This window comes from Streptomyces sp. GL_141 (assembly GCF_057834385.1).
Map to the genome: position 1 here is coordinate 1,645,336 of NZ_CM174402.1, position 57,671 is coordinate 1,703,006.

The 57,671-nt window shown below is 73.9% G+C and carries 44 protein-coding genes (2 of these 44 only partly in view); 26 read left to right on the top strand and 18 right to left on the bottom strand.

Annotated elements, in window-relative coordinates:
- On the bottom strand, positions 1-427 hold the 5' portion of the coding sequence (locus AC3IX6_RS07040; RefSeq protein WP_489369374.1) for a hypothetical protein. The gene continues 194 nt to the left of window position 1, outside the view; 427 of the gene's 621 nt are visible here — the first part of the coding sequence; the start codon lies at positions 425-427; its stop codon lies off the left edge, out of view.
- A gap of 978 nt (positions 428-1,405) precedes the next feature.
- Between AC3IX6_RS07040 and AC3IX6_RS07045 the strand changes: the two genes are divergently transcribed.
- The 7 genes from AC3IX6_RS07045 to AC3IX6_RS07075 all read left to right on the top strand — a co-directional run bounded on the left by AC3IX6_RS07045 (position 1,406) and on the right by AC3IX6_RS07075 (position 8,024).
- Complete coding sequence (locus AC3IX6_RS07045; RefSeq protein ID WP_489369375.1) at positions 1,406-2,641, top strand: ATP-binding protein; 1,236 nt, start codon at positions 1,406-1,408, stop codon at positions 2,639-2,641.
- Positions 2,638-3,480 carry a roadblock/LC7 domain-containing protein gene (locus AC3IX6_RS07050; RefSeq protein WP_489369376.1) on the top strand — a complete coding sequence of 281 codons (843 nt, stop codon included), beginning with the start codon at positions 2,638-2,640 and terminating at the stop codon, positions 3,478-3,480. The genes AC3IX6_RS07045 and AC3IX6_RS07050 overlap by 4 nt, the downstream gene beginning before the upstream one ends.
- On the top strand, positions 3,473-3,865 hold the full coding sequence (locus tag AC3IX6_RS07055; protein WP_489369377.1) for a DUF742 domain-containing protein: 393 nt from the start codon (positions 3,473-3,475) through the stop codon (positions 3,863-3,865). Before AC3IX6_RS07050 ends, AC3IX6_RS07055 begins: the two co-directional genes overlap by 8 nt.
- Before the next feature lie 3 nt (positions 3,866-3,868).
- On the top strand, positions 3,869-4,429 hold the full coding sequence (locus AC3IX6_RS07060; RefSeq protein WP_489369378.1) for a GTP-binding protein: 561 nt from the start codon (positions 3,869-3,871) through the stop codon (positions 4,427-4,429).
- A gap of 10 nt (positions 4,430-4,439) precedes the next feature.
- Positions 4,440-5,843: a cytochrome P450 family protein gene (locus AC3IX6_RS07065; RefSeq protein ID WP_489369379.1), complete on the top strand. Its 1,404-nt coding sequence runs from the start codon at positions 4,440-4,442 to the stop codon at positions 5,841-5,843.
- 103 nt (positions 5,844-5,946) lie between these two features.
- Complete coding sequence (locus AC3IX6_RS07070; protein ID WP_489369380.1) at positions 5,947-7,194, top strand: cytochrome P450; 1,248 nt, start codon at positions 5,947-5,949, stop codon at positions 7,192-7,194.
- A complete protein-coding gene (locus AC3IX6_RS07075; protein WP_489369381.1) occupies positions 7,191-8,024 on the top strand; it encodes an enoyl-CoA hydratase/isomerase family protein in 834 nt (277 codons plus the stop codon). Before AC3IX6_RS07070 ends, AC3IX6_RS07075 begins: the two co-directional genes overlap by 4 nt.
- Before the next feature lie 76 nt (positions 8,025-8,100).
- Here the strand turns inward: AC3IX6_RS07075 and AC3IX6_RS07080 are convergent, their stop codons facing one another.
- The 3 genes from AC3IX6_RS07080 to AC3IX6_RS07090 form a co-directional block, all read right to left on the bottom strand.
- Positions 8,101-8,778 carry a GAP family protein gene (locus tag AC3IX6_RS07080; RefSeq protein WP_489369382.1) on the bottom strand — a complete coding sequence of 226 codons (678 nt, stop codon included), beginning with the start codon at positions 8,776-8,778 and terminating at the stop codon, positions 8,101-8,103.
- Between the two features lie 79 nt (positions 8,779-8,857).
- Positions 8,858-10,006 (bottom strand): DUF1254 domain-containing protein, encoded by a 1,149-nt coding sequence (locus tag AC3IX6_RS07085; protein WP_489369383.1) that lies wholly within the window; start codon positions 10,004-10,006, stop codon positions 8,858-8,860.
- A gap of 136 nt (positions 10,007-10,142) precedes the next feature.
- On the bottom strand, positions 10,143-14,924 hold the full coding sequence (locus AC3IX6_RS07090) for a HEAT repeat domain-containing protein (RefSeq protein WP_489369384.1): 4,782 nt from the start codon (positions 14,922-14,924) through the stop codon (positions 10,143-10,145).
- Positions 14,925-15,616: 692 nt separating this feature from the next.
- On the opposite strand from AC3IX6_RS07090, the gene AC3IX6_RS07095 reads away from it, so the two are divergent.
- Positions 15,617-16,915 carry an NAD(P)/FAD-dependent oxidoreductase gene (locus tag AC3IX6_RS07095; RefSeq protein ID WP_489369385.1) on the top strand — a complete coding sequence of 433 codons (1,299 nt, stop codon included), beginning with the start codon at positions 15,617-15,619 and terminating at the stop codon, positions 16,913-16,915.
- Positions 16,916-16,958: 43 nt separating this feature from the next.
- Here AC3IX6_RS07095 and AC3IX6_RS07100 read toward each other — a convergent pair whose 3' ends face one another.
- Both AC3IX6_RS07100 and AC3IX6_RS07105 read right to left on the bottom strand, forming a co-directional pair.
- Entirely contained in the window at positions 16,959-18,152 is a 1,194-nt protein-coding gene (locus AC3IX6_RS07100; protein ID WP_489369386.1) for a sensor histidine kinase, read from the bottom strand.
- On the bottom strand, positions 18,149-18,805 hold the full coding sequence (locus AC3IX6_RS07105) for a response regulator transcription factor (RefSeq protein ID WP_489369387.1): 657 nt from the start codon (positions 18,803-18,805) through the stop codon (positions 18,149-18,151). Before AC3IX6_RS07105 ends, AC3IX6_RS07100 begins: the two co-directional genes overlap by 4 nt.
- Positions 18,806-18,974: 169 nt before the next feature.
- On the opposite strand from AC3IX6_RS07105, the gene AC3IX6_RS07110 reads away from it, so the two are divergent.
- The 5 genes from AC3IX6_RS07110 to AC3IX6_RS07130 all read left to right on the top strand — a co-directional run bounded on the left by AC3IX6_RS07110 (position 18,975) and on the right by AC3IX6_RS07130 (position 25,228).
- The gene (locus AC3IX6_RS07110; RefSeq protein ID WP_489369388.1) at positions 18,975-19,532 is read left to right on the top strand and encodes a hypothetical protein; all 558 of its coding nucleotides are present in this window, start codon (positions 18,975-18,977) and stop codon (positions 19,530-19,532) included.
- Positions 19,533-19,534: 2 nt separating this feature from the next.
- Entirely contained in the window at positions 19,535-20,719 is a 1,185-nt protein-coding gene (locus AC3IX6_RS07115) for a peptidoglycan-binding protein (RefSeq protein ID WP_489369389.1), read from the top strand.
- Entirely contained in the window at positions 20,716-21,444 is a 729-nt protein-coding gene (locus AC3IX6_RS07120) for an ABC transporter ATP-binding protein (RefSeq protein WP_489369390.1), read from the top strand. Before AC3IX6_RS07115 ends, AC3IX6_RS07120 begins: the two co-directional genes overlap by 4 nt.
- A complete protein-coding gene (locus tag AC3IX6_RS07125) occupies positions 21,441-22,628 on the top strand; it encodes an ABC transporter permease (protein ID WP_489369391.1) in 1,188 nt (395 codons plus the stop codon). The genes AC3IX6_RS07120 and AC3IX6_RS07125 overlap by 4 nt, the downstream gene beginning before the upstream one ends.
- 116 nt (positions 22,629-22,744) lie before the next feature.
- Positions 22,745-25,228 carry a protein kinase domain-containing protein gene (locus AC3IX6_RS07130; RefSeq protein WP_489369392.1) on the top strand — a complete coding sequence of 828 codons (2,484 nt, stop codon included), beginning with the start codon at positions 22,745-22,747 and terminating at the stop codon, positions 25,226-25,228.
- A 125-nt stretch (positions 25,229-25,353) separates the two neighbouring features.
- Here AC3IX6_RS07130 and AC3IX6_RS07135 read toward each other — a convergent pair whose 3' ends face one another.
- The 3 genes from AC3IX6_RS07135 to AC3IX6_RS07145 form a co-directional block, all read right to left on the bottom strand.
- Positions 25,354-25,479 carry an ALQxL family class IV lanthipeptide gene (locus tag AC3IX6_RS07135; protein WP_250744215.1) on the bottom strand — a complete coding sequence of 42 codons (126 nt, stop codon included), beginning with the start codon at positions 25,477-25,479 and terminating at the stop codon, positions 25,354-25,356.
- A 124-nt stretch (positions 25,480-25,603) separates the two neighbouring features.
- On the bottom strand, positions 25,604-28,606 hold the full coding sequence (gene lanL, locus AC3IX6_RS07140; RefSeq protein ID WP_489369393.1) for a class IV lanthionine synthetase LanL: 3,003 nt from the start codon (positions 28,604-28,606) through the stop codon (positions 25,604-25,606).
- 173 nt (positions 28,607-28,779) lie between these two features.
- A complete protein-coding gene (locus AC3IX6_RS07145; protein ID WP_489369394.1) occupies positions 28,780-28,977 on the bottom strand; it encodes a hypothetical protein in 198 nt (65 codons plus the stop codon).
- 207 nt (positions 28,978-29,184) lie between these two features.
- On the opposite strand from AC3IX6_RS07145, the gene AC3IX6_RS07150 reads away from it, so the two are divergent.
- On the top strand, positions 29,185-30,219 hold the full coding sequence (locus AC3IX6_RS07150) for a hypothetical protein (protein WP_489369395.1): 1,035 nt from the start codon (positions 29,185-29,187) through the stop codon (positions 30,217-30,219).
- A gap of 134 nt (positions 30,220-30,353) precedes the next feature.
- On the opposite strand, the gene AC3IX6_RS07155 is transcribed toward AC3IX6_RS07150, so the two are convergent.
- The gene (locus AC3IX6_RS07155) at positions 30,354-31,025 is read right to left on the bottom strand and encodes a response regulator (RefSeq protein ID WP_489369396.1); all 672 of its coding nucleotides are present in this window, start codon (positions 31,023-31,025) and stop codon (positions 30,354-30,356) included.
- Positions 31,022-32,176, bottom strand: coding sequence for a sensor histidine kinase (locus tag AC3IX6_RS07160; protein ID WP_489369397.1), 1,155 nt, complete (start codon positions 32,174-32,176; stop codon positions 31,022-31,024). Before AC3IX6_RS07160 ends, AC3IX6_RS07155 begins: the two co-directional genes overlap by 4 nt.
- Positions 32,177-32,433: 257 nt before the next feature.
- Here AC3IX6_RS07160 and AC3IX6_RS07165 point away from each other — a divergent pair, with 257 nt between their 5' ends.
- A complete protein-coding gene (locus AC3IX6_RS07165) occupies positions 32,434-33,936 on the top strand; it encodes an alpha/beta hydrolase family protein (protein ID WP_489369398.1) in 1,503 nt (500 codons plus the stop codon).
- Between the two features lie 364 nt (positions 33,937-34,300).
- Here the strand turns inward: AC3IX6_RS07165 and AC3IX6_RS07170 are convergent, their stop codons facing one another.
- Positions 34,301-35,353: a M4 family metallopeptidase gene (locus tag AC3IX6_RS07170; RefSeq protein WP_489369399.1), complete on the bottom strand. Its 1,053-nt coding sequence runs from the start codon at positions 35,351-35,353 to the stop codon at positions 34,301-34,303.
- A gap of 305 nt (positions 35,354-35,658) precedes the next feature.
- On the opposite strand from AC3IX6_RS07170, the gene AC3IX6_RS07175 reads away from it, so the two are divergent.
- The 5 genes from AC3IX6_RS07175 (at position 35,659) to AC3IX6_RS07195 (ending at position 41,656) form a co-directional block, all read left to right on the top strand.
- Positions 35,659-36,342, top strand: coding sequence for an RNA polymerase sigma factor (locus tag AC3IX6_RS07175; protein ID WP_489369400.1), 684 nt, complete (start codon positions 35,659-35,661; stop codon positions 36,340-36,342).
- A complete protein-coding gene (locus tag AC3IX6_RS07180; RefSeq protein ID WP_489369401.1) occupies positions 36,339-37,310 on the top strand; it encodes a hypothetical protein in 972 nt (323 codons plus the stop codon). Before AC3IX6_RS07175 ends, AC3IX6_RS07180 begins: the two co-directional genes overlap by 4 nt.
- A gap of 95 nt (positions 37,311-37,405) precedes the next feature.
- Complete coding sequence (locus AC3IX6_RS07185; RefSeq protein WP_489369402.1) at positions 37,406-38,248, top strand: hypothetical protein; 843 nt, start codon at positions 37,406-37,408, stop codon at positions 38,246-38,248.
- A gap of 73 nt (positions 38,249-38,321) precedes the next feature.
- Entirely contained in the window at positions 38,322-40,517 is a 2,196-nt protein-coding gene (locus tag AC3IX6_RS07190; RefSeq protein ID WP_489369403.1) for a bifunctional polysaccharide deacetylase/glycosyltransferase family 2 protein, read from the top strand.
- Between the two features lie 23 nt (positions 40,518-40,540).
- Positions 40,541-41,656, top strand: a complete 1,116-nt coding sequence (locus tag AC3IX6_RS07195) for a TDT family transporter (protein WP_489369404.1) — start codon at positions 40,541-40,543, stop codon at positions 41,654-41,656.
- A gap of 71 nt (positions 41,657-41,727) precedes the next feature.
- Here AC3IX6_RS07195 and AC3IX6_RS07200 read toward each other — a convergent pair whose 3' ends face one another.
- From AC3IX6_RS07200 to AC3IX6_RS07210, 3 genes are all read right to left on the bottom strand, one after another.
- Positions 41,728-42,396 carry a disulfide bond formation protein B gene (locus AC3IX6_RS07200; RefSeq protein WP_489369405.1) on the bottom strand — a complete coding sequence of 223 codons (669 nt, stop codon included), beginning with the start codon at positions 42,394-42,396 and terminating at the stop codon, positions 41,728-41,730.
- Positions 42,397-42,408: 12 nt separating this feature from the next.
- Entirely contained in the window at positions 42,409-42,567 is a 159-nt protein-coding gene (locus AC3IX6_RS07205; protein WP_489369406.1) for a hypothetical protein, read from the bottom strand.
- Positions 42,568-42,679: 112 nt separating this feature from the next.
- Positions 42,680-43,600, bottom strand: a complete 921-nt coding sequence (locus AC3IX6_RS07210; RefSeq protein WP_489369407.1) for a LysR family transcriptional regulator — start codon at positions 43,598-43,600, stop codon at positions 42,680-42,682.
- Positions 43,601-43,670: 70 nt separating this feature from the next.
- Between AC3IX6_RS07210 and AC3IX6_RS07215 the strand changes: the two genes are divergently transcribed.
- From AC3IX6_RS07215 to AC3IX6_RS07240, 6 genes are all read left to right on the top strand, one after another.
- Positions 43,671-44,858 carry a TDT family transporter gene (locus AC3IX6_RS07215; protein ID WP_489369408.1) on the top strand — a complete coding sequence of 396 codons (1,188 nt, stop codon included), beginning with the start codon at positions 43,671-43,673 and terminating at the stop codon, positions 44,856-44,858.
- On the top strand, positions 44,855-46,408 hold the full coding sequence (locus tag AC3IX6_RS07220) for a cytochrome ubiquinol oxidase subunit I (protein WP_489369409.1): 1,554 nt from the start codon (positions 44,855-44,857) through the stop codon (positions 46,406-46,408). The genes AC3IX6_RS07215 and AC3IX6_RS07220 overlap by 4 nt, the downstream gene beginning before the upstream one ends.
- Positions 46,409-46,443: 35 nt before the next feature.
- Positions 46,444-47,424: a cytochrome d ubiquinol oxidase subunit II gene (gene cydB, locus AC3IX6_RS07225; protein ID WP_489369410.1), complete on the top strand. Its 981-nt coding sequence runs from the start codon at positions 46,444-46,446 to the stop codon at positions 47,422-47,424.
- 63 nt (positions 47,425-47,487) lie between these two features.
- Positions 47,488-48,750 carry a VWA domain-containing protein gene (locus AC3IX6_RS07230; protein ID WP_489369411.1) on the top strand — a complete coding sequence of 421 codons (1,263 nt, stop codon included), beginning with the start codon at positions 47,488-47,490 and terminating at the stop codon, positions 48,748-48,750.
- Positions 48,750-49,574 carry a hypothetical protein gene (locus AC3IX6_RS07235; protein ID WP_489369412.1) on the top strand — a complete coding sequence of 275 codons (825 nt, stop codon included), beginning with the start codon at positions 48,750-48,752 and terminating at the stop codon, positions 49,572-49,574. Before AC3IX6_RS07230 ends, AC3IX6_RS07235 begins: the two co-directional genes overlap by 1 nt.
- 132 nt (positions 49,575-49,706) lie before the next feature.
- Complete coding sequence (locus AC3IX6_RS07240) at positions 49,707-50,474, top strand: class I SAM-dependent methyltransferase (protein ID WP_489369413.1); 768 nt, start codon at positions 49,707-49,709, stop codon at positions 50,472-50,474.
- A gap of 1 nt (position 50,475) precedes the next feature.
- On the opposite strand, the gene AC3IX6_RS07245 is transcribed toward AC3IX6_RS07240, so the two are convergent.
- From AC3IX6_RS07245 to AC3IX6_RS07255, 3 genes are all read right to left on the bottom strand, one after another.
- Entirely contained in the window at positions 50,476-54,159 is a 3,684-nt protein-coding gene (locus AC3IX6_RS07245; protein ID WP_489369414.1) for an SAV_2336 N-terminal domain-related protein, read from the bottom strand.
- Positions 54,156-55,265, bottom strand: a complete 1,110-nt coding sequence (locus AC3IX6_RS07250) for an AAA family ATPase (RefSeq protein WP_489371361.1) — start codon at positions 55,263-55,265, stop codon at positions 54,156-54,158. The genes AC3IX6_RS07245 and AC3IX6_RS07250 overlap by 4 nt, the downstream gene beginning before the upstream one ends.
- A 328-nt stretch (positions 55,266-55,593) precedes the next feature.
- Positions 55,594-57,671: the 3' portion of a VMAP-C domain-containing protein gene (locus AC3IX6_RS07255; RefSeq protein ID WP_489369415.1), read on the bottom strand. 127 nt of this gene lie beyond the right edge of the window; 2,078 of the gene's 2,205 nt are visible here — the last part of the coding sequence; its start codon lies beyond the right edge, outside the window; the stop codon is at positions 55,594-55,596.

Sequence of the window (57,671 nt, forward strand, 5' to 3'; positions counted from 1 at the left end):
GGGAGGGCGCCGCCCCGTTGAAGGAGAAGTACGTCCCCGTCCGGTGGTTCTCCTGCCCGTACTCCATCCCGGCGAGGGCGTGGCGGACCGCCAGGGCTCCCCTGCCGATGCCGCCCGCGGCGAGGGGGGCGTCGCCGGTCTGCTCGGCCGCCGTCCGCCGGAGGGCTTCCACGACCGTGTCCGCCAGGTCGGCGAGGGGGGCGGCGCCGTCGTCGAAGCCGACCAGGATCAGGTCGTGGCCGCGGGCGCGCACCGCGTCGCCGAACGAGTCCGTGGTGGAGTGGAGCCGGGCCCGGAGTGCGGCCAGGTCCGTCTCCCCCGGCCCCGCCTTGCTGGCCAGCACGAGCGGCTTGACGATGCCCTTGTCGCCCGAGGGACGTATCCACACGGTTCCGCCGTCGAGCTTCCACTCCTGGTCCGATGCCATGAGCCCTCCAGGGGACGGGTTCTGCCGATGCCGATGCGGTTGCCGCGTCGGCGCACGAGTCAAGGGAACCGGCCCGGCCACGGCGGGGGAAGAGCGAAATCACGCCGCCGGGCCGAGAGTCGATCATGACCCGTCCTCTCCGGCACAGGACATCAACCGCGAGAGCGACCCCGCGCGCGCTGTCGGCGCACCCGTCGGGAACCGGCCGACCGGGCCCTTGCCCCATCGGAACGACCCTGCGGGTTTCGGTGTTTTCGGCCACCGTTCGCCGTGCCGCAATTCACCTTCGGGGCGGCGGAGAACGAGTCCGCCATTGCATTGTCGTTGCTCGATCCGACACCTCTTATACGCCGGTGTACGCCGCGCCGCCGCGCATCCCGCTTGCGATTCCGGTTCGCGGATCGGGTGTGCGCGGACGCTTCGGCCGCTCGCGCCCCGCCGGCCCCATCGCCGCGGCGCCATCACACCCTTTGCGCACGTCGCAATGCGGGGCAATAGCGATGAGAACACCCCTATCTCGGATCCCGTGCTCCGATCCTGACGAGATACTGATAAAGCTGGGCAAAGTCGTACATTCGCCCAGTGCTGACGAACCCGAGGTCCCGTCTGCCGACGGGCCCTTCCCCGATTGGACGGATGTGAGAGATCTCCGTCCCTCTCGTGAAGAACTGCTTAACGGATCGGTGGCGAGAGGTGGGGCCGACGGTCGATGCGGAGGGATCGAAAGGCCATGTCAACCCCCGGCCGTGACACTCCGGTTGGGGGGATGGGGCGCCATAGCGGGCGTCGGGGGAGGCGAAGATCCGGTGATAGCATCCCCGCATCTGTGATCTTGATTCATTTTGACGCAGATGCTGATTTGGATCGGCGGCATGATCACCGCGCAACACCTGGTGAACCGTGCCGATCAGCTGTGTTGCGGGGCCTCGCGAGGTGTATCTGCAGCCGTCCGCATGGCACGCGCCGGGAAAGGTTTCCATGAATCGAGACGCACTTGTGTGGTGCCTGGTTGCGGTGACGGCGATAGCCGTGGTCGCGGTCGTGGCACTCGTCGCCCGCAACAGAGCTCTGGGGGCGAAGAAAGAGCACACCGAGGCCGAACTGAGGCACCAACTGCTCGCGGCGGACAGCCACCTGCACGTGTCGCGCGCCGAGCTGCAGAGGTTCCGGGGCGAACAGGACGCCACGCTCCGCGCGGCCAAGGAAGCCGCGGAGGAGAACACCAAGTCCGTCCTCAAGGGCGCCGCCAGCCTCCTGCAGAGCCTCGCCGCCGAGCAGACGACGCTGCTGGACGGCATCCAGCGCAAGTACGGCGGACACACCGTCCTGAGCGACCTGTTGGACGTCAACCACGCCAACGCGCAGATGGCGCGCAAGGCTCAGGGCATCGCCGTCATGTGCGGTGCGCCGCTCGGCCGCCGCAACCGGCCCGCCAGCGTCTACGACGTCGTGCGCAGCGCCCAGGGCCAGATCCGAAACTTCCACCGGGTCGCCATCATGCAGCAGACCAGTCTCGCCCTGAAGGCGTCCGCGGTCGCACCCGTCGCCCTCGCCGTGGCGGAGCTGCTCGACAACGCCGCCAGCTTCTCGCAGCACGACGCACCGATCGAGGTGACGTTCCAGCGCGTCCAGAACAACCTGTGCATCGTCATCGACGACGCCGGCGTCAGCATGAACGACGAGGAGCGGCAGCGGGCGACCGCGCTGCTCTCAGGAGAAGTCGCCCCCCGTCTCTCGCAGCTCGGGACCCAGCCGAAGTTCGGCTTCCCGGTCATCGGCCTGATCGCGCGTCAGCACGGTTTCAAGGTCGACGTCACCGGAGTCTCCCGGTACGGCGGCGTCCGGGCCGTCGTCCTCTTGCCCGAGGAGCTGTGGACCATGGAGGAGATTCCGCCCGTCCAGGAGGCCCCGGTCAGCGAGATCCGGCGCGCCGCCGAGAGCCGGCCGCAGCAGAGCACGGCTTCGCACGGCACGGCGGCACACGCCACGACGCCGCCCGTCGCGACGTCGCGCACGATGCACGGGCTTCCCAAGCGCGGCGCGCGTCAGGCGCCCATCGCGAGCGTCCCCGATCCCGACACCACCGCGCCGGCGCCGCGGATCTCGGGAGAGACGGGCCGCGCTTCCGGGCGCAGCCTCGGTGCTTTCCAGCGCGGCACGCTCTCCGGCCGCAACCTTGACGCCACCTCGTTCGAAGGGCCCGAAGAGGCATGAGCGCAGACCTGTCGTGGATGCTCGAGGACATCGTGCACAACGTGCCCCGTGCACGGCACGCCGTCCTGCTGTCCGCTGACGGCCTTCCTCGCGGCGCGACCGAAGGCCTGGCCGAGAAGGACGTGCGCACCATCTCCGCGGCCATGGCCGGGATGCAGTCGCTCAGCCGGGCGACGGCCCACTTCGCCGGACCGGAGGAGGACCGGCAGTGGAACCAGACCATCATCGAGTTCTCGCACGGCTGGAGCTTCCTGATCGGGGCGGGGCAGGGCTCCTACCTCGCCGCCGCGGCCGCGCCCGATGTGGACATGCAGCAGATCTCCTTCCGCATGCACCGCCTCGTCGCCCGGCTGGGCAACAACCTCACCTCGCCGCCGCGCGTGCACACCGAGGACGCCGGAGGGCCGCGCGGCAGCGCACCCCGGCAGCCGGGCCCGGGCGACTCGGGATTCGTCCTCGGTGAGCTCGACCGGGTGATGTCGGAGGTGAAGGGCGCCCGCCACGCCGTGCTGCTGGGGTCGGACGGCCTTCCCCGCGGGGCGACCAAGGGGATGAGCCGCGACCTGGCGGACACGATCTCCGCGGCCATGACGGGCATCCACGCCTACAGCCGGGTCACGTCCCAGTTCGCGGGGGCCGTCGAAGACGCGGAATGGCGCCAGACGGTCATCGAGTTCCAGCACGGCTGGATCTTCCTGATGGCGGCCGGCCCCGACGCCTTCCTGGCGGCCGCCGCCGAACACGACTGCGACATCGAGCAGTTCACCACGCGTCTGCACGAGGTGGTGCCCGGGCTCACCGCGGCGGCGACATCGGGGAAGGGGACTGCTCATGTCTGATGGTCTCGGACACGACGACGAGCTGGAACTGACGTCTCCCTTAGTCCCCCTCTTCGTGATCACGAACGGACGGGCACTGCCTCCGGACCACGAGTACGAGCACACGACGCTCGTGACGGCGGCGGCGGAGCGCGGACAGGTGGCGGCGCGCACGCTGTCCCCGGAAGCGGGGCGGGTCATGGACCTGGTCGCGGACGGCTTCCTGTCCGTGGCCGAGGTGGCGGGGCACACGCACCTGCCGCTGGGCGTCGTCCGCATCCTGCTGGCGCAGTTGGAGGACGACGACCTCATCCTCGCGAGGACACCGATACCGCGCGCCGAACGTGTCGACAGAGAACTGGTCAGCGCCGTGCTCGAGGGCCTGAAGAATCGATTCGGAGCGTAACGCGTGTACCTGGATCCAGATGTCTCCCATGCGGTGAAGATCCTCATCGTGGGGCATTTCGGGGTCGGCAAGACCACCTGCATCGGCAGTCTCTCGGAGATCGAGCCCCTGCGGACCGAGGAGGAGATCACCGAAGCCAGCGTGGGTTTCGATGATCTGTCGGGCACGCCCGACAAGACGACCACCACCGTCGCCATGGACTTCGGCCGGCTCACCCTGAGCGACACCCTGGTGCTCTACCTCTTCGGAACGCCCGGCCAGGAGCGCTTCAAGGAGATGTGGGAGGAGCTCTCCCGGGGCGCTCTGGGTGCGCTGGTCCTCGTCGACCCCGAGCGACTGCACGAGTCCTTCCCCGTCCTGGACCTCGTCGAACGCTTCGGCCTGACGTACGCCATCGCCGTGAACCACTTCGAAGGCACCACGCACTACCCGCTCGACGAGGTGCACGAGGCCCTGAACCTCAGCGCCGAGACCCCTGTCGTGGAGTGCGACGTACGGGACGAGAACTCCTCCGCGCGGGCCCTCATCACCCTCGTGAAACACCTCATGTCCCAACTCGCCTAGGAGCGCAGGAATGCAACAGCCACGTGACCCGTACGAGATACCCCCCGGCTGCCCCGCGCACGGGAACGTCGAGATGTACGGCCCCTCCTTCGGAGCCGACCCCGACGGCCACTACGCACAGCTGCGTGCGTACGGCCCCAGTGCTCCCGTGGACATCGCCCCCGACGTGCAGGTCGAGCTCGTCACGAGCTACGACGCCGCTCTGTACGTCCTGCAGAACCCGGCTTCCTTCGTGCGCGACTCCCGCCGCTGGAACGCCCTGAACGAAGGCCGCATCCCGGCCGACAGCCCGGCGCTGCCCATGATGGGGTACCGCCCCAACGCGCTCTTCAGCGACGGTGCGGCACACGCCCGACTGCGGCGGGCCGTCACGGACAGCCTCGCCACGGTCAACGAGCACCAGCTCATCCGGCAGACCCAGCAGTCCGCCAACTACCTGATCAGCCAGTTCAGTACCGACATCCGTGGCCATGCGGAGCTGATGGCCGAGTACGCCCAGCCGCTGCCCCTGCTGGTCTTCAGCGAGCTGTTCGGCTGCCCGCCCGAGATCGGCGACCGCGTGATCGCCGGGATCAGCGGCATCTTCGAGGGAACCCCCGGGGCCGACGAGGTGCTCGGCGGGGCGCTCACCGAGCTGATCGCCCTCAAGCGGCGGCGGCCGACGGACGACCTGACGACCCGCCTGATGGAGCACCCGGCCGAGCTGACCGACGAGGAGGTGCTGCACCAGCTGGTCACCCTGCTCTCCGGTGGCACCGCGCCGCTGACCGCCGCCATCGGCACCAGCAGTGCCTTGTACCTCGGAGACGAGTGGCAGCTCGGGCTCCCGGTCGAGGACGCGGTGTCCCAGACCCTCTGGAACTACGCGCCGATCTCCAACTACGCGGCCCACTACCCGACTCACGACGTCGAGATCGGCGGCAGGGTGATCCGGGCGAACGACCCGATCCTCGTCTCGTTCGCCGCCGCCAACACCGACCCGAAGCTGACCGAGCACCGCGAACAGCTCAGCGCCAAGGCGCATTTGGCGTTCGGAGCGGGCCCGCACGCCTGCCCCGCCAAGGACCCCGCCTTCATGATCGCCGTGACGGCCGTCGAGGCGCTGCTCAACCAGCTCCACGACGTCGAGCTGCGCGTCCCGTTCAAGGCGCTCACCTGGGCGCCGAGCCCGTGGAGCCGCTCGCTGGTCACCCTCCCGATCCGCTTCACCCCGAAGGCGGTTGCCCAGGGAACCGGGCCGGTCGCGTCGGCCGGGGCCGCCTGGTCGGCGGGGTCGACCGCGGACCGGACGCCCCAGCAGACGACCACCCCCTCGCCCTCCCCCGCCGGTCCCTCGGGGACGCATGCCCCCGCCGCGCCGCAGCCCAAGGGCGGCCTGTTCAGCCGCTTCCTGGCGTGGACCAGAGGCGAATGAGGAATCTGTGATTCAGGTAACAACCTGAGTACCCAGTGGTAGTGGATGCCCAACGATCACGCGGGTATGCATGGCGGCTGGTTCTCAGAAAGGAGCCGCCATCATGGGCGTTGCCACCACACCGACGTACGACCGTCGGGCGTCGGCCTCCCTCTTCTCCCGTCTCCGGACGGCCAGAGGGCAGGCCGACCCCTTCCCCATATACGACGAACTCCTCGCGCGCGGCGAGGTGGTGCCCGCCCCCTGGGGTGGCTTCGCCGTGACGGGCTTCGCCGCCTGCGACCAGGTCCTGCGCAGCCGGCAATGGCTGGAGCCGGACAAGGCGTGGCGGGAGCGCCAGGGGCCCGGAACGCGCTGGAACGCGCCCTCCTCGCGCGAGATGGGCAACACCCTCGCCGCGCTCAACCCCCCGGACCACACCAAGGCGCGACGGGCGGCCGGCTCGTTCGACCGGGGCACGGTGGAGCGCATCGGCCGCAACGTGAAGCGGACCTCGGATGAGCTCCTCGATGCCTTCACCGAGCGAATACGCACCGGCGAGGCGGACTTCTCGCAACTCGTCTGCGAGGAACTGCCGGTGGCCACCATAGGGGACTGGCTCGGACTGCCGCAGGCCGACCGGCCCCGGCTCCGGGAGCTGACGCACGACCAGGTCTTCACCCAGGAACTGCTGCCCTCGGCCAGCCAACTGGCCCTGTCCGACGCCGCCACGGCAGAACTCCGCACCTACTTCATGGAATTGGTGCGCGACCGGCGCTCCCATCCCGGAGACGACCCCGTCACCCGGTGGATCCGGACGTGGGACGCGATCGAGCCCGACCGGGACAAGGCCGACGAGGCCGTCTACTTCCTGGTGCTGTTCGTCCTGCTGGCCGCCCTGGAAACCACCGCGACCCTCCTCTCCACGATGACGCTGCGGCTCGTCGAAAGCCCGGACCGCTGGGCCATGGTCGCCGACAACCCGGACCTCGTGGCCGGGTTCGTGGAGGAGACCCTCCGCTACGACCCGCCCACCCACGTGATCAGCAGGGTCGCCTCGCAGGACTCCGTGCTCGGAGGCTTCGAGATCCGGCGCGACGAGATGGTCCACCTCATGATCGGAGCGGCGCACCGGGACCCGGCCAGGCACGTCGACCCCCACCGGTTCGACCCCGAACGCGCCTCCGACCACCTCGCGTTCAGCGGTGGCATCCACTACTGCCTCGGCGCACCGCTGGCCCGCATCGAAGCCCAGACCCTGCTCCGCCAGCTGGTCCGGCGCCTCCCCCGCCTCACCCTCGTACGCCCCCCGTCGATGGCGCCCCGCGTGGCGTTCCGACGACTCCTGAACCTGGACGTAGCAGTCGCATGATCGAGCCGACCCCCATCCCCGCCCCCTCCCCCCGCTCCGCCGTTTCCCCCCTCACCACCCCCTCCCCCGCACAGGTCAGGACCGCTCCCAAGGCGATCAGCACCGAGCAGAACGGCCCCGTACTGCATGTCCGCCTCAACCCCTGGGGGCAGGACGACACGTTGGACGCCGCCGTCCTCGACGATCTCACCGCCCTGCTCGACGAGCTCCACGAGAGACCCGACGTCCGGATCCTGACGCTTTCGTCACTGGGTGCGGACTTCTGCCTGGGCGCCGACCGGGGCGAGTACCAGGAGGCGTTGACCGCCGATCCGTCCGGAGTGGGCCTGCGGCGCATCGCCGACAAGGCGCACCGCCTGTGCCAGGCGCTGGAGAACACCCACGCGGTCACCATCGCCCGGCTGCACGGGCGGGTCATCGGCGCGGGTCTCGCCCTCGCGGCCTTCTGCGATCTGCGCGCGGGCGCCGACACCAGCCGCTTCCGGATGCCGGAGGTCGGCATAGGGCTGCCGCCGGCGTGGGGCGGGGCGATGGGACGCCTGGTCTCCGAGGTCGGCGCGTCCAGGATCCGCGAGCTGATGCTCACCTGCGACGTCTTCGACGCCGCCACGGCCCACCGCATCGGCCTGCTCCACCGGACCGCCCCGCTCGACCAGCTCGACCAGGTGATCGACGACTGGACCCGGCCCCTCGTCCGGCGCTCCCCCGAAGCGCTCGTCCTGACCAAACGGATGCTGGCCGGCTACGCACGGGCCGACAGGACGGCGGACGTCTCCCTGCTCGACTCCCACCTGCTGGCAGCCAGCCTCCACCAGCACGCCAGGGGCTGATCCCACGGCACGGCGAGGTACCTGACCAGCCACGACCGGGTCGGGCACCTCGCGGCAGAGTCGCGTTCCACGCCTCTCAGGTGGTGAGGCCGGAGATCGCGTCGCCGATGTACTTGGCGCCGAGGACCCACAGCACGATGGTCATGATCGCGGAGTTGTGCCGGCTCATCCATGCCTTCCAGCCCGCCAGGGTGGCCACCGCCCGCTTTCCGCCGAAGAGGTAGACGGCGAGCGGCAGGATGACGCACAGCGAGGCGATCAGCACCATCAGCGCGGCCGCGACCGCCTTGCCCCCGGCGTCGGCGCCGCTGGACGCGATGGAGACGGCTCCGCCCAGTGCGAGGACGAGGTTCTTGGGATTGGCCACCGCGAGCGCGGCCGCGAGACCAGCGGACCGGCCCGGGGTGAAATGGTCGATGGCCTTCATCCAGGCCGGCGGCGGCGCCTCCTGCCCCTCGCGCGGACGGTCCTTGAACTGTTTGAGGCCCATCAGCAGGAACAGCACGCCCAGTGCCAGCTTGAGCCACAGCGTCCACGGGGCCGGCGCTCCCCCGCCGGCCGCGCCCGCGCCCGAGCCGGCCAGGACGACCACGGTCACCAGGGCGGCGAGCGAGACGACCCAGCCGAGCGCGAAGGCGGTTCCGTTGGTGCGCCCCCGTGGGGTGGCGAGCATGAGGATGACCGCGATCAGCGGGATCGGGCTGATGGCGATGCCGACCGCGGAGCCCAGCATCTGGCCGATGGCGTCACCCATGGCGGACCTCGACGGTCGGGATCCGGTGGGTGGTGCGGTGGTTGGTGCGGTGGGGGTCGGTCACGGGTTCCCTCGGCCTTCAGTCGCGTACGGAGAGCTTCGGCAGCTGCCAGGTGCGGTCGAGCACGGAGGGCTCCGGGCCGTACACGCGGATGGCCACGCTGAAGGGGCCCTCGGGGGCCGGGAGCCAGTTCGCCGCTTCCTTCGGGTCCGGCGGTGCGCGGGTGCGGACGTGCAGGGTCAGGCCGCCGTCCTCGTCGTAGACCAGCCCGGGCGTGCGGTCGCCGATCGAGTAGCGGTCGGCCTCGTTGGCCACCAGGAGCCGGTCCGGGAGCCCGTACATGGTGGCCGACCAGAAGAACCGGGCGGGCGGCAGCCCACCGGCGGGGAAGCGCAGGGTGTAGTCGTGGGCGGACGCGTCCGGGGGGCGGTTGCCCCGGTCGTCCTGGAGCCGGCCCGCGTACCAGGCTTCGGCGGACGGCAGCCCGTACAGGCCCTTGTCCACGCCGACGGCGCGCGTCAGGTAGTCGGCTCCGTGCTCGGCGCGGGTGCCGAACCAGCCCGTGGAATCGGCGGCGCCCTTCCTCGCCTCCTCCAGCAGGGCGTGCGCCTGCGCGATGCCCTGCTCGACGGCGGACCGTACGACGGGGTCGAGGCCGGCCGGGTCAAAGGTCCCCGAGCCGTCGACCCCGAGCGAGGCCAGCCGCTCGCGCAGTGCGCGTTCGGTGTCGAGGACGGGGAAGAAACCGAGGAGGAAGTCGAGGAGGGTGAAGAACTCGACGCTCCCCAGGGCCTCTTCGCGCCAGACCGGCCATTCGGGTTCCCGGCGCCGGGGCGGGCGCCGGCCTGCCGAGGAACGCGGACAGGGGGCGCAGCCGGTACCGCCGCTGGATCGCCCGCAGGTTCCGACGTAGGAGGTGTCGAGGTCGTGGAAGGGCAGGACGTAGTAGCGGTCGACGGCCGGTACGGACACCACCCAGGGCTCGGCACGCAGGTCGAGCCAGGCCCAGGAGTACGGGGTGTCGTTGTTGGGGGTGACCACGTCGGTGTTCGCCGGGGTGAAGGGCTCGGAGTAGTGCCGGAAGCGGCCGAAGCCGCCGGCGGACCGGGCGTCGGCGGGGTCGACGGCCTGCGCGTACATCGTGCGGTAGTTCTCCAGGAGGGGGTAGCCCCAGATCCATCCCTCCGTCGCGATGGCGCGTGCCGTGTCGGGCAAGGGGTTCACCATGAGAGTGCCGGCTCCTTCGTCCGCTGGGGCGTGGACGCCCCGCGCACTCCCACCCTCGGGGCGGACCTGTCCGCCCGGGCGGTTGGGTACGGCCGAACGGGCGAATCACCCTGACGATGCGCCAGGTGACGCGAAGTCATCGTCCGCTCCGGCCCTGCCCGATCTGCTCGATGACCTCCGCGTAGACGGACCGCTTGTCGGGCCGGGCGTGGTCCGCGGCGTGCCGGAGGACCGGGACGGCCGGGGCGCCCATGACGACGAGTCCCTCGGCCGCGGCCCTGCGGACGACGGGATGGGAGTGCTCCAGCAGGCCGGTCACCGCGGGGATCGCGGGTGCCCAGGTCGCGTGGCAGAGGGTCCGGATCGCCGTACGCACCAGGTCCGGCTGGGGGTCGTGCAGCAGGATCGAGGTGTGGTGGAGGTAGGTCTGGCGGTCCAGCACGGCCCGTGAGGTCCGGTGGGCGTGCAGGCGGACCTTGGGCCTGGGGTGGTGCAGCAACGCGCCGATCAGGTCCCGCAGGGCGGGGTCCCGGTCCGCGTCCGGTCCGCCGTGCTCCTCGGACAGCCGCGTGAGGGCTCGGCGCACCTGTACGGGATCGCCCGTACGCGCCAGCTCGAACAGCTCCTGCCGGGACGGGGGTCGGGACGCGGCCGCCGATGCGGCCGGACCGCGGTCGCGGAGCGCCGCCAGTGCGGCGGCGTCCTGCCCCGCGGTGTCCGGGCGGCGCAGCGGACCGTCCACGAGGAGCAGGGTGTCGGCGAGCTCGTCGCGTCCTTCGGCGCGCAGTCGCCGGCAGGTCCGCGTCAGCGCGGGGGTGCGCAGCAGGGTACGTCCGCCGAGCAGGCCGAGGAACCCCCAGGCGCCGGCGTCCAGCCGGTCCCCGAGGCGCTCCGCCAGCACGTCGGCGGGGACGTGGCGCAGCGCCTGCCGGACTGCTGAGCCGGTGGACGGCGGGTCGTGCTCCCACCATTCGAGCAGCAGCGGGACCAGCGGTTCCAGGTCCTGCGGGTCCAGCCGGCTCGCCACGAGGGCGACCCTGTCGTGCAGGATGCCGTCCGCGCGGAGTTCCGCCTCGTCGATCGCGCCCAGTGCGCGGGCCAGGCCGTCACCGACGGGTACGTCGATGCGGCCCCGGAGGTAGGCGCGGAGCACGGGCAGCCCGCACGCGAGCTCGGGCCATGCGAGGAGTGCGAGGGCCGCGGTGTGCCGGCGGCCTTGCGCAGGCGCCTCCAGCATGGCCAGCAGGCGGTCCCGCAAGGCGGCCGAACGGGGCTGGTCGAGGCCGTCGATGCGGACGGTCCGTGGGTGCGGCGCCTTGGCCCGGGCGGTTTCGGCGAGGGTCCAGGGGGGTGTGTCGAGGGGCTGGATCTCCGTCATCCAGTCGACGAGCGCGGCGCGGACCTCGGGTCCGGCCGGGGCGTGGACTTCGATCAGCGCGTTCAGGCGGTCCCGGGAGCTGCCGTGCATGCCGTCGCCCTGCCGGCAGCGTCGGCGGAACTCCTCCAGGGCGGCCGGCGTGCGGACCGCGGCCTCCAGCTCGGCGCGCCAGGCCTCGGCTGCGGCCGGGGCGGTGGCCGCGGTGTTCGCGGTGGGCGCGGGAGGCTGCGGGGCGGCGAAGGCGTCCCGCAGTACGGCGGTCTCGGCCCGGTGCGGATCGGAGCCCAACCGGGCCGAATCCATGGCCTGTTCGAGGTCGGCGCGGACCAGTACCGCGCCGAGGCCCCGCAGCAGCGTCAGTGGGGTGGACGGGCCGTCCGCGGGGGCGCGGGGCAGCGCGCGTACCGCCACGGCGACGGCCTGCTTCCCGACCGGCGGCAGGGTCGGTGCGATCGCTTCGAGCACCGCCATGAGCTCCTGCCGGTATTGCCGGTCGTGCCGGTCTTCCGCCGGGGCCTCGGCGAGCCCGTCGAGCAGGACTCCGGTGGACCGGGCGAAGGCCGCCAGTTCCCCGGTCGTCCACGGTGCCGGGCAGAGCCGGAGCGTGAGCCGCAGGACGCCTGCTCGCTCGGCGGGTTCGGTGGCGGCGGCGGCCAGGCGCAGCCAGTCCGGCAGCAGGGGCCGGAGCGCCGACAGGCGTACGGGATGCGGCGGCTCGTGCCGCGCGGCGAGGCGCAGCGCGGTCGGGGCGTGCCAGCCCTCCGTCGCCAGCGCGCCGACGTCGGGGTCCGCTCCGAGGTCGGCCGGCGGCCGGCGTGCGGGGGCGGGCGTGGTGATCCCGTGCCCGGCCATGGCCGCCGCCAGGTCCTGGACCGTCCCGGAGGCGAGGCCGACGCGACCGCTCGCCACCAGGGCGAGCAGCGCGGGGGCGACCGGTGATGCCTGGTCGTCCAGTGCGAGGACCGAGCGCACCGGCAGAACGCCGTCGAGGCCTGCCAGCAGCAGTTCCCGGGTACGGCCGGGGTCGCTGCGTTCGGCCGCGTGTCCGGCGGCGTGTGCGGTGGCGTGTCCGGCCGCGTGTTCGGCGGCGGCGAGGACGGTCGCCGCGTACGCGTCGCCGAGGACGGCGCGCAACGCCTCGACGAGGGTGGCGCGCAGGCCCGGATTGTCGTGGTTGCCGAGCCAGAAGAGCAGCGCCGGTACCGCCGCGGGCGTGCCCGCGCCGACCAGGACCGCGGCGGCGGTCTTCTTGACGTTCATGTTCGGGTGGCCGAGACATGCGGCGATCGCGGTGGAGGCCCAGCGGGCCCGCGCGTGACCGAGGGCGAGCAGCGCCTGCCGGACGGTCTGGATGTCCGGGGCGTTGGTCAGCGTGATCAGGGTCGCCGACAGGGCCTGCGCATCGTCCCCGGTGGCCTCGCGGGCGAGGAGCGCGATCACGTGCTTGCGCACGTGCCGGTCGCGGTGCCGCAACAGGCGGTGCACCCGCGCACGGGTGCGCGCGTAGGGGGCTCGGAGCAGGAGTTCGAGCAGGACCGCCTGTTCTGCGCTCGACAGTCCGGGCCGGTCCAGCAGATCGAGCGCCAGGGTCGCGACGAGAGCGTGCCCCGCCTCGTCCGGGGTCTGCGCGTCGAGCAGGCAGGCCGGTCTGATCCGTCGCCGCTCGTGGAGGCGGCGGCCCAGGCCGTGGAGCGCGTCCAGGACCTCCTGGGGTACCACGGGCTCCCCGGTCGGCGGTCGGTCCCCTTCCCGGTCCGGCAGTCCGGCCGGCAGTCCGGCCGGCAGTCCCACTCGCTGTACGTCGTCGGGGCGCGGGGCGGTCGCGCCATGCTCCCGGGACGCCGCCACCTCGGCCGCGACGCGCAGCAGCAGGTCCGCGATGACCGGCAGCGTGCCCGCGCCGCCGTGTGCGGCCAGGCGGCACAGTGCGGCCACCGGCTGGTCCGGGTCCAGATGGGAGCTCAGGAGGGCCAGTTCCCGCTCGTCCGGGCCGCCGAGATCCGCCGCGATGCGCTTCGGCAGATCGGTGGGGTCGAGGCGGACCAGGAGGGCACGCCGCCGTGACGGATCGTCGGTCAGGTGCCACAGCACCTCAAGGGCGCGGTGGCGTACCGCGCGCAGATGCGGGGCGATCTCCCCCGCGCCCTCCGCCGCGACGAGGCCGAGCCCTTCCCGCAGCGCCGTCGTCGTCCGGTGCCCGCCGATGGCCTCCAGCGCGTCCAGGACCGCCGCGGGCGCCGAGGGCAGGAGGGCGATCACGGCGTCTTCGGCATCCGCGTGGCGCAGCGCACGGATCGCTTCGAGAAACGGCCCCGGCGCGGGAGCCGAGGGGAGGACCCGTGTGACGGCGTCCCCGATGTCGAGGTCCTGCGCCCCCTGCCCGGCCAGGGCCACCAGCAGGGCGAGCCGCCGCGGCCAGCTCGGATCGCCGGCGGCGGCGTCGGCCAGGACGCGGAGCGTCTCGTGCCGGCAGGTGAAGAGGATCGTCGCGACCTCGTGGGGCGGAATCGAGTGATCGGCCAGCGCGAGGCCGATGACGGACGGGACGTGCGGAGCGTCCGGGAAGTGTCCGCGCCGGTGGAGCCCGCGCAGGCAGGTCACCGCGGGTGCTCCGAACAGCAGCGGGTCCCGTGCGGCGATCTCCGTCAGTGCGCCGATGTCGCCGCGGTCCGCCAGCTCACCGAGCAGTTCCATCGCGCGCCGGCGAAGACCCGGCGGCAGGTCCGGATCCTCGATGACCTGCCGGAGCGGGCCGCGGTGTCCGTGGTGGGCCGCGGCCGCGAGTGCGGCGTCGGCGGCCCCGGGCCGTGCGACCGCCGACGCGGCGGTGAGGAAGGGCGACAGCCGCCCCGCCGGGAGGGGCTCCAACGCCACCCAGGGCCGACCGAGTTCCTCCAGCGCGGCGGTGACGACGGCCGGGCTGTCGGCGCGGAGCAGGCCGGTCACGTGTGCGCGTACCCGTACGGGAGCCAGCAGGCCGGCGTGCAGCCCCTGCCGGGCCAGCCGCAGCCCCTCACCCTGCAACACCGGGTCGCCGCTTCCCACCAGCTCGTTCACGAGCTGCTCGGGCCGGTGCGCACCGGTGGCGGTCGCCTCGCGCACGGCCTGGTAGAGCAGTTCGCCCGGAGGCTCCCTCCGGATCACCGCGGGCTCGTTCAGGATCTCGGCGCGCAGCCAGGCGATCCGTACCCGGACCGGCAGCCCTGCCGTACGCCAGGACGGCCGGTGGGGCCCCCGGAGATACGGCCCGAGCCCTTCGTGGAGCCGTGCCAGGAGGAGCGCCTCCTCCGGCGTTCCCTCCACCGATGTGGGGAGGAGCCCCGCGAGCTCGGCCCTCTCGCGCTCGTCTCCCGTCCGGCCCGACGCGACGCGCTCGGCGAGCAGGGCCAGCCCCAGGTACCGCAGGCGGGGATCCTCGTGCCGGACGAGGAGTGCGAAGGCGGCCGGCGGGCAGACCAGCGGGTCCAGGTGGGCGGCCGGCCAGTCGGGATCGGCTCGACGTAGGGCGTCGCGGAGGGAGGTGTCTGCCGGCGTCGTCATCATCGGATGCTAACCGGGACGTTCCCGGCCCCACCAGCGCGTTTCCGCCCGCCCGGGAGCCCGGGGCGGGTCAGATCCAGCCCCGCCGGGCCGCGATGGCTCCCGCCTGGAAGCGGTTCGCCGCGCCCAGTTGGCCGTGCAGGTGGCTCATGCGGCGTCGCATGGTCCGTACGGACCAGCCCAGTTGGCGCGCTATCGCCTCGTCCTTCAGCCCGCTGACCAGCAGGGCGAGCAGCAGCCGGTCCTCCTCGCCGGGTTCCGCGGACTCCTCGCCCGGTCCCGCCGATCCCCTCGATCCCGGCGATCCCGGCGGTCCCGCCGGTCCCGCCGGTCCCGGGTGGGCGAGCAGCGGGGTCGCCAGGGTCCAGCACAGCCGCCAGTAGTCGGGCGTACACCGCGCGGTACGTCAGCCCGCCGCGCATCGCCGTCTCCTCCACCGGATTGGCGGTGGTCGGTGCGTAGGGCGGTCCCTGACGGCCTCGCCCGACGGCCGGTACCTCTTCGCCGGCGTCGACCAGGGCGGCGCCCACCGCCTGGAACTGGACGACTGAGGTCCGGGCCGGTGCGGCCGGTCTCCGCGGTCTCCACGATCGGCACGATCTTGACAAGTCCTCATGAGCATGACACCAGTGGGTGCTGCACCACTCCCACTCCCGTCAGCGGCACCACACCCCGAAGGGGGCGATCAGGGCATGCCCAGGCCTGAGAGCGCGGAACACGAGTACGACGTCGTCATCAGCGGAGCGAGCCTCGCCGGCAGCGCCGCGGCGATCCTGCTCGCCCGGCGCGGCGTCCGCGTCGCCCTGCTGGAACGCCGCTCGGACCCCGAGGCGTACAAGGTGCTGTGCACCCACTCCATGACGGCCAACGCCCATCCGGTGCTGGAGGAGCTCGGCCTCGTCCCCGACCTGGAGAAGGCCGGAGCCATGCACAACACGGCGCGCTGGTACACCCGTTGGGGATGGATCGAGCCGAAGCCAGCTCCGGGCGGGCCCGAGTTGCCGTACGCGTACAACGTCCGGCGCAGCGTCCTCGACCCGTTGATCAGGTCCCGTGCGGCCCGGACCCCCGGCGTCGAGCTGCTGCCCGGCCACCGCGTGACCGGGCTGGTCCGGGAAGCCGGACGGACCGTGGGGGTCCGCGCGTCGACCCCGGACGGCGAACGCGAGATCCGGGCGCGCCTGGTGGTCGGCGCCGACGGCAAGGACTCGGCCGTGGCCCAGCACGCCGGGATGCGCACCCGGACGTACGAGAACGCGCGCTTCGGCTACCTCGCGCACTACCGCAACCTTCCGCTGCCCGACGGGATCGGCCACACCTGGTTCCTCGAACCCGACATGGCGTACGCGTTCCCGAACGACGACGGGGTGACCGTCCTCGCGGTGCTCCCGGACAAGAAGCACCTCCCGGCCTTCCGGGAGGACCTGGAGGGCAGCTTCGCCGCGTTCGTCCGCGCCCTGCCCGGGGCACCGCCCCTCGACTCCGCCGAGCGCGTCTCGAAGATCATCGGCACGATCGACTACCCGCTGCACAGCAGGAAGCCGACCGCGCCGGGCGTGGCCCTGATCGGCGACGCCGCCCTCACCGGCGACCCCCTGTGGGGTGTGGGATGCGGGTGGGCGCTGGAGTCCGCGCAGTGGCTGGCACGGGCCGTCGCCCCGGCGGCGGCCGGTACGGGCAACCTCGACAGGGCGCTCGCCCGGTACGCGCGCGGACACCAGTGGCGGCTGAGCGGCCACCAGTACCTGGCGGCCGACTTCGCCAGGGCCCGTCCGTTCAATCCCGTGGAGCGGCTGGTGTTCTCGGCGGCGGCCCGCGATGCGTCGATGGCCCGGCACATGCACCGGTTCGCGTCCCGCCTGATCGGTCCGGCGCGCTTCCTGAGCCCTCTGGTGGTGGCCAGGGCCGCGGTCATCAACCTCAGACACCGCGAGGCACCCGTACCCCCGGAGGGCGCGGAGGGTGCGCAGGGCGGCCGAGGGGCCGCCTGATCCGCCGGTCCGGCGGCCCGGCGGCCCGGCGGCCCGGGCGGGATCAACCCGCGGGGCCCGCACCCCCGTTGCGGGCCGGGAGGAGGACACGGACCGTGAGTCCTCCGCCCGCGCGCGGCGCGGCCACGACCTCTCCGTGGTGCGTGGCGGTGATCGCCCGCACCACGGCGAGCCCGAGCCCGAAACCGCCGCCGCGCTCCCGGCCCTGGTGGAACGGCTCGAACAGGGCGGGCACCTCCTCCGCAGGCAGGACGGGGCCGGTGTTGGAGACCTCCAGGAACACCGTGCCGTCCCCGGTCCCGGTCGCGATCACGGCGGTGCCGCCCTCGTAGTTGTGGCGCACCGCGTTGGCCAGCAGGTTGAGCGCGACCTGCCGGAGCAGCGCGGGGTCCCCGTCCACCGGCGCGTCCCCCGCGTCGAGCGTGACCCGGACCCCGCCGGTACTGGCCTCCTCGGCCAGGTCGTGCACCGCGGTCCGGGCGGCGTCCGCCAGATCCGCCGGGCGCAGCGCCAGCGTGGCGGTCTCCGCGCGGGCCAGGGTCAGCAGGGCCGCGATCAGCCGCTCGATGCGCGCATTGGCGTCCAGGGCGCGCAGCACGGCGGGGCGCAGGTCGTCCGGGACCCGCCCGCGGGCCAGCGGGATCTCCAGCGCGGTGCGCAGCACGGTCAGCGGGGTGCGCAGCTCGTGGGAGGCGTGCGCGGTGAAGCTCCGCTGGGCCGTGAAGCTCCGGTCCAGCCGGTCGAGCATGGCGTCGAAGGTGTCGCCGAGTTCGCGGATCTCGTCGTACGGACCGTCCAGCGCGAGCCGCTCGTCCAGGCTGCTGCCGGTGCTGATCCGCCGGGCCGCCCCGGTCACCTGGTGGAGCCGGCGCAGGGAGCGGCCGCTCGCCCACCAGGCCAGGAGCGCGGCGAGCGCCGTGAAGACGGTGAGCAGCAGCGCGGAGCGGGTCAGCAGGTCGCCCAGGATGGCGTTCTGGAAGTGGTCGAAGGCCCGGGCCGGGGTCGTGAGGACGGCCTCGGTGGACCCCGGGGGCAGGTCGGCGGTCCCCGGATCGGGGGGCGGTGCCTCCGGGGTTCCGGCGGACGCGATGACGAGGTCGCGGTTGGCCTCGATGAGCTGGCGCGAGCTGAGCCAGTTCAGCGCCAGCACCCCGCAGCCGAGCACGGCGAAGACGGCCGTGGTCACCAGGGTCAGCCGGCCGCGCAGCGGCAGCCGGCCGGGGCCGCGGCGGCTCACAGCCGGTATCCGTAGCCGGTGTCGTGCACGATCAGCGGCGGATCGCCGAGCTTGCGGCGCAGCGCGTGCACGGTGACCCGTACCGCCGTGGTGGCCGGGTCGAGTCCCGTGTCCCACAGCCGCTCCCGCAGTTCCTCGGTGGCGACCGGGGCCCCGTCCGCGGCCAGCAGCAGTTCCAGGACGCCCAGTTCCTTCGGCGTCAGGTGCAGCGGACGGCCGTCGCGTTCGGCGACCCTGCGCACCGTGTCGAGGCTGATGCCGCGCCGGGTCAGCACCACCTGGGCCCGGCCCGCGGCGGAGCGGCGGCCGAGCGCGCGCAGCCGGGCGACGAGCTCCAGGTAGGAGAAGGGCTTGGTCATGTAGTCGTCGGCGCCCTGGCCGAGGCCTTCGACGAGGTCGGACAGGGTGTCCGCGGCGGTGAGCATCAGGATCCGGGCCGGGTGGCCCATCGCGGCGAGCGCGCGGCACACGGCGTCGCCGCCCAGTCCGGGCAGGTCCCGGTCCAGGATCACCACGTCGTAGTCGGCCTCGCCGGTCCGCCGGAGCGCCTCCAGGCCGTCGTGGGCGAGGTCGCAGACCATGCCCTCGTCGCGGAGCCCTTCGGCGAGCATCACGGCCAGTTCCCGCTCGTCCTCGACAATCAGCACCCGCATCGCGTCCCGCTCCCGTTCGCCCGTGCCGCCGCTGTTCCCTCCGGGCCGGCGCCGGGGACCAGCCTGCCCGCAGGCCGGTTAGCCGGTGGTTAGGCGCGCGATCACAGGGGGCTCACCGCGCGAACCGTAGAACTGGGCGTTCATCGGCAACACACAGGGAGCGTGGGACATGCGAGGCACGTCCGCAGCGATACGCGGCAGGTCGGTACGAGGACTGCGAGGGCTGCCCGCCGTGGCCGCCGCGGTGGCGGTGCTGGCCCTGGCCGGCTGCTCGGCCACAGCTCCGGCGCCCGAGGTCGCCGGGAGCGACGGCGGGGGCAAGGTCAAGCCGCAGGACGACAACGCGGTCCGCCGGGCCTGGGTGGACTGCATGCACCAGCAGGGGCAGACGAGCGTCGAGCAGGACAAGGACGGCAACATCGGCTTTCCGGCCGCGAGCACGGACTCGGGTCTGCCGTCCGGGTACGACACCGCCGCCCGGCTGTGCGACGAGAAGGTGCCCGGCATCCACCAGGTCCAGAAGGCCGACAACGCCAAGTTCGCGGAGATGGCCCGCAAGTGGGTCGAGTGCGCGCGCAAGAACGGCTACCCCGACATGCCGGACCCGGATCCCAAGGAGGGAACGGTCATCGTCCCGCGCGCCCTGTTCGACGCGGCCAAGTGGGATGCCGCTTCGCAGGCCTGCGAGGCCAAGTTCCCGCTGCCCGGCTACCGGATCGGGGAGTGAGCGTGACCCGCACCGTGGAACCCGCGGGTCCCCCGGACCCCGTGGAACCCTCAGGGCCTGGACCCGGACCTGGACCCGGACGCGGCAGGAAGCGCCGCAAGGTCCTCGTCCCGCTGCTGCTGGTCGCCGCGGTGGCCGGGGCCGGGACGGTCGCCGCCGCCCGCCCGTGGGACCGCGGCACCGGGGGAACCGAGCGGGCGGGCGTGCAGTACGGCCTCGCCCCGGTGGAGCAGGGCTCGCTCTCCAGCAGCATCCAGCTCACCGGCTCGCTCGTGTACGACGCTCCCACCCCCGTGGTCGCGGCCGGCAAGGGCACGCTCACGTGGCTCCCGGCCGTCGGCGCCGTCGTCAAGCCGGGACAGAAGCTCTACGAGGTCGACGGCCAGCCGGTGGTGCTGATGGCCGGCGACCGCCCGATGTGGCGCGACCTGGGCCCCGGTGTCCCCGCCGGCGCCGACGTGGAGCAGCTCGAACGCAACCTGCTCCGGCTCGGCCACGGCAAGGGACTCGGCCGGACCGCCGACCAGAAGTTCACCCCGGAGACCGCCACCGCCGTGAAGCGCTGGCAGAAGTCCCTGGGACTCCCGGAGACCGGCACGGTCCCCCTGGGCGCCGTCACCATGCTGCCGCAGGAGTCCGTGCGCGTGCAGCAGGTCGGCGCGCAGCTCGGCGCGGTGCTGGGCGCTTCGTCGGTGATGACCGTGACCCGCGAGGACCTCGTGGTCACCGTGCGGCCCGCCGAGAACCAGCTCTCGCGGTTCAAGCCGGACGGCCGCGTCCGCATCAAGTCGGCCGACGGCTCCGACGTGGAGGGGCGCATCCGTTCGCTGATCCGCGGCTCCGGCGGGGAGGACGGGTCCGGCGGGTCCGGCGGGCCGGGCGGCGGCTCCGGGGAGGGCCCGGGCGGCGCCAGGACCACCGTGACGATCGTGCTGGACGGCCAGGAACAGGCCCGGCGGGCGGGGCAGTCCGCGGTCACCGTCACCGTGGTGGGCGACACCGCCGACCAGGCGCTCATCGTTCCGGTCACCGCGCTGCTCGCCCTCGACGGCGGCGGCTACGGCGTACGCGTCTCCGACGGCCCGACCCCCCGGCTGGTCAAGGTCCGGCTCGGCCTGATCGCCGACGCCAAGGCACAGATCACCGGCGACGTCCGGCCCGGCGCGCAGGTGGTGGTCCCCAAATGAGCTCGTTCCCGGTGGAGAACACCGCCCCCGTCCTGGAGCTGTCCGCCCTCGTCAAGGAGTATCCGGGCACGCCCCCGCTGCGCATCCTGCACGGCATCGACCTCACCGTCGAAGCCGGTGAACTCCTCGCCGTCGTCGGGCCGTCCGGCTCCGGCAAGTCCACCCTCCTCGCCCTGCTCGGCTCGCTCGACCGGCCCACCTCAGGGCGGCTGCGCTTCGAGGGCCGCGATCTGGCCGGCCTGTCCGACCGGGAGCTGGCCGCACTGCGGGCGCACCGGATCGGTTTCGTGTTCCAGCAGTTCTTCCTGCTGTCCGGACTCACCACCGTCGAGAACGTCGCGACCGGGCTGCTGTACGCCGGGGCGCCGGTCTCCGAGCGGCGCGCGCGGGCCGTCGAGGCACTGCGGGCCGTCGGCCTCGGGCACCGGCTGGACCACCGCCCGGACCAGCTCTCGGGCGGCGAGAAGCAGCGCGTGGCGATCGCCCGCGCGCTGATCGGCCGCCCGGCACTGCTGCTGGCCGACGAGCCCACCGGAGCCCTGGACAGCGTGTCCGGCGCCGCGGTGGTCGAGCTGCTGCGCACCCTGAACGCGGACGGCACCACGGTGGTGGTCATCACCCACGACCGTGCGCTGGCCGCCTCGTTCCCCCGGCGGGTCGGCATCCAGGACGGCCGCATCGAGTTCGACGAACGTCTCCCGGAGCCCGCTGGAGCCGGCCGATGAAGAAGCCCCGTACCCGGCTCCGCCCCATGGACCTGCTGCGTTTGGGCATGATCGGGCCGCGTACCCGCAGGCTGCGTACCGCACTGTCCGCGCTGGGCATCTCGCTGGGCATCGCCGCCGTGGTCGCGGTCACCGGCATCTCGAACTCCAACCAGCAGCACCTGCTGGCACGGCTGGACCAGCTCGGCTCCAACCTGATCACCGTGGCTCCCGGCAAGGGGCCCGACCAGCAGCCGGTGCCGCTCCCGCTCACCGCGGAGAAGATGCTCTCCGCCATCGCGCCCGTGCAGCGGACCACCGCCACCGGGGCCACCAAGGCCCAGGTGTACCGCAACGACCTGGTGCCGCCGCAGCAGACCGGAAGCCTCACCGTGCTGGCCGCGCGCCTCAGCCTGCTGGAGGTGCTGCGCGCCGAACTGCACAGCGGGCGGTGGCTGGACGCCGCGAGCGAGAACCTCCCGGTGACCGTGCTCGGCGGCCAGGCCGCCCAGCGCCTCGGCGTCACCGGACCGGGCGAGCGGGTGTGGCTGGGCGGACAGTGGTACCAGGTGCTCGGCATCCTCGCCCCGAACGAGCTCGCCCCCGAGCTGTCCACCGCGGCCCTGGTCGGCTGGCCCCAGGCGGTCGCCCACCTGGGGGCCGACGGGAGCGCCGCGACCGTCTACCTGCGGTCGCACTCCGCACGCGTGCCGCAGGTCCAGGCGGTGGCCGCGGCCAGCGCGAACCCCGGCAGCCCGACCATGGTCGCCGTGAGCCGGCCCTCCGACCTCCTCCTGGCCCGCACCGAGACGGAGAACAGCCTCACCGCGCTCGTCCTCGTCCTGGCCGGCGTGGCCTTGCTGGTGGGCGGCGTCGGCATCGCCAACACCATGGTCGTCGGCGTGATGGAGCGCCGCGGCGAGATCGGGCTGCGGCGCGCCCTGGGGGCCCGGGGCGGCCAGATCTCGGCGCAGTTCCTGCTGGAGGCCGTACTGATGGGCTTCATCGGCGGGGCGAGCGGGCTGCTCCTCGGCGGCCTGACCGTGTACGGCTACGCGCTGGTCCAGGGCTGGCCGGCGGCCGTCCCGCTCTACACCCTGGTCGCCGGCCCCTCGGTCGCGGTGGTGGTGGCCGGGCTCGCCGGGCTCTATCCCGCACTGCGCGCCGCCCGTGCCTCCCCCACGGACGCCTTGCGTTCGGCGTGACCGCCGGGGACCGCCGGGGTCCGCCGGGGACCGCCGGGGAACACCCTCGCCCTACGCGTGCGCAGGTCCGGGATAGGGTGCCGCCGACGGATGTACTCGGTGGGGTGGGGCGGGACATGACACTGCGGGACGGGGATCCGCGGGCGATCGGCGGGTATGTCCTGATCGCCCGGCTGGGTTCCGGCGGGATGGGGACGGTGTACTCGGGGCGGGCTGCTTCGGGGCGGCTCGTCGCGGTGAAGCTGGTGCACCAGCAGTTCGCCGACGACCCCGAGTTCCGGACCCGGTTCCGGCAGGAGGTGGCGGCCGCCCGCCGCGTGAGCGGGGCCTTCACCGCCGCGGTGGTGGATGCCGACCCGGACGCGAAGCGGCCCTGGATGGCCACCCAGCTGGTGCCGGGACGGACCTTGGGCGCACGGGTGAAGGCGGACGGGCCGCTGCGCGGGAGCGCGCTGCGCGTTCTCGCGCTCGGACTGGTGGAGGCGCTGCGCGAACTGCACACCACCGGGGTGATCCACCGCGATCTGAAGCCGGACAACGTCATGCTGACGGACGACGGGCCGCGGGTGATCGACTTCGGGATCTCGCGGGCGGCGGGGCAGCAGACGCTGACCTCGACCGGGCAGATCCTCGGGACTCCGCCGTACATGTCGCCGGAGCAGTTGTCGGCTCCGGCGCGGGTGCGGGCCTCGTCGGACGTGTTCTCCCTGGGAGCGGTGCTGGTGTTCGCCGCGACCGGGCGGGGGCCCTTCGACGCGGAGTCGCACTACATGACGGCCTACCGCGTGGTGTCGGATGCGCCGGACATCGCGGGTCTGGCCGATTCGCTACGGGACGTGGTCGGGGCATGCCTGGCCAAGGAGGCGGCCGCCCGCCCGGGACCGGACGAGCTGCTGGCCGTGCTGGCGCGGATCCCGGCGGCCGACTGGGAGAGCCCGCTCCGCGAGGACGACGGCCCCGGCGGGGAGGCCCGTAAGCCCCTCGGGGCCGGGACCTGGACCGGCTCGGGTGCCGAAGACGGCGAAGCGGAGCCGGGGGCGGGTGCCAACACAGACGGCACCGGCACCGGTGACAGCGACAGCGGTCCGGAATCGCCCTCCGCGTCCGGAGAGGGATCCGAGGACACCGACGGGTCGCTCACCCGGCGGTCCGGGCCACCGACCGCCGGCCCCGCCGGAGACGTGGCGGCGGCCGGACGGCCCCGGCGGCCGCGCAGGCCCCGCAGGCGCGCTCTCCTCGCCGCGGCGCTCGTGGCTTCGCTGCTGGCCGGCGGCGGGCTCTACCTGCGGTTCTCCCCGCCGACCGGCGGTTCGCGGGACAACGCGAAGACCCCCGAGTCGTCCGCCGGGCCCTCCGGCAGCCCCGGCGGTGCCACGCCCGCGCCCTCCCTGCCGAAGCCCAACGGGACCCTCGCCCCGTACGTGGCCACCGAAGGCGGCAGCCCCGGCGGCAGCCGTGCCTACGCGGACGCGCCCGCCCGGCGCCCCGCCGGGTGGCGGGCCTGGGACGGCGGCGGCGACATGGGGTCCTGCGCGTACGCGGAATCCTCGCTGGTGTGCACCTCGCCCCGCCCCGGCATGGCCGCCGCCCTCAGCCGGTTCGACGCCGCGACCGGCGAACTGCTGTGGGGACACCTGCTAAAAGGCCCCGTGGACGGGCTGGCCCCGATGGTGGCCCCGGGAGCGACCGCCGGAACCCACACGGTGATCGCGCTCGACCGCAGGGGGTTCACCGCGCTGGACCTCGTCGAGGGCACCCCCCGGTGGGAGTTCCCCACCAAGGAGATGCTGCGGCGGCCGGTGCTGGACGCGGACGGCAGCCGGGTGTTCGCGGTCTCCATGTCCGGCACGGTCACCGCGCTGGAGACCCGGTCCGGGAAGGTCCTGTGGCAGCAGGCGGTGCCCGGATCCGATGACGGTTTCCCGGCGCTGCGCGTCGACGGGGACCGGGTGTACGTACAAGGGCGGTCCCAGAAGGACGACATGGGCTTCGAGAGCTTCGTGACCGCCCTCGACGGGGCCACGGGGAAGAAGCTGCCCTTCGGGACCCCCCGGGACGGTACCCGCTTCGCGATGCCCGGGACCTGCGAGACGCGCGGACTGACGCTGGGCCGGGACGAGAGCGAGGCGACCGTCTTCCTGTGCAACAAGGAGAACGGCGCCGGGGTGCTGCGCGGCGAGCCGGCGCGGCAGCGGAGCGCGGACCTCCCGTACGCCGGAACCACGCTGTCGGGACCTGCCGTGGCCGGGGACAAGGTGTACCTGATGGCGACCGCGGCGGGCGGCGAGCCGGGGTTCATGGAGCTCAACCAGGAGTCCGGCGGCGCCGTGTGGCGGATTCCGCTGGCGCAGGAGTGCACCGACCCGGAGCGCCCGGAGGCCTCGAACGCGGTGGTGGTGACCGACGGACTGGCGTACGTACGGTGCCGGACCTCGGGCGTGGTCATCGACCTGGTCTCCCGCAAGCAGACCGGCCGGTTCACCGTCCCGGGCGGCGTCCGCCCGGGGGCCGACGACGCGTTCGGCTTCCTGGTGGTGGGCGGGATCGTCTTCACCCCGACCGCCAAGGGATGGTCCTCCGTCGAACCCTCCCCCGTCTAAGGGACGTTCACCGGAAGCGGGCCGGCGCCCGCGTCCTGGCCGACCGGCGAGGGAGGGGGCCGGTGCAGAGGTCCGGTCCCCTCCCAGGGCGGCGAAGGGGGTCGCCGCCGCCGGTCAGCGGCCGATCAGCAGCCGCTCGTGTGCCAGCGGCAGGCCGTGATCAGCGCGGCGGCGTGCTCCTCGCCGCGGGCGTCCTCGGTACGGAGGTCCTCGGGCAGGACCTGGAGGGCGTCGATGTCGAACTCCGCCATGGCGGTCTCCTTCTGTGCGGATGGAACTGCGGAGGGACCCGCAGTGGGAACCGCAGTCGGAACTGCGGGTGGGGCGCCGGACCCGTGCGGGCCCGGCAGCCGGTGGCCGTCGGCCACCGGACACTCAGGGGTGGGCGGATCCGCCCTCGGGCAGCCAGGCACGCGGGCCGCCGTACCGCAGGCGCAGCAGCAGCGAGAGGCTCCCGGCCAGGCCGGTGGCGTACTCGGCCAGCACGGTCTTGCGGTTCTCGTCGGGCACCAGCAGCCGGCCGTCGCGCAGCACCGCCTGGGCCGCCATGTGCTCGACCAGCAGCTCGGCTCCCTCGCGGTGGCGTGCGTCCCCGGTGAGCTCGGCGGCGTCGAGCAGGAACTCGGCGTTGCCCGCGAGCCCGTGGCAGGTGGCGGCCGTATCCGTGACCCGGCCGGCCCGGACGGCGGCGGCCGCGCCCTCCACCAGCTCGGCCAGGTCACGCCCGTCGGGCACGTCGGCCAGGTCGGGTACATCGGCCAGCTCGGGCAGGTCCGGTGCGTCCGGCAGGTCCGGCAGGTCGGTCCAGCCCGTGTCGCGGGCTCCGGCCACCGCCCCGAGGCGGACCAGGAAGGTGCCCGCGCCGGAGGAGCCGCTGCACCAGTGCCGGGCCAGCTCCGGGGAGTCCGACAGGTGCCGAGCCCGGTCCACCGGCCACAGGGTGCCCGCCGGTCCGCGGCGGGCGGCCCCGGCGAGGGTGGCGCCCGCCTCCACGGCCGCGGCGCGCAGCCGTGCGTCGCCCGTCGCCTCCCAGGCGAGGAGCAGGAAGGTGCCGACGCCGGCGACCCCGTGCGCGAAGCCGTAGTGCCAGGCACCGGCCAGACCGGAGTCGAAGTCCTCGGGCACCGGCCAGAAGACGCCCTCGGGGGTGCGCCGGGCCGCTGCCAGCAGGCCTTCGGCGGCCCGCGCGGCCCGGTCGAGGAACCGGGGGTCGCCCGTGGTGCGCCAGAAGTGCAGCTGGGTCAGGCCGGCGCCGGCCGCGCCGTGGCAGACATCGGGGTTGGGCCACTCCACGGGCAGCGCGAGGGCCAGGGCCGAGGCGCGTTCGGTGAGCGCCGCGTCCTCCAGTGCGCGGGCCGCGTCGAGCAGGGCCCAGGCCGTGCCCGACCGGCCGAAGTGGAGTCCGGGCAGGTGCCCGGGCAGCGCCTCCTGCCGGTCAGCCGTCCAGAGCGCGGCCGCGCGCAGCCCCGTACGCAGGGATTCCCGGGTGACCGGGGGTGCGTACGACGAGTCCCGGGGGCTCCCGTGGGAGGCGCCGGAGCCGGAGCCGGCCGCGAGGTCGTCCGCGTGCCGCAGGGCCCGGGCGAGCAGGCCCAAGGGGCCCGCGGAGCCGTGCTGGAGGGCCACCGGATCGCAGGTCGCGCCGACGGAGTCCGCGGGCCAGAGCCGGTCGGGGTCGGCCGGGCGCATGGTGGCCAGCAGGTGGGCGATCCCGTCGTGCAGCAGCCGTGCCCGCAGGTCCGCGGGCGCGGTGCGTACGGCGGGCGCCGCGCGCACGGCGGGTGCCGCGGGCGCGGTACGCACCGCCGGCGCCCCAAGTGCCGCCGCCGTCGCCGGTGTCGGGCGGCCTGCGAGAAGTTCCTCCCGGGCCCGTTCCAGGGTCCAGCGGTCCGCGGGTGCGTCGCGCATCAGGCCGCGGATCAGCGGCCCGAACCGCCGTACGAGCGGCTGGTCCCGGCCCAGCAGCTCCAGCAGCCCGGACAGCCGCTCCTCGTCCGGGCGGGCCGCCGCTGCGGGCCGGTCCGCCGCGAAGAGCGGATCGGCGCCGGTCAGGGCGTGCAGGACGGTGGCGCCGAGGGCGTAGAGGTCCACGCCGGGACCGAACGCGGGGGCCACCGGGTCGGCGGCGCGCAGTTCGGGTGCGGTGTAGCCGGGGGTGGCGCCGAGCACCCAGCGTTCACCCTCCGCGGCGGCCATCTCCAGGTCGATCAGGCGGAGTTGTCCGTCGGGGGTGACCATGACGTTGTTGGGGTTGAAGTCGTGCAGGGTGAGGCCGAGTTCGTGGGCGGCGGCGACCAGGTCGAGCAGCTGCCGGACGAGGGAGCCGGCGGTCCGCTCGTCGGGGCAGGCGGCACCCTCCCTGATCAGCCGTTCGGCGACGGTCCGGCGCAGGGTGGCTCCGGGCACCGACTCGGCGACCAGGAAGGCGCTGCCCTGCTGCTCGAACACCTCGACGAGGCGGGGGACCCGGTCGGGGAACCGCAGGCCGAAGCGTTCCAGCAGGGCGGCCTCCCGGCGCAGCAGGTCCCGTACGTCCAGGCCTTCGAGGCCGGCGCCGACGTGCGGGCGGGCCTGCTTGACGACCACCCGGGCTCCGGTGGTGGTGTCCTCCGCCCGGAAGACGCCCCCCTTGGTGGAGTGCTGGATCGCGCCGCGCACGAGATAGCGCTCGTGCAGGAGCACGGGCTTCGCGGTGGCCGTACTGCGGGCCGGGGCGGCCGGGCGGTCCGGGAACGGGTCCCCCGCCCAGGACGGCGGGCTGTACCAGGCGTTGCGCTCGTCCGGCACCGGCCGGCCCGCGGGGTCGGTCAGCCGGGCGGCGTAGGCTCCGTCGGGGGTGAGCTCGGGGGTGGCGGCGAACACCCCGTAGCGGTAGTAGACCTGACTGTCCGGCAGATAGCGGCGGTCGGAGAGCACCGCGGGCCCGGGCAGCCCCACGGTGACCCGGTGCAACTCCTGCGCGAGCAGCCGGAATTGATCGTCATCGACCGGGTAGACCGTGATGAACTTGCCGGCCCCGCCCCGGGCGAAGCGCCCCGAGACGAGGGCGGCGACCCGCGCGGGACTCCCGGCGAACTTGAACGGAGCGCGGTGGCCGGTCAGCACCTCGGCGGCGCGGGCCAGGACCAGCGGGGCCGAGAGCGGGGTGGCCGAGACGTGGAGCTTCCACCCCTGGGTGCGGCGGGCGGCGCCCGGGGGCCGTACGTGACACCAGAACTCACCCGGTTCCACGGCCCAGTCCCCCGCCGCCCCGGCCGCGCCCCTCATGAGGACGGCGCGCACCAGGTCGGGCAGCAGGGCCAGGTCCGCGGGGCCCTCCGCGCGGCTTCGCCGCGGCCCGGTGAGGGTCGGGGCCGGAGTCTGGGGCAGTGATGACACGCTCTACGACCTCGCACTTCACTCTGCGCACGGTGGGACCCGAGGGACCGGGGATGGAGGTCCGGGGGTCCGGGGGGGGGGGGACGGGGACGGAGGGGTACGGGGACGGAGGGGGACGGGGACGGAGGGGTACGGGGACGGAGGGGTACGGGGACGGAGGAGCGGCGCCCGCCCTAGAGAACGGGCCGGATGTAGTCGTCGCCCCAGCTCGTGTCGAGAGGTTCCGCGGCGAGGAGGACCACGCTCACCGCGCCCCCCGTTCCCCCGCCGTGCGCGTCGTCCGTCCCCGGGCCCGCCCCCTGCTGCACGGCGAGCGGACCGCCGGCCAGCAGGGCCGCGAGGAGGAGGAGACGGGGCAGGGTTCGGGACATGGCGTGGCTCCTGGATGGGGAGGTCGTGGACCGGGCGGCGAGCGCCCGCGTCGGGCGGTTCGCGCCGTATGCCGGCATATCGGCCCGCCGGGATGCGGCCCGGCCGATGACAGAAGTTCATACCGGCATGCCCCGTTGGTCCAGTCCCGAGAGCTGGCAATAGCCTGCATGGCACGGAAGTAGCAGGGCCGCATTGCGGGGGAAAACATGACCATGCAGACCAAATCCATCGACCTGCCGAGGCTGGACGCCCGGGCCGTCGCCGTGTTCGAGCACGCGCTGTCGCAGGGCAGCCTCAAGAGACGGACGCCCGGGGCGCCCGAGCTGCCCGCGGCCCTCGGCCTGACCCCCGAGGAGGCCGAGGAGGCCTGCCGCACGCTGCTGCTGCTCCGACTGCTGCGCCCCGCCCCAGGCAGCCCCGGGGAACTGATCCCGGTGAGCCCGGACGCGGCCGCGGCGGAGGCGGTCGGCCCGCTGGAGGCCCAGGTGGCGCAGGCCGCGGCACACGCCCACTCGGTGCGCGAGGACCTGCGCTCCCTCATGCCGCACTATCGCGCCGCCCGGCGCGAACGCGACCACCGGCAGGGCGTGGACGTACTGCCGGACCTCGCGGCCGCTTCGGCGCTGCTCACCGAGGAGTCGGCGCGCTGCCGCGAGGAGGTGTTCAGCATCCAGCCGGGCGGCGGGCGGGCCGCGCACCGGCTCGGGGACGCCATCGAGCGGGACCTCGCGATGCTGCGCCGCGGGGTGCGGATGCGCACCCTCTACCAGCATTCGGCGCGGGCCAGCCTCTCCACCCAGGGGTACGTGGAGACCCTCACGGAGGCCGGCGCCGAGTACCGCACCGCCGCCGAACTGCCGGACCGGGCCGTGGTGTTCGACCGCTCCGTGGCGTTCCTTCCGCGGCGGACCGACGGCGGCCCGGGCGAAGGCGCCGTACTGGTGCACAACCCGGACGTGGTGGCGTACCTGTGCCGGGTCTTCGACCAGCACTGGTCCGGTGCGACCCCGTTCCGCGGTGGCAGCGGGGCCGCGTACAAGGAGGTCGGACCGAGCCTGCGCCGGGCACTGGTCGGGCTGCTGGCCGAGGGCGCCAAGGACGAGGTGATCGCCCGGCGGATGGGCATGTCCCTGCGCACCTGCCGCCGCCACATCGCCGAGCTGCTGGAGGAACTCGGCGCCGAGAGCCGCTTCCAGGGCGGCGCCCTCGCCGAACGCGCCGGACTCACCGGGGAGGGGTAGCCCGGCCGAGGGCGACCGCCGCAGCGGCTCCGCGGACTCCCGCCACCACCGCAACGGCCCCACCGGCGGCGCCGTCCCCGTCAGCGACGTGGTCGGCCCGGTCGGGGCCATGGTCCGGCCGCTGTTCCGATCCCTCAGCCGGTGTCAGGCCGGGGGAGCAGGCGGTTCTCGTGGGCGAAGACCACGGCCCGGATCCGGTCGCGGAGTTCCAGCTTGAGCAGGATCCGCCCCAGATGGGACTTCACGGTCGCCTCCGCGAGGTGCAGGGCGGCCGCGATCTCGGCGTTGGACAGGCCGCGACCGACCTCGACGAGCACCTCACGCTCCCGGGCACTGAGCCGGTCCAGCCGCTCGTCGCGGACGGCGGTGCCCCCGGCGGCCAGGTGCGGACGGAAGTCCTCCAGCAGGCGCCGGGTGATCCGCGGGGAGAGCACCGCGTCGCCCGCCGCGACGTTGCGGATCGCGGTGAGCAGCTCCTCGGGCCGGGTGTTCTTCAGCAGGAAGCCCGAGGCCCCGGCGCCGAGCGCGGCGAAGGCGTACGCGTCCAGGTCGAAGGTGGTCAGGATCAGCACCCTGCTCCCCGGGGAGACCTCGACGACCTGCCGGGTCGCCTCGATCCCGTCCGTCCCGGGCATCCGGACGTCCATCAGGACCACGTCGGGCCGCAGCTCCCGGGCGAGGCGGACGGCCTGGGCGCCGTCCGCGGCCTCGCCGACCGGCGCCATGTCGGGCTGGGCCTCCAGGACCATGCCGAAGGCCATCCGCAGCAGCGCCTCGTCGTCGGCGATCACGATGCGGATCGTCATACGGCGCCCGTCCCGCCGCTGCCCAGCAGGAGCCGGGTCCGCACACCCCAGCCGCCGCTCGGAAGCGGTCCGGCCCGCAGCGTCCCCCCGTAGACGGCCGCGCGCTCGCGCATGCCGGGGATGCCGTGGCCGGACGGTGCGGCGGCGGGAAGCGCCGGCCGGGGGCCGCTGTCGGTGACCTCCACGCCGACGCTCCCGGCCGAGCACTCGACCAGGACCCTCGCGCGGGTGCCGGCGGGGGTGTGCTTGAGGGTGTTGGTCAACGCTTCCTGCACCAGGCGGTAGACGGTGAGTTGTGCGGTGGCCGGCACATGGGCGTGGCCGCCGCGGACCTCCAGGCCGGTCGGCAGCCCGGCGGCGGCCATCTGGTCGGCGAGCGCCTCCAGCTGGGCGATGCCGGGCAGCGGGTGGCGCTCGGCGTCCGGCTCGTCGGACCGCAGGACGCCCAACGAGCGCCGCATGTCGGTGAGGGCCTGCCGGCCCGTCTCGGAGATCTGCAGCATGGCGGCGGTGGCCCGGTCCGGGGACCTGTGCTGGGCGTAGACGGCGGCATCGGTGAGCGCGACCATGACGGACAGGCTGTGAGTGACGATGTCGTGCATCTCGCGGGTGATCCGGGCCCGCTCCTCGGCGACGGCCAGCCGCGCCTGCTGCTCCTGGTGCAGCGCCAGCCGTTCGGCCCGCTCCTGCACGGCTGCGAGGTAGGCCCGGCCGGTCCGCACGTTCACCCCGAGGACGGCGGCGGCGACCACCGTCGCGGAGAGCGCGACGAACGGGGTCAGGAACGCGCCGTTCTGTGCCCAGCGCAGGCAAGCCAGCAGGGCCCCGCCCTCCACGACGGCGGCGGCGAGCAGCGTGCCGCGCCGGCCCGTGTGTGCGGCCGCCGTGTACAGGGCCACCAGCAGGGCGATGTCCCCGGGCAGTTGGAGGTCCGCCAGCCACTGGACGAAGGCCGCGGCCACCACGGCGGCGAACACCGCGAGCGGGGCCCGGCGCCGCCACACCAGGGGCAGCGTCAGGGCGGCGGTGAGCGCTGCCGCCGCAGGCAGGTCCCGGGCCGGGTAGGTGGTCACGACGTGGAGCAGGAGAAGCGCCGGCAGTACCGAGTCCCACGCCAGGGGCGGTATCCGGTCCCGGTGGCGCACCGTCACAGCTCTCCGCCGATCGGTCGTCGTGGCGGCCCGGCCGGGGCCGTCACCGTGTACAGCCGCAGCCTAGGCCTCGGGTCCGCGCCGCGCATGAGCCCGGCGTCGGAGCGCACTGTGCCGGGGTACGACCAAAGGAGGAGACCCGCCACCTCCCGCGGTCGCAGGCCGCCGCCGGTCCGGGGTGCCCGGTTGCCACTCCGGTCGCACCGCGGCCCGCCCCGGTTGCCACGCCAGTCGCAGTCGGCGGCGACCCGGGGCCGATGCGGCGGCGCGGGCCCGGCGCCGAGCATGGCCGGGTGACCCAAACCATCCCGGGGCTGTTCCTGTCCCCTCCGGAAGTCCTCGTCCTGCTGGGCGCCGTTGCGCTGCTGGTGGCGCGCTGGCTCCCCCCGGCCACCCGCCGGCCCGTCACCGTCGTGGCGGGGGCGGTCCTCGTGGCGTCGGCGATCGTGCTGGGCATCGTGGGGCTCCGCTGGCAGATGCTGCCGGTCCTGGCCGGCGCCGCCGTCGCCTCGGCGTTCGCCCTCCCGCCCCTGTTGCGGCGCGGTGCCGGCCGACCGGCGTGGCGGGCCCGCTGGTGGCTGGCCCTGCCGGGATCGCTGGCCTGCGCCGGCCTGATCGCCACCGGCCCGGCGGCCGCTTGGGCCTTCCCCGTGCCCGTCTTTCCCGAGCCGACGGGCGCCTTCGCGGTCGGCACACGGGTGGTGCAGTGGACCGATCCGCTCCGCCCCGAGAGCTTCACCGCCGATCCGGACGACCGGCGCACGGTCGTGGTCCAGCTCTGGTACCCGGCGCGGGAGAGCCCTGCGGGCGTCCCCCGGGCCCCGTACCTGGGACGTACGGAGGGCGAGGCGCGGACCGTCGCCGAGGCCCTCGCCGGCGGGGTCGGCCTGCCCGGCTTCCTGGTCGACGGCGTCCCGAGGGCCCGCAGCCGCGCGGTCGTCGACGCCCCGGTGGCCGGCGGGGGAGAGCGGTTCCCGGTCGTGCTCTTCTCCCCGGGGTCGGGCGGGGTGCGGTCCCAGAACACCGCCTGGGCGGAGGAGCTGGCCAGCCACGGCTACCTGGTCGCCGCCCTCGACCACCCGTACGACTCCACCGTCGTCGTCCTCTCCGACGGCCGCACCATCCGCGCGACCACCGCCTCCTCCTGGGACCGCGCCAGGGACGAGGAGCTGGCGACCGGCTGGACCGCCGTCCGGGCCGCCGACCTCGGCTTCGTCCTCACCCGGCTGGAGCGGCTGGACCGCGGTGAGACCGCCGACCCGCTGACCGGACGCCTGGACACCGGCCGCGCCGCGGCGGCCGGCCACTCCCTGGGCGGAGCCGCCGCCCTGCAAGTGGCCCGGCAGGACCGCCGGTTCGACGCCGTCGTCGACCTGGACGGCTACCCCCACGGCCCCACCGAGCCCGCCCTCCAGCAGCCGGCGCTCGCGCTCACCCAGGAGATCACCGCCGGCACCGACCCGCGCTACCTGCCCCGGCTCACCGAGGCCCTCGAGCACAGCACCGCGCCGAGCTACCGGCTCACCGTCCCCGGCGCCGGGCACCTCACGTTCACGGACGGCCCGCTCTACCTGCCGCCGGTGCCCTCGATCGTCGGCACTCTGGGCCGCACCGAGAGTCCGCGCGTCGTCGCCGCGGCCACCCTCGCCTTCCTGGAGGCCACTCTGCGAGGCCGCCCCGGCGACCCTGCCGACGCCCTCCGGGCCTACGGCACGGTCTCGTCATCAGGGGCTCGGGGGACCGCGACGCCAACCCCGTGATCTGCCCGAGCGGTTCGGGCCGTGAAACGCAGCACCGTCGAGAGGACCATCAACAGGCTGTTGAACTCCCGTACCGTCGCGACCCGTTGCGACCCGTTGCGACAAGCGCGGGGCCTTGCCCCGCGCTAGTGCTGTGACCGGAGAGGTTCACCGTGTCACGACGCCCGGTACGACAGGCGCGACGGGGCGGCCTGAGCGGACACGTTCGACCAGCAGCCGCCTACCGAAGACGGTCGGCCGGGCATTACGGTGGGACACGAAGACCTCCGTTGTGCAAGGGGTTCCTAGACAGCTCCCACCACACCGGAGGTCTTCGCCGTGTTCAAGACCAGCCGCGTGTCAACAACGCTCGTGATCAATACACCTAGGCGATACCGGGGATCTGCCGGTCCCTGAACGCCGTCCGGACGGCGTCCGCGGCGCCCGTCCCGTACATGCTGCGCGCGGTGGCGATCGTGGCGAGCGCCGCGTCGCGGAAGCTGGTGTCGGGGGCGAAGCCGAACTGCGCGTTGACGATGATGCGGTCGGCCGTCCTCGCGCCCAGGGCCCCGCGGATGTCGAGGAGGGCGCGCGACCAGATCTCGCCGTCCGCGTGCACCTCGCCGGTGCGGTCCGCGTAGACCTTGTTGCCGTCGATGCGGCGCAGGCAGTGCGGGGCCGCGCTGTAGCCGACCGAGTCCCAGTCGGCCACGCACGCCGGGTCCGACCCGCGCGGCCAGCCGCGGACGGCGGCGGCGTGCTCGCCGACCGAGACGGCCAGGTAGTCGCCGAAGGCCTCGCCTATCGCCCCGGCCTCCGGGGAGCTGCCGAAGCCGGGGACCTGGGCGTGGTGCACCGCGTGCCCGTACTCGTGGACGATGACCTCCGCGTCCTCGGCGTCGTCGACGCCGCCCTTGCCGAAGCGGATCTCGGCCTTCTTGTCGGTGAAGAAGGAGTTGTCGGCGCCCCACTGATTGAGGCGGACGGGCTGGGCGCGGTCGTTGGCTCCGGGCAGTTCGCTGCCGAAGCCGAGTCCTTGCAGGTACTCCTGCGCCTCGTTGACCCAGAAGTAGGCCATGACCTGCTCGAACTGCTCGTCGGCGCGGTTGTACCGGCCGGCGTCCGCGGCGGCCGCGGGCGCGCCCGTCTCCGACCGGATGTACGCCCACCGGCCGGAAAGGCCGCCGCTGCCGTCGAGGTTGCGCAGTACGACCGAGGTGTAGGCGGAGTCGGGCACGGCGGCGGCCGAGTCCTTGGCGTCGACGAGCGTCTGATCGCCGGTGGACTGGACGGGATTGACCATGAAGACGCGGCCCTGGGGCAGGCCGGCCGCCGAGCGGGACGGCGAGGCGTCGGCCGCTGCCGGCACGGCCAGGCCGAGCAGGGTCAGGGACGCGATCACGGCAGCGGTGCGGCCGCGGGAGGTACGGCGGGGCATGGACATCCTCCTGTGGTGGACGTGTGGTGCCGGAAGAACGTGCGTGGCGAGGTGCGGACGCGATCCTTGCTCAACGTCACCGCGTTTGACCAGCCCCGGAGCGAAGCAACCGATCCGCCGGTCTCCGGCCGGGGGGAGCCTTCCGTCCGGGTGAGTCTTCGGGCTTCGCGCCCGGGTGGCGCATGATGTCCCGCGTGCACAGTGCGGAGGAGTTCGGCGGAGCCGACAGCGAAGCGGGTATACCGGGAACCCGGGAGACCCCGAAAGGCCAGGGGGTCCCGGCGACCCGGGGCGCCCCGCCAGACATGACGGACGCCGTCCGGGCGGCGCAGCAGGGGGACGAAGCGGCCTTCCAGACGCTGTTCCGCGCGGTGCAGCCCGTACTCCTGCGCTACCTGACCGTCCTGGTCGGCGAGGACGCGGAGGACGTGGCCTCCGAGGCCTGGCTCCAGATATCCCGGGATCTGGGCTCGTTCAGCGGGGACTACGACGGTTTCCGCGGCTGGGTGTCGACGATCGGCCGGAACCGGGCCATGGACCTGCTGCGGCGGCGCCGCCGCCGGCCGGCCGTGAGCGTACCGGTCGAGTACCTGCACGACCGGCCGGCCCGGGAGGACACCGAGGGCGCCGCACTGGCCACGATGGGGACGGGCGCGGCCCTCGCACTGATCTCCCTCCTGCCCCGCGACCAGGCGGAGGCGGTGCTCCTACGGGTGGTCATGGACCTGGACGCGGACAGCGCGGCCCGAGTCCTGGGCAAACGAGCCGGCGCGGTCCGCATGGCCTCCCACCGCGGCCTCCGCAAACTCGCCAAACTCCTCGACCAGCAGAACGGGGATCCCTCACGGGTCGCGGGAGCGGCGGGGGCCGCAGGGGGCGTAGGGAGTGGGGGCATACCCGGCGAAGCGGGTGGTTCGGGGCGGGGCGAAAGAACTTCTGCCCCAGGAGTGACACCGACGACGGCTCCGACGCTGAAGGGCACGAAATGAGCACCCACCGATCCCGCCGGATCGACCACGCCACGGCCGAGCAGTTGCTCGCCGGCGCCCGGTCGCGGGTGTCGGGCACGCAAGATGCATCCGATATGCCCGAGTTGACGGAGTCGTCCGGCGCGTCTGGCGGCCACGAGGCCCTCGTGGGGCTGCTCGCCGCCGCCGCCGCTCCGGCGGGGAAGGACGAACTGTCCGGCGAGCAGGCGGCTCTGGCCATGTTCCGGGCCGCTCGACTCGCCCCCGCAGCCGATGCCTCGGCCAACCGCTCGGCCACACCGACGCCCGCAGCCGCAGCCGGATCCGCGGCCGCCCGCGCCCACGCCCCCGTACCGACGCCCCGGAAGCGGCCGCTGCTCGCCCCGGCGACGCTCCTCGGTGCGAAGGTCGCAGCCGCCGTGCTGGCGGCCGCTCTCGGTGGTGTGGCCGTCGCTGCCGGCACGGGCCATCTCCCCGCCGTCCTGGGCGGCGCCCCCGAGCGCGAGCGCCCGGCCGCCTCCCCCACGCCCGGAACCGGGGTCGCGGACGCCCAGCCCCCCGGGGCGTCCGGCCGCTCGTCCGCGGCGGTGCCCGCCGACCTGGCCGAGCTGTGCCGGGCCTTCACCCGCACCACGGGTCCGCGTCCCGAGGAGGTCCTGGCCGAGCGGCGGTTCGCCCCGCTGGTCGCCGCCGCGGGAGGCCGGTCCGCCGTTCCGGGTTACTGCGCCCCCGTCCAGGGCAGCGGACCGGACCCGACGGCCTCCGCGCCGGCCGCCTCCGCAGCGCCGACCGCCTCCCCGACGCGGAACCCGCGGGCCGCCACCCCCACACATCCCGGCAAGCACGAACCGACCCGGCGTCCCGTCACCCCTGGCCCGAGCGCCGGACAGCACGGTCCCGGCACCCGTCCGCCGGGACCCCCGAGCCCTGCCCCGTCCCCACCCGGCCGGGACGTCCCGCCCGGGCACCCCCCGGGGGCGAACCCCTGACCCCGGACGGAACCCGGTCCGGCGGAGTGCGGGGCGTCCCCCGTGTCCGCACCCCCGCCCGGGTCCCGTCCACCACCTGTAGAGGCTGTCCACCGATGCACCGACCACCGGGTTCCACGGCAGAACCGGAACCGCCGTATCCGCACGCCGCGTACGCGCCCGTGCCCCCTGCCACACCCTGGCCCGCGGACGCACCCTTCTACGAACCCCCCGCCGACCCGTGGCCCGCACCCGCCGCCACGCCCCGGCCCGCGCCCTCCTACGAACCCCCCACCACGTCCTGGCACGCACCCGCGCCCTCTTCCCACCCCGCCACCGCACCCTGGCCCGCGCCCTCCTACGAACCTCCCACCGGTTCCCGGCCCGCGGACGCACCCTCCCCCGAACCCCCCGCAACGCCGGCCCCCACGCCCGCGTCCGGACGCGCACGCACACCCGGCAGCAGCTCCTCCGCCCCCACCTCCGACCCGAGTCCCGTCTTCGTCGACTCCTCCGGCAGGCGCCAGCGCCGCGTCCGGCGTCTGGGGTGGCTGCTCGTCGTGCCGGCCGCCGGCTACATCGTGCTGCTGCTGAGCTCCCTCTTCGGCGGGCCCACGCTCTCCTCGCCGTTCCTGCCGCTCCCCCACCCCTCACAGGCGGCCCCGGACGCCGCGCCGAGCAAGGCTCCGGCCGCCTCCCCGGCCCCCGGGTCCACCGCCGCGCCGAAGCGCACCGGCGCCGCCGCCGTGAGCGGTACCGCCCAGGCGCCGGCGGCCCCGTCCGCCGCGGGCCCCGACCCGGGTGCCACTCCGAGGAACACGCCCAGTGCCACCGCCGCGCCCCCCGTGCAGCCGGCCCCCAGCACCACCCCCGGGAACACACCGGCCCCCGGCCAGACCAACCGCGGCAAGTCCACGTCCGCACCCGGCCAGGGCGGCAAACCCACCGCTCACCCGTGACCCACCCCCACCCCGCTCAAACGCCCGCTCAGGCACCAGCACCAGCACCAGCACAGGCAGGAAGCACCTCCCCTTGTCGAAGAACCGCCGCCTCCCCCGCGGCCGGCACAGCACCGTACGCAACGTCCCCCTGCGCACCCACTGGCTGCTGCTGACCACCCTGGTCCTGACCCTCTCGGCGGCCCTGCTGCTCCAGGGCTACGCCACGCACATGTTCGACACCACCGCCGACGGAGCCCACCGCGATCCGGGTCCGGCGGGCGCCGTCCCGGAGCAGATCCGGACGGGCGGTCCGGTGATCGAGGGGTCCGTGGGGCGGACGGCGGCCGTCAAGCCCCGCACCATCGCGCTGACCTTCGACGACGGTCCGGACCCCCGCTGGACCCCGCAGATCCTGGACGTCCTGCGGCGCAACGACGTCCGCGCCACCTTCTTCACCGTGGGCGCCCAGGTCGCCGCCCACCCCGAGCTGGCGCGCCGGATCGTCGAGGACGGCCACCAGATCGGCGTCCACACCTTCACCCACACCGATCTCGGCGCGGCCTCGCCCTGGCGCCGCTCCCTGGAGCTGCGCGAGAGCCAGCTGGTCATCGCCGGTGCCACCGGAGTCACCACCCCCCTGCTGCGTCCGCCCTACTCCTCGACCGGCGAGGCCCTGAACGACAGCGCCTGGGACTCCGTCGTCCAGGCCGGCACCGAGGGGTACCTCACCGTCCTCAGCACCCAGGACAGCCAGGACTGGCGGCGCCCCGGGGTCGAGCAGATCGTGGCCAACTCCCTGCCCGCGGGCACCGAGGGGCAGATCCTGCTCCTGCACGACGCGGGCGGCGACCGCTCGCAGACCGTCGCGGCCCTCGAACGCCTCGTCCCCCGGCTGAAGGCGGCGGGATTCCAGCTCGCCACCGTCACCGAGGCGACCGGCCTGCCCGCGGCCACGCACGAGGCCGCGACCGTGGACGCCTGGCAGGGGACCTCCCTCATCTACGCCCTGCGGGCCAGCGACTGGGTCCTGACCGCACTGTCCTGGCTGCTGTGGGCGGCCGGGGCCATCAGCGTGCTGCGCGCCGTGGCCGTCTTCACCGCGGCCCGCCGCCACGTGCGCAAGCGCCGGGTGCCGTGGGGAGCCCCCGTCACCGAACCGGTCAGCATCATCGTCCCCGCCTACAACGAGAGCGCGGGCATCGAAGCGGCCGTCCGCTCCCTGCTGGCCTCGGACCATCCGGTGGAGATCATCGTGGTCGACGACGGGTCCACCGACGGCACCGCCGACATCGTCGAGTCCCTGCGGCTGCCGGGCGTACGCGTCATCCGCCAGCGCAACGCCGGGAAGCCCGCCGCCCTCAACACCGGCATCGCCGCGGCCTCCTGCAACCTGCTCGTCATGGTCGACGGCGACACCGTCTTCGAACCGGACGCCGTCCGCATGATCATCCAGCCGTTCGCCCACCGCCGCGTCGGCGCCGTCTCCGGCAATGCCAAGGTCGTCAACCGCGGCGGCCTGCTGGGCCGCTGGCAGCACATCGAGTACGTGGTCGGCTTCAACCTCGACCGCCGCCTCTTCGACCTCGCCGAGTGCATGCCCACCGTGCCGGGCGCGGTGGGAGCCTTCCGCCGCGAGGCCCTCCTGCGCGTCGGCGGTGTCAGCGACACCACCCTCGCCGAGGACACCGACCTCACCATGGCCCTGTGCCGTGACGGCTGGCGCGTCGTCTACGAGGAGCGGGCCAAGGCCTGGACCGAGGCCCCGGCCACCCTCGGCGCCCTCTGGAAACAGCGCTACCGCTGGTGTTACGGAACCCTCCAGGCCATGTGGAAGCACCGCGGCGCCCTCACCCAGCGGGGCCAGGCCGGAAAGCTCGGCCGCCGGGGCCTGCTGTACCTCCTGATGTTCCAGGTGTTGCTGCCGCTGCTCGCTCCCGTGGTCGACGTGACGGCGGTCTTCGGTCTGATCTTCCTCGACCCGCTGCGGATCCTCGGCCTGTGGAGCGCCTTCCTGCTGCTCCAGCTCCTGATGGGCCTCTACGCCTTCCGCCTCGACAAGGAACACCCCGGACCGCTGTGGAGCCTGCCGCTCCAGCAGTTCGTCTACCGCCAGTTGATGTACCTGGTCGTCATCCAGTCCGTGTTCACCGCCATCGCGGGATCGCGCCTGCGCTGGCAGCGCATGGAACGCTACGGAAGCCTCCAGGTCCCCGTCGGCCCCCCGGCCGCCGTCGCTCCTCCGGCGCCCCGCGGCCCCGGCCACCAGGACGCCGACTGGTCGCGATGACCACGGCGGGTCACCGTTGACACATGACCGCACCCTCCCGGACCAGCTCCGCGCTCCCCACCGTGACCGGCCCCCCGGGATCGCGCGTGCGGCAGCTAGGCCCGAACTGGTACGCGAGCGTCATGGGCACGGCCATCGTGGCCAACGCCGGCGTGGCCCTCCCCTGGCACGTCCCGGGCCTGCGGACGGCGTGCACGGTGATCTGGGCGCTGTCCGCGGTGATGCTGGTGGTGCTGCTCATCACCCGGACGGTCCATTGGGCCCGCCACGGCGACCAGGCGCGCGCCCATCTCCTCGATCCGACGGTGGCGCCGTTCTACGGCTGCCTCTCCATGGCCCTGTTGTCGGTGGGGGCGGGCACGCTGCTGATCGGGAAGGACTGGATCGGCCTGGGCGCGGCCGTCGCCGTGGACACGGTGCTGTACACCGCCGGCACGGCCGTCGGGCTGCTCGTCGCCGCCGCCATCCCCTATCTGATGGCGCTGCGGCACGAGCTGAAGCCGGGCAGCGCCTCCCCGGTGTGGATCCTGCCCGTGGTCGCTCCCATGGTCGCCGCCGCGCTCGGACCGCTGCTGCTCCCGCACCTGCCGGCCGGCCAGTGGCGCCAAGCCCTCCTGCTCGGCTGCTACGCGATGTTCGGCATGAGCCTGCTGGCGACGCTGTGCCTGCTGCCCATCATCTTCGCGCGGCTGCTGGCGGGCCCGCGGCTGCCGCTCGCCCTGACGCCCACGCTCTTCCTGGTCCTCGGTCCGCTGGGGCAGTCCACGACGGCGGCGAACAACTTCGCCGATGCCGCGCCGCAGGTGCTCCAGGCCCCCTACGACGAGGGCTTCAGGATGCTCGCGGTGCTCTACGGGGTGCCGACGATGGGGTTCGCCCTGCTGTGGTTCGCGCTGGCGGGCGCGGTGGTCCTGCGGGCCCGGCGCCAGGGCATGGGGTTCTCGATGACCTGGTGGGCCCTCACCTTCCCCGTCGGCACCTGCGTCACCGGAGCGGAGGGCCTCGCCCGGCACACCGGCCTGACCGCCTGCGCCTGGCTCGCGGGCGGGCTGTACGTGTTCCTCGTGCTGGCCTGGCTCACGGCCGGGATCCAGACGCTCCGCGGACTGTTCGCCGGCACCCTCGCCCCGGCCACGTAGCGGATCGGGGCATGCCGATTCCCCGTACCGGCCACCTTGACCGGTACGGGGAATCGGCGTGTGCGCGGGGATCAGAAGAGGTCGGCGAAGAACTGGTAGCCGGTGGGGTCGCCGGGCATCTGCCAGTGGAAGCCCTGCAGGAAGAAGCAGGCCACGAGGTTGCTGACGGCGAAGACGGCCAGGACGGCCAGGGTGAGGGTGGCGGCGCGGCGCAGGGCGGGCGAGCCGGCCGCGGCATCGAGGGGCGCCGCCCGATCGGCCAGGACGAGGTTGATGCCGGCGGCGAGGGCGGCCAGGAAGAAGGTGATGGCGGCCCAGGTGTACAGGTGCAGGCCGAGCAGGGCCCCGGCGTACCCGGGGTCCCCGGGGGCGATGTGCATCAGCACTTGTGCGCCGGAGACGGTCCCGCCGATGAGGGCCGAGACGATGGCGACGCCCCAGCCGGAGGCGAACTCCCGGGTGGTCACCGATCCCTTGCGGGAGCGGGCGATGATCATGGCGGGCCCGAGGGCGCTGAGCAGCATGAACATCCGCTGGAGGAGGCACATGGGGCAGGGGTACTCCCACAGCCCGAACTGGAAGACGTAGGCGCCGCCGATGGTGGCGCACATCCCCAGCACGTAGACGTGGGCGAACCAGAGGCCGAGGCGCTGCGAGAGACCGGCGGGGCGGGTCCCCGCGGGGCGGACGACGGGGGTGGTGCCGGTTTCGGCGGTTTCGGCGGTTTCGGTGATGGACATTCCTGCTCCTCCTCAGAAGCTCAGGTTGAAGGCGCGGTCGAGGTGGGGGAGGAACGCGAGGAGCGTGACGCTCAGGGTTCCCGCCCACAGCAGGAGCCGTGTCCTGCCTGGCCAGTCGCGAAGGACCGCCAGGACGCATACGGAGATCAGGAGGAAGAGGATGGTGTACATGGTGTCCCTGCTTCATCGGAGGCTTACGCATTCATCCTCCGGCGGGGAGATCCGGGCCGGTAGCGGCAACGGATCAATGGATCCATAGAGCGGATCTATGACCCTCCGGCCCCTACGCCCCCGCGGCGAGCTGCCTGCGGGCCAGCGCGTACAGGTCCCGCGCCGGGCCGGTCGGACGCCGCCCGGTGGGCCAGACGGCGCGCAGCGAGCGGCCCAGTTCGAGGCCGGTGACCGACGGGGACCGCAGGGTGCCGGCGGCCAGTTCGTCGGCGACGGCGAGCGAGCTGAGGACCGCGGGGCCACCGCCGCCCGCCACGGCGGTCTTGATGGCGGTGGTGGAGGCCAGCTCCAGCAGGGCGGAGGGCTTCCAGTCGGGCAGGTGGGCCGTGATCGCGCGCTCGAAGGCGGTGCGCGTACCCGATCCCGCCTCCCGCTGGATCAGCGAGGCGGCGGCGAGTTCGTCGAGGGTGACGGCGGTGCGCCGCGCCCAGGGGTGCGTCGGCGCCACCACGACGAGCAGCCGGTCCCTGGCCACGGCGTGGCTCTCCAGCCCCTTCGGCGCGCGGGGGCTCTCGATGAAGCCCAGCTCGGCGCGGCCGTCCAGTACCGCGCGGGCCACGTCCGCGGAGTTGCCCGATTCGAGGGCGACGCTGGTGGCGGGATGCTGCGCCCGCAGCCCGATGAGCCACTTGGGGACCAGGTACTCGGCGACCGTCTGGCTGGCCGCGACCTTCAGGTGGGAGCTGCGCCGTTCGCGCAGGGCGTCGATGCCGGCGTCCAGCTCGTGCGCCGCGTCGATCACGGTCCGGGCCCACTCGGCGATCAGGGCCCCGGCCGGGGTGGGCTTCGAGCCGAGTGAGGAGCGTTCGAGTACGGGCATCCCGACGAGCTTCTCCAGGTAGCGGATGCGGGAGCTGGCCGAGGGCTGGCTGATGCCGTGCGCCTCGGCGGCCCGCCCCAGGCTGCCCAGCTCGATGACGCTGAGCAGCAGGTCGAGGGCGGGCAGGTCGGGGACGCGCGGCGAGATGGGCATAGAACCATTCTATGGATGCATCGATCCGGTGCCGCTACCGCGACGCGTGGCACCGGCCGATGGTGGATCCATGAGCACCAGGACCGCACCCCCCACCCCCGCGCAGCGCCGGCTGCTGCGCGATCTCGAACACCCCCGCGACGCCTTCCGGTACCTCGGGCCGAACTGGTTCGCCTCGGTCATGGGCACCGGCATCGTCGCCAACGCGGCGGCCTCCCTGCCCCTGCGGTTCCCGGGCCTGCGCACCGCCGCCACGGTGGTGTGGGCGGGCGCCGCCCTGCTCCTGCTCGCGATGTGCGCCGCCTGGGCCGTGCACTGGGTGCGGCACCGCGACAACGCCCGCGCCCACGGCGCCAACCCGGTGATGTCGCAGTTCTACGGCGCTCCTCCCATGGCCCTGATGACCGTCGGCGCCGGCGCCCTGCTGCTGGGCAAGGACGTGATCGGCCTGGACGCGGCCGTCGCCGTCGACTGGACCCTCTGGCTGACCGGCACCGCACTCGGCCTGCTGACCGCCTTCACCGTCCCCTACCGGATGATCACCCGGCGCGCGGCGGCTCCCGACGCGGCCTTCGGCGGCTGGCTGATGCCCGTGGTTCCCCCCATGGTCTCCGCCGCGATGGGCGCCCTGCTCATCCCCCACACCGGCTCCGGCCAGCTGCGGCTGACCATGATCCTGGCCTGCCTCGCGATGTTCGGCATCAGCCTGATCGCCGCGTTCCTGATCGTCACCATGATCTACTCCCGGCTGGTGCACCACCCCGAGCCCGCCGCGGGCACCGTCCCCACCCTCTGGATCGTGCTCGGCCCCCTCGGCCAGTCGGTCACCGCCGCCGGGCTGCTCGCCAACGCCGCCCCCTCGGCCCTGCCCGCCCCCTACGCCCAGGGCCTCCAGGTTGTCGCGCTGATCTTCGGGGTGGTGACCTGGGGATTCGCCATGCTGTGGCTGGCCCTCGCGGCCGCCGTGACCGTGCGGGCCGTCCGCACCGGCGGACTGCCCTTCAACCTGACCTGGTGGGGATTCACCTTCCCCGTGGGCACCTGCGTCACCGGGAGCACCGTCCTGGCCGCCCACACCGGCGCCGACCTGTTCGTCGGGGCCGCCGTCGCCCTGTACGCACTCCTGGTCGCCGCATGGGCCGTGGTGGGAATCCGTACGGCACGCGGCGCCCTGCGCGGCACCCTCTTCCTCCCTCCCCCCGCCGCTCCGGCCGTCGCCGCCCCCGCCCGCCTCACCACCGTGCGAGCCGCCTCGTGAACCTCGCACTGGCCCCGGAGACCATGGCCCGCTGGCAGTTCGGCATCACCACCGTCTACCACTTCCTCTTCGTACCGCTCACCATCAGCCTGGCCGCCGTCACCGCGGGGCTGGAGACGGCCTGGGTGCGGACCGGCAAGGAGAAGTACCTTCACGCCACCAAGTTCTGGGGCAAGCTCTTCCTGATCAACATCGCGCTGGGCGTGGTGACCGGCATCGTCCAGGAGTTCCAGTTCGGCATGAACTGGTCCGACTACTCGCGGTTCGTCGGCGATGTCTTCGGAGCGCCGCTGGCGTTCGAGGCGCTCATCGCGTTCTTCCTGGAGTCCACCTTCATCGGCCTGTGGATCTTCGGCTGGGACAAGCTGCCGAAGAAGCTCCACTGTGCGTGCATCTGGATGGTCTCGATCGGCACCGTCCTCTCCTCGTACTTCATCCTCGCGGCCAACTCCTGGATGCAGCACCCCGTCGGCTACGCCCTCGACCGGGCCACGGGCCGGGCCCGGCTCACCGACATCCTCGGGGTCCTGACCCAGCACACCACCCTCGTCCAGGCCTGGCACACGCTGTCCGCCTCCTTCCTGACGGGCGCCGCCTTCGTCGTCGGCATCGCCTCCTTCCACCTGTGGCGGGCCAAGCGCACCGGGAGCGGGCCCGGCAAGCGGACCGCCGTGATGCGTACGTCGCTGCGCCTGGGGCTCACCCTCGCGGTCGTCGCGGGCGCGGCCACCGCGCTGAGCGGCGACAGCCTCGGCCAAGTCATGTTCGAGCAGCAGCCGATGAAGATGGCGGCCGCCGAGGCCCTGTGGGACACCCGGGCACCCGCCCCCTTCTCCGTGTTCGCGGTCGGGGACGTGAGCCGGGGACGCAACGACGTCGCCATCGAGGTGCCCGGGGTCCTGTCCTTCCTCGCCCACCACGATTTCACCGGCTCCGTACCCGGCATCAGCGACACCGCCCGCCAGGAGGCGGCCCGCTTCGGCGGGAAGCCCGAGGACTACGTCCCCAGCGTCTTCATGGCCTTCTGGGGCTTCCGGCTGATGATCGGCTTCGGCATGGCCTCCTTCGCGGCCGGCGCGGCCGGCCTGTGGCTGACCCGCACGAGACGCCGGCTCGACCCACACCTGCGCACCGCTCCGGACGCAGTGCCCCGGCTGATGCTGACCCGGCGCCGCGAGCTCGGGCCCCGGCTCACCAAGTGGGCCTGGCTGACCGGAACCCTGACCATGGGCTTCCCGCTGATCGCGAACTCCTTCGGCTGGATCTTCACCGAGACGGGCCGCCAGCCGTGGGCCGTCTACGGGCTGCTGAAGACCAAGGACGCGGTCTCACCCGGGGTATCCACCACCTCGGCCGTCATCTCCCTGACCGTCTTCACCCTGCTCTACGCCGCACTCGCGATCGTCGAGGTCAGGCTCCTGGCCAGGTACGCGAAGGCCGGCCCGCAGACCGACTCGGCGACGGACCCCGCGGCCGACCCCGGGACCGGCCCCGGTACCAGTCCCGGGACCGCCCTCGCGTCCGGCTCCGCCCGGGCGTTCACCTACTGACCTGACCTGACCCACCACTCCAAGAGGACCGCCCCGTGCAACTCCACGACCTCTGGTTCGTGCTCATCGCCTTCCTCTGGACCGGCTACTTCTTCCTGGAAGGCTTCGACTTCGGCATCGGCATCCTCACCGGCCTCCTCGCCCGCGACCCCGAGGAACGCGGCGTGCTCCTCGCCACCATCGGGCCGGTCTGGGACGGCAACGAGGTCTGGATGCTGACCGCCGTGGGCGCCACCTTCGCCGCCTTCCCCGACTGGTACGCCACCTTCTGCAGCGGCTTCTACCTGCCCGTGCTCGCCGTCCTGGTGTGCCTGATCGTGCGCGGCGTCGCCCTGGAGTACCGGCACAAGCGCGAGGACGAGCGGTGGCGCCGCACCTGCGACCGCTGCGTGTTCTGGACCTCGCTGGTCTGCTCCGCACTGTGGGGGCTGATCTTCGCCAACATGGTGCGGGGCATGCCCATCGGTGCGGACGGGAACGTCACGGGCACCCCGCTCGATCTCCTCCACCCTTACGCCCTCCTCGGCGCGTTCGCCACCTTGTGCCTCTTCACCCTGCACGGCACCCTCTTCGCCGCACTCAAGACGAAGGGCGCGGTACGGACCCGGGCCCGGGCCCGGGTCCGCCCCCTCGCGAACATCACCACCGTGGCCGTCGGCGCCTTCCTCTTCTGGACGCAGGTCCACCACGGCCGTCAGGTCTACGGGCTCATCGTCCTGGGCGTGGCCGTCGTGGCGCTCCTCGCCACCGTGGAGCAGAGCGCGACGCACCACGACGGCCGGGCATTCGCCCTGTCCGCGACGGCCGTTGCCGCCACCGTCGCCGTCCTCTTCCTCTCCCTGTTCCCCGACGTCATGCCCTCCTCCACCAACCCGGCCTGGAGCCTGACCGCCGCCGGCTCGGCCGCGAGCCCCTACGCACTGAAGATCCTGACCTGGGTCGCCGCGTTCATGACCCCGGTCGTCCTCGCCTACCAGACGTGGACGTACTGGGTGTTCCGCAAGCGCGTCGGCTGACCCGGCGGCTCGGGAACGGGTGCTCGGTTTGGCGGGTGCGGGGAATCTCAATACGATCCGGCGATGATCACTAGAAGATGGGTGAGGGCCAGTGCGTGCGGCCTGTTCGTCACCCTCGCTGCCGGGTTGTTCCCGGCAGGCGCCGCCGCCGGGGAACCGGTGGCCAAGGAAGCACCCAAGGTCGAGTTGGTGCTGGACGTCAGCGGCTCGATGCGCGCACAGGACATCGACGGGCAGACCCGGATGTCCGCCGCGAAACAGGCGTTCAACGAGGTACTGGACGCGGTACCCGACGAAGTGCAGCTCGGCATACGGACCTTGGGCGCCAACTACCCCGGCCCCGACAAGAACCTCGGCTGCAAGGACACCAAGCAGCTGTACCCGGTCGGCCCGTTGGACCGGACCGAGGCCAAGGCGGCCGTCGCCACGCTGGCCCCCACCGGGTGGACGCCCATCGGGCCGGCGCTGCTGGGAGCCGCCGAGGACCTGAAGGGCGGCGACGCCACCCGGCGGATCGTGCTCATCACCGACGGCGAGGACACCTGCGCCCCGCTCGACCCCTGCGAAGTGGCACGGGACATCGCGGCCCAGGGGATCCACCTGGTCATCGACACGCTCGGGCTCGTTCCCGACGTCAAGACCCGCGACCAGCTGATCTGCATCGCCGAGGCCACCGGAGGCACGTACACCTCCGTGCAGCACACGGCCGAACTGTCGGGCAGGGTGAAGCAGCTGGTCGGCCGGGCGGCCACTCCGGTGGTCAATCCGGTGGCCACCGAGGGTGCCAAGCAGTGCACGGGAGCACCGGAGTTGAAGCCCGGTCTCTACAGTGACCGCGAAAGCTTCGGGGAGCACCGCTGGTACCGGGTCTCCGTGGCGCCCGGCAAGGAACTGCGGGCCTCGGTCAGCATCGGCGCCGACCGTGCGGTGAACAACGACTACGGCGTGCTGCTGCGCGCCACGACGCTGAGCGGCCGGGAGATCGTACGCGGCCAGGAAGCCGGTGACGGGCGGACCGACCTGATCTCGTCCGGGCTGCGCTATCCCAAGGCCGGGAGCGCCGACGACGAGGAGCCGGCCGAGACGGTGTGCCTCCAGATCAGCAACTCCTTCTCGGCGCCCGCCACCGTCAAGACCACCCCGGGCATGCCGGTCGAGCTGACCATCGACGTGGTCGACGGCCCGGACGGGGCCTCCGACGTGGCCTCCTTCGGCCTCGGACGCGGCTGGTGGCTGCTCGGCGCACTGGCGCTCACCGGCCTCCTCGCCGGACTGGTGTGGGGCTGGGTCTCCCGCTGGCGTATCGCGGTCTGGAGGACCAACTGATGAGTGCCCTGAGACGTGACCGACACGACGGACCCACAACCCGCAGGCCCGATCGGCGCGATCGGCGCGTGCGACGCGCACTGACCGCCGCCCTGCTCGTGGGCGGCGGCCTGCTCGGGGTGGCGGCCTCGCCGTCGCCGAGCCCGAGCGGCGGCGAGGAGGGTCCGACCGAGGCCGGCACGGCCTTCCGTACCGCCACCCCGCTCCAGTTGGGCCAGGGGGCCACGGCCGACGCCTCCACCGGCGACTACCTCTACTGGGTGCTCCCCCTGGACTCGGGGCAGCGCGCCACCGTGCGGGCCTCGGTCACCCTGCCCGCCGCGACCGGCCGGCACTCCGCCTCCACGTGGCAGCTCGACGTGTACGACGGCCTGCGCCGCCGCCAGCCCTGCACGTACGGCACGCAGACCGGCACGGCCGCCAAGGACGCGGCGACCGTCGACCTGTCCTGCACCCTGCGCCCGGTCCGCTCGGGCGCCGATCAGTGGGCCAACGACCCGCTGCCGGGCGCCTATTACCTCCGGCTCACGGTCACCGACCTCGCGCCGGAGGACCTCGGCCAGCCGGTACGGGCCCGCGTGCGGGCCGAGGCCCAGGACGTCGGCGGCGCCTACGCGGCCGACAACGCCCTGGCCGTGCCGCTCGTCCCCGGCGCCGGCACGGCGGCCGGCTTCGCACCGGCCGACGGCTGGTCGGGCACCTGGTGGTCGGACCGCTGGCTCTGGACGGCGGCCGGCGGACTGCTCGCCGCCCTCGCGGGCATCGGCGGCTACCGCCTGACCCGCGGCGCGGGCCGCCCGGGACGGGTACCGCCCACCGCCTGATCCGGCACGCCCGGGTGCGGGACCGGCAGGCCCCGCACCCGGGAATCCGTGCAGCATCCACACGCCGGAGCCGTTGCCTCCCCCGGGATCCGCCGAGATGATGCGCCACACACGCACATCGGGGAGCGGCACGTGGACGACGGCGAAGCGGCACGGGGCGACCAGTACGACGACGAGTCGGAGGACTACGTCGCCTACTGGCAGGGGCGCGACTACGAACACGCGGCGGAGATGGCCGCCGTCAAACGGCTGATCGGCGACAGCCGCTACGGACTCGTCTGCGAAGTGGGCGGCGGGTTCGGGCGGTTGAGCCCGGTCCTCAAGGAGTACGCGGACCGGGTCATGATGTGCGACCCGAGCGCCAAGCACGTGGCCATCGCCGGGCGGCTGCTGGCCGGCCGCCCCGGGATCACGGCGCACCACATGCGCCCCGGACACCTTCCGCTGGACGACGGATCCGCCGATCTCGTCTCCATGATCCGCGTCATGCACCACCTCCCCGACCCCGCCCCCACGCTGCGCGAGATAGCGCGCGTACTGAGGCCCGGCGGCCGCGCCCTGATCGAGGTCGCCAACTCCGCGCACATGCTGAACAAGCTGCGCTACGCGAAACGGCTGCGCGGCATCCCGCGCGGGCCCGTGGACATCCGCTCCGCCGAGAAGGCGGCCGAGGGCGGGATCCCCTTCGTCAACCACCATCCGGGCACCGTCGTACGGCAGTTCACGGAGGCCGGCCTACGGGTGGAGGACAAGCTCTCGGTGTCCAACATGCGCAGCGGCCGCCTGAAGCGCAGCGTGGGCGAGGACCGCCTCCTGGCGGTGGAACAGCGCATCCAGAGCCCCCTGGCCGCCCTCAACTTCGGCCCCAGCCTGTTCTTCCTGCTCCGTCGGGGCGGGTAGCTCAGGGCTCAGCCAGCTCTGCCCCTCCGTCGGCGCCGCCCAGGGTGAACGTCGCGGCGCCCGACGGGGCCAGGAGGGACCGCCACGCCTCGGGTAGCCCCGCCGGGTCGGTGAAGGCCGCGTTCACGAACTCCCCGTGGTCCGCGAAATCGACCTCGTCGAAGGTCACCCGGTCCGCGAAGAACGTGCCCTTGAAGAACGTCCGTCCGGAGAAGGTGGCATGGTCGAAGGAGGCCCGGCCCTCGAAGCGGACCTCGTCGAAGACCGCACCCGAGCCCCATACACTGGACGTGAAGGTGGCGGGCCCCACGAAGGTGGTCCGCCCCCAGTCGCTGTGGCCGTGGAAGACCGTGTGCCCGAGGCCAGCGGCACCGCGCACCCGCATCCGGCCCATCTGCGCCCTGTCCCACACCTCGGCGCCGGTCATGTCAAGGTCCCGGGCGAACACGGCCTCCGCGAATCCGGCGTTGCCACCGAAGTCCGCTCTGGCGAAGCGTGCTTCGCGGTCGAACACGGCCGCGTCGAAGGTCGCGCCGCGCCGGAAGTCGGTCCGGCCGAAGGACGCACCCTGCTTGAAGTGGGCCGCATCGAAGCCCGCCCGGCCCTCGAAGACGGCCCGGTCGAACGAGACCCTGCCCTCGAACTCGCCCCCGGGCGTATCCCAGTCGCCGGTGAAGCGCGCCCGGTCGAAGCGCGCACGCCCCATCCTCACCTGGCGCAGCCCGGGCTCGCGCAGCGCGAGCATCAGGTGGTCAAGCAGCTGTTCGTCGACGGTGGTCCCCCGCAGGTCCACCGGCGCGCCCGGTCCCAGTGCGTGGAGGTACTCGTCCCGTTCCACCGCCGACACGTGGGCGAGACAGCGCAGGCGGTCCGGCAGCCGGACACCGATGCATCCGCCCGGATCCACTTGCGTGGCTCCGTACCCGCAGCGCGGCCAGCCGACGCCCGGGTCGTCGATCCTCAGCTCGGCATCGATCAGCGCCCGCCCCACCTCGGCGGGGGCGCCGGTCCAGACCCACCCGCGCGGAGGCAACTCCATGGGCGGCAGCGGCTCGGTCGTGAGGGATTCCAGCCCGCCGACGGCGAGCAGCGATTCGCCCTTCGCGATGACGAGCGTTCCCGGTTCGTCGGCACGGACCACCGGCAGACGGCGGTTTTCCATGCGGCGGACCAGAGCGTGGGCCTCGTGCGCCGCCGGGCCCCGCAGATCGGGCGTGAACAGCCCTCTGGCCACGCCCACCAGCAGAGACATTTCCCATTCTCCGGAGCCCGCGCGCAGCCGCTCCAGTTCCCGGGGGAGCGCGGCCAGCAGCGCGCCGGCCCTGCCGAGGGCGCCCGGATCCTCGATGGGCACGAACAGCACCCCGTCTCCGTCGGAGTACACCCGTCCGCCCTCGTCGGGCTCCCCCTGCGACCACAGGAGGATGTCGGTCACCACCTCCTCCACCGACCGGTGGTACGGCCCCCGGTGCAGAAGGACGCGTACCGCCAGACAGACTCCCGAGCGTTCGTCTTCGGGAACCCCGTGCGCCGCCACGGCCTCGCGGAAGCCGGGCTGCTCCCTCAGCGCCTGCCCCGTCAGGAACACCATCCGGTCCGGCAGCACGGTGTGGACGATGCCCGCCAGCAGGCCGTCACGGGAGACCGGGGAGCCCACGTAGTGGGTCCAGGCCTCAGGCTCGGCGGAGAGCCGGACGAGCTCCCCGTTGCGCTCCCCCTCGTACGGGAGGACCTGGCCGGTCAGCGCCACCGCCTCGCCCTGGTCGGTGGAGCCGTCCACGACCAGGTGGTCCCCGGGGGCCGCGAAGCCCTCCGCCCAGACCGGCTCCCTCCAGTCCCCCGGGTCCACGAGGTCCTCCTCGGCGGCGAGCAGGAGCACTTGGGGCGCCGCCCCGTCTCCCCAGGCGCGTTGGCAGAGGACGTCCTGCCCGTCTGCCGCACGCACCCACGCGGAGGTGTACGGCCCGCCGGCCTGCGCCTCGCCGACCGTCAGCACCAGCCGGGGCGACAGCAGCACGCCCACCGCCAGCGGCTCCCGCTGCGGCTCGAAGCGGATCCGCACCACCCGGTCGGCCAGCCCCGACACCGGTCCATCCGCGAGGGCGAACGGCATGGCCCCCGGCGCCAGTTCGCGCCGACCCTCGCCCCGGGGCCCCCGGCGGATGGCTGTGAAGTCCCGGCCGGTGCCGCGCTTGTGGGACATGTACTCCCACACGCGCCGCCGCACCAGCTCCCGTACCGCGGCCACGTCACCGCGCAGCTGTGACCCGAGCAGGGCTTCCCGTACGCCGGGCAGGAACTCGAACTGGACGCTGTCGGCGGACTGTTCGCCGTCCCACGGGGCGAGCAGCCCGCCCAGCGCCACCTCCGCGAGGTGACCGTGCTCGGACTCCCGCAGCAGGGAGCGGCGTACGAGGGTCATCACGGGCAGCGTGAGCGGTACGGCGGCCAGGTGGTCGGCGAGGCGCTGGGCGGTCGGGGAGGCGCTCGCGCGGAAGCGTTCCACCGCCTCCAGGGGGTCCGGGAAGAACTTCGGGGCCCCGGGTGCCCTCCCGTACGGAGCTTCGCGCGCGGGTTCCGCGTCGAGGCGCAGGCACGCGAGGCGCCGCCAGCGGCCGTCGCCGGACACCACCCGCACCAGCCGGGCCAGGCTCCCGGAGGCGATGCCGACGACCGGGATCACCGCGCCGCCGCCGCGGGCCCGCCGGGTCATCGGGACCCGCTGCCAGGAACGGGTGGCCGCCGCGGGCCGGTCCGCGCGCACGGCGAAGGGGACCGGCCGGACCGCCCCGCGCGTCCAGAGCCGCTCGGGCAGGACGTTCAGTACGGCCACGGCGTTGTGCGCCGACCACTGCCGGAGCACACCGCGCAGCGGGGCTTCGCGCCAGCCGCCGGCCACCGTGTCGGAGAGCACCAGGATCAGCCGCCGTCCCGCCGGGTCGACCAGTTCCCGGGGGTTGCGGGGCGGGCTGTCGCGGTGGTGCGCGACCATGGGCACGCCGCCGGGGCCGGTGCCCGTGAGCCGCCAGGTCCGTACGTCGCGGAAGACCCCGCTGCGGGTGAGGAGTCCGCGCACCTCCTCCACCAGGTCGGACCAGAGCAGCATCGAGTGGTGGGAGTCGACGAGCAGGGCCACGTCCAGCCAGCGGCTCTCGGCGGGGCGCAGGACCGGGGTGAGCACCATCTGCTCGATGCTGCGCTCGACGGTGAGCTGTTCGTCCAGCTCCTCCCCCGGGCCGCCGATGCCGCGGCGGCCGATCGGGCGCAGGGCGCGCATCAGGGCGAGCGGGTCGTCGAGGGTGGCGGCGCGCGGCAGCCGCACCGCCGTGCCCCGGCGCGCCGGCGGCGCGGGCGCGCCGCCTGGGGCGCCGCCCGCGGTCCGGCCGGCGGAGGCGTCCGCGGTACCGCCGGGTGCGGGGGCGGGCGCGCGGGCGGGGGCGGGGAAGTACTGGACCCCCGGTTCGACGGCGCCGCCGCGCGCCTTGGGGGGTGACTCCGTTCCGTCGGCGGCGGGTTCGGGTCCGGCCGCCGGGGGTGTCACGGGAGGCTCCAGGCGGAGGGCGGCCGCGTCCACCCGTGTCGCGAGCCACAGGATGTCGGCGATCTCCTCCGCCCCGAGCCCGGGGCGCGGGCCGTTGTCCTCGGCGGCGCCTTCGGCCAGGGCCGCGAGGAGCTTCTCGATCACGCGGAGGGCCCGGTGAGGTGGTGCATGACGGTGTCGAGGAAGCGCTCGCGGTCGCCGGGGGCGGACCAGGCGCCGGCCAGGCGCAGCTGGATGGCGTTGAGGAGCTGGTCGGTGGCGAGGTCGCCGTCCTCGGCGCGTTCCAGGAAGCTCTGGACCAGATCGCGGTACTCCTCGCTGTTCTCGATGTCGACGCCGAGCCGGCCGCGCACGATGCGGGCGAGCTTGTCGGGGTCCGGCGGGTCCAGGTGGAGACGGACGCAGCGGCGCAGGAAGGCGGGCGGGAAATCGCGTTCGCCGTTGCTGGTGAGGACGACGATGGGGAAGTACCGGCACTGGACGCGGCCTTGGGAGATCCGGACGGCCTCCTCCGTGTCGTCGTCGGTGCCGATGGCGACGGTCGGGGCCTCCTTGACGAGGCGGGCGAGCTCGGGGATCACGAAGCCGCCGTCCTCGAAGACGGTGAGGAGGTCCCCGGGGAGGTCGATGTCGCTCTTGTCGATCTCGTCCACGAGCAGGACGCGGGGCCGGTCCTGGGGCAGCAGGGCCGTGCCGAGGGGGCCGAGGCGCAGGTAGCGGGCGATGGACGGACCGCCCTCGGGGGACGCGGCGGCGGATCCGGGGGCGGGGGCGGATGCGGAGGCGGATGCGGAGGCCGCCTGGGCGCGGGCCGCGGGCGGCTCGGCGCCGGGTGTGCGCAACTGCTCCAGCCCCGCCTCCTGGAGCCGGCCGATGGCGTCGTACAGGTAGAGGCCGTCGCGCAGGACGGTCCGGCTGGTGACCGGCCAGTGCAGTACGGGGCCCAGGCCCAGGTCGGCGGCGATGCTGGAGGCGAGCGTGGACTTGCCGACTCCCGGTTTGCCGGTGATCAGGAGCGGCCGGCGCAGGTGCAGGGCCGTGTTGACCACGTCCTTCTCCAGCTCGTCGGGCACGTAGCCCTCGCCGCGCCGCCAGGTGCGCTCCCAGGCCGGGCCCTCGCAGCCGGGGGGCGCGTACCCCGGATCGGGGACGCCTTTGAAATCCCGCCAGGGCGGTGGCGGTCCGGCCTCCAGCCTGGCCCGGCGCTCGGCGGCCTCGCCGGTCCCTTGGTACAGCCACCAGTCCTTCACCACAGCCTCTGCCTCCATCGTCGGTGTCGCGGGCCGTCGCCGCGAACGGTCATCGGGGTCGGTGCGGAGTCGGGGTCCGGCCCCGGGTCGGCTCCCGGATCCACCCCGGCGTCGGGTCCGGAATCCGCTCCCTGGTCGGGTACGGGATCCGCTCCCGGGGCCGGGTACGGGGTCCGACCCCGGGTCGGATACGGAGTCCGCTCCCGGGTCAGGTCCGAGATCCACCCCGGCGTCGGATACGGAGTCCGCTCCCGGGTCGGGTCCGGGATCCACCCCGGCGTCGGGTACGGGATCGGAGTCGCCTTCGGCGTCGGCATCGGCATCGGGTTCAAGCCAGGGACCGGAGGATGAGGGTGTCGTCGGGATCGTCCCACAAGAGGACCAACCGGTCTCCCCCCGGCGGCAGTCGGCGATCGCCGCCGGGGGCGCCCGTGCCCGCGACGGCCGCCGCCCGGCGCACCGCGCGCACGCGGGCGGGCAGCGCGAGCACGTCGAGCGCGCCGGGGTCGGGCGGCCGCCCGTCCTCGCCGGGCGGCGCCAGCAGGTCGAGCAGACCTCCCGCTGCCCCCTCCGCACCGGCACCGCCCGCCCCGGCGTACGCGAAGCCGCCCGGATCCGTCTGCGCCGCCCCCGGCTCTCCGGCCCGCCCGGAGCCGGCCGGCGCGGGCCGGGCCCGGTCCGCACCCACCCGGTCCTCCCCCGCCGGAGCGGGGCCGCGGTGCCAGAGGGCCACCGGGACACCGCCCTCGAGCACCGCCTCCACCACCGCCGAGGTCCGCGCCCCGGCCCGGGTGTGGGCCAGTACGCACGCGGGCGCCGCCCCCGCACCCAGTTCCATGCCGAGTCCGTCGTCCGCGTCGGCGTCGGCCACCACCCGGACCGCGTCCGGGTGCCGGCCGCCCTGGGCCCACAGCCAGCGCCATTTGCCGCGCCATTCGGCGCCGGTGTCCTCGCGTTCCTGGGGGCAGCGCACCACCACCTGGTAGACCACCCCCAGGGGCCGGGTCCGCCCGCCCGGCCCGCGCGGGACCTGCCACTGGTCGAAGTCGAGGTCGAGGAGCTCGTACGGCACGTGGAACTCGATCCGCTCCACCGCACCGGACAGCCGCCCGGCCTCCGCGTCGGCGCCCCACGCCTTCGCCACCGCCCCGAGGTGCCGCACGAGTGCGTCCCGTACCGCGTCCAGCCGGACCGGCTCCCCCTCCGATTCCCAGATGTGCTCGGTCGCCTCCCGGCGCAGCCACATCCGGGCGCGGAAGCCGTCCTCTCCGCCCGGCGGGGTCTCCAGCCGTACGTGCAGCGCCGTCTTGCGCGCGGGCGGGGGCGGGGGCGGCAGCGCGGGCAGGCCGAGGCGTTCGCGGGTGGCGCGCACCCAGTCGCGCACCCGGGCCGCCCACCGCTCGTCGCCCGCCGCGCCCTGCTCGGCGAGGAACCGTACGAAGGGCACCGCGAGCGGCATCCCGCCCGGCCCGCCGTGCCGTTCGTCGAGGTCCTGGGCCACCTCCAGCAGGCTGTCGCCGGGCAGCCCGCCCCGGGCGGGGGCAGCGCAGCCGGCGGCCTTGAACGCCCAGAGGTACGCCTCGTAGGCGCAGCGCGGCAGGTCGCGGTCCCCGAAGAGCTCGCCGAGCCCGTCCCAGGCGCTCTGGTCGAGGCGGCCCGCGCGCGGCGGCGCCAGCCCGGGGACGTCGTCGTCGAGGAAGGAGGAGGCGTCCCAGTTGCGGTCCACGACGAACTGCGGGAGCTGCCAGCCCTCGCCGCGTTCGCGCAGGCCCAGGAAGGTCCGGTGGATGGAGCGGGCGGTGTCTGCGAGCCCGGAGACGGCCTCGCGCACCGGGCGTTCGCCGAGTTCGGCGAGGAGCTCCTCGGTGAAGCGGCCGGCGCCGCGTTCGGCGTCGTTCTTCGCGGCCTCGCCCTCGCGGGAGGCGTACAGCCGGAACTGGCGCCGCCCCGGGACGGTGGCGCCGCCGCCGTAATCGTTGGCCCCGAAGTTCCAGCGGGCCTCGCGGGGTGCGTCGACCCGGCAGGCGTCCACCAGGACGGCCTGGTGGCGGAAGACCTCGCGCTTGACGAGGCTGGTGCGCCACCAGCGCAGCGCGGAGTCGAGGTTGAGGTGGAGGATCTGGCCGGTCCGGGCGTCCGCGGAGGGCAGCATCAGGTCGCCGCGGTGCGGTTCGGTGTAGCCGTGCCCGGCCCAGAAGATCACGAGCAAATCACCGTCGCACGCCGGGAGTTCGTTGAAGAGCACCGCTTTCGTGTTGGCCTCGGTCGCCGGGCGGTGCGTGCCGCGCAGGGCTTCCAGACCGGCGGACGCCGACCAGTCGAGGGAGTCCGGATCGTCGAGCGGGGACAGCAACAGCCGTACGTGGCCCGGCGGTACCCCGCCGGGTCCGGTGAGCCAGCGGGCGA

Bases quoted from the DNA above. Each gene is read 5' to 3' on its own strand.
- AC3IX6_RS07110 (WP_489369388.1), top strand. From the start codon at position 18,975: ATGCGAGGCACGTCCGCAGCGATACGCGGCAGGTCGGTACGAGGACTG.
- AC3IX6_RS07170 (WP_489369399.1), bottom strand. From the start codon at position 35,353: ATGCCCCGCCGTACCTCCCGCGGCCGCACCGCTGCCGTGATCGCGTCC.
- AC3IX6_RS07235 (WP_489369412.1), top strand. From the start codon at position 48,750: ATGAGTGCCCTGAGACGTGACCGACACGACGGACCCACAACCCGCAGG.
- AC3IX6_RS07045 (WP_489369375.1), top strand. From the start codon at position 1,406: ATGAATCGAGACGCACTTGTGTGGTGCCTGGTTGCGGTGACGGCGATA.
- AC3IX6_RS07130 (WP_489369392.1), top strand. From the start codon at position 22,745: ATGACACTGCGGGACGGGGATCCGCGGGCGATCGGCGGGTATGTCCTG.
- AC3IX6_RS07150 (WP_489369395.1), top strand. From the start codon at position 29,185: ATGACCATGCAGACCAAATCCATCGACCTGCCGAGGCTGGACGCCCGG.
- AC3IX6_RS07065 (WP_489369379.1), top strand. From the start codon at position 4,440: ATGCAACAGCCACGTGACCCGTACGAGATACCCCCCGGCTGCCCCGCG.
- AC3IX6_RS07125 (WP_489369391.1), top strand. From the start codon at position 21,441: ATGAAGAAGCCCCGTACCCGGCTCCGCCCCATGGACCTGCTGCGTTTG.
- AC3IX6_RS07055 (WP_489369377.1), top strand. From the start codon at position 3,473: ATGTCTGATGGTCTCGGACACGACGACGAGCTGGAACTGACGTCTCCC.
- AC3IX6_RS07155 (WP_489369396.1), bottom strand. From the start codon at position 31,025: ATGACGATCCGCATCGTGATCGCCGACGACGAGGCGCTGCTGCGGATG.
- AC3IX6_RS07195 (WP_489369404.1), top strand. From the start codon at position 40,541: ATGACCGCACCCTCCCGGACCAGCTCCGCGCTCCCCACCGTGACCGGC.
- AC3IX6_RS07050 (WP_489369376.1), top strand. From the start codon at position 2,638: ATGAGCGCAGACCTGTCGTGGATGCTCGAGGACATCGTGCACAACGTG.
- AC3IX6_RS07080 (WP_489369382.1), bottom strand. From the start codon at position 8,778: ATGGGTGACGCCATCGGCCAGATGCTGGGCTCCGCGGTCGGCATCGCC.
- AC3IX6_RS07085 (WP_489369383.1), bottom strand. From the start codon at position 10,006: ATGGTGAACCCCTTGCCCGACACGGCACGCGCCATCGCGACGGAGGGA.
- AC3IX6_RS07205 (WP_489369406.1), bottom strand. From the start codon at position 42,567: ATGTACACCATCCTCTTCCTCCTGATCTCCGTATGCGTCCTGGCGGTC.
- AC3IX6_RS07070 (WP_489369380.1), top strand. From the start codon at position 5,947: ATGGGCGTTGCCACCACACCGACGTACGACCGTCGGGCGTCGGCCTCC.
- AC3IX6_RS07135 (WP_250744215.1), bottom strand. From the start codon at position 25,479: ATGGCGGAGTTCGACATCGACGCCCTCCAGGTCCTGCCCGAGGACCTC.
- AC3IX6_RS07075 (WP_489369381.1), top strand. From the start codon at position 7,191: ATGATCGAGCCGACCCCCATCCCCGCCCCCTCCCCCCGCTCCGCCGTT.
- AC3IX6_RS07145 (WP_489369394.1), bottom strand. From the start codon at position 28,977: ATGTCCCGAACCCTGCCCCGTCTCCTCCTCCTCGCGGCCCTGCTGGCC.
- AC3IX6_RS07165 (WP_489369398.1), top strand. From the start codon at position 32,434: ATGCGGCGGCGCGGGCCCGGCGCCGAGCATGGCCGGGTGACCCAAACC.
- AC3IX6_RS07105 (WP_489369387.1), bottom strand. From the start codon at position 18,805: ATGCGGGTGCTGATTGTCGAGGACGAGCGGGAACTGGCCGTGATGCTC.
- AC3IX6_RS07185 (WP_489369402.1), top strand. From the start codon at position 37,406: ATGCACCGACCACCGGGTTCCACGGCAGAACCGGAACCGCCGTATCCG.
- AC3IX6_RS07230 (WP_489369411.1), top strand. From the start codon at position 47,488: ATGATCACTAGAAGATGGGTGAGGGCCAGTGCGTGCGGCCTGTTCGTC.
- AC3IX6_RS07200 (WP_489369405.1), bottom strand. From the start codon at position 42,396: ATGTCCATCACCGAAACCGCCGAAACCGCCGAAACCGGCACCACCCCC.
- AC3IX6_RS07180 (WP_489369401.1), top strand. From the start codon at position 36,339: ATGAGCACCCACCGATCCCGCCGGATCGACCACGCCACGGCCGAGCAG.
- AC3IX6_RS07215 (WP_489369408.1), top strand. From the start codon at position 43,671: ATGAGCACCAGGACCGCACCCCCCACCCCCGCGCAGCGCCGGCTGCTG.
- AC3IX6_RS07095 (WP_489369385.1), top strand. From the start codon at position 15,617: ATGCCCAGGCCTGAGAGCGCGGAACACGAGTACGACGTCGTCATCAGC.
- AC3IX6_RS07120 (WP_489369390.1), top strand. From the start codon at position 20,716: ATGAGCTCGTTCCCGGTGGAGAACACCGCCCCCGTCCTGGAGCTGTCC.
- AC3IX6_RS07090 (WP_489369384.1), bottom strand. From the start codon at position 14,924: ATGACGACGCCGGCAGACACCTCCCTCCGCGACGCCCTACGTCGAGCC.
- AC3IX6_RS07210 (WP_489369407.1), bottom strand. From the start codon at position 43,600: ATGCCCATCTCGCCGCGCGTCCCCGACCTGCCCGCCCTCGACCTGCTG.
- AC3IX6_RS07175 (WP_489369400.1), top strand. From the start codon at position 35,659: ATGACGGACGCCGTCCGGGCGGCGCAGCAGGGGGACGAAGCGGCCTTC.